The following is a 57671-nucleotide window of genomic DNA, read 5'->3' as shown; positions in this document are numbered from 1 at the left end:
GGCAAGTTTACCGAACTGAAACATACTGTTTTCAATACCGGACGGAATTCCGATAAACAGAATTTTTTTAATCAGATACCAGTCGGGGCGGATGGCAAAATAGTTGCGGATGCAGATCGGTTCATTGTTATTGCGCAGCTGCCAGATGACAACGACCGCGCAGAAAATACGTGAAATCAGGGTAGAGATTGCAGCACCTTCGACACCCATACCCAGTCCAAAAATCAGAATCGCATTTCCGCCAATGTTCATGAAGTTAGAAATTACGGAAATAATCATAGGATTTCGGCTGTTATTCTGGGAGCGCATAATAGAAGCTCCGGCATCGTAGAGTCCGATAAACGGGAAGGAGAGCAGGGTAAAGAAGAAATAGATCTGGGAGTTGGTCATGACATCGCGTTCTACTTTTCCAAAAATCACATGCAGCAGTGGATCACGGAAGATCAGACAGAACGCAGAAAGAGCCACGGACAGGATGACCATGACAAATAAAACCTGCCTTGCAGAGCGGTTGGCATCTTTTTTGTTTTGGCTGCCGAGATATTGGGAGCACAGGATTGCACCTCCGGCGGAAAGCGCAGACAGTGCCTGAATGACAAGAATATTGATGGAATCCACCAGAGAAACGGCGGAGATGGCTGCAGATCCGACGTTGCTGACCATCATTGTGTCGGCGGTTCCCATTAAAGAAGAAAGCAGCTGTTCCACAATGATGGGAATCAGTAGCTTTCTTAATTCAAAATTGTTATATAAATGTTGTGTGTTATCGCGCATAAATAAAATCCTCTTTTCTACCCTCAGATGTTATTTTAGCACGATATTTTTCAATGGAAAAGGGGTTATTCGATTACCAAAAGCAGAGCCATCTTAAACTGCTCGTCTGCGGTCACACTGTGCAGACCATCTTTCTCAAAACGGAAATTTTCTCCGGCTGAGATTACATGATCCCTGCCCTCATAATTGATGGTTGCTTTTCCGTCCAGTGCGAAAATAATCGCATTGCCTGGTGCGCGATGTGGAGTCAGCCCGGTTCCTTTGTCGAATGCCATGAGCACAAACTTCATTGTGTCGGTGCTTGCTACATCAAGATTACTGATGCTTCCTTCTTCATAGGAAATCAGATCCTTTAATTTCATTACTTCTCCTGCTTTTACCAAATTGTTCATAATAGCCTCCTGTTTGATAATGATTTCTGTGTAAATAGCTCCGGTGTCGCTTTGCACACCGCAGAGTGTGCCACCTGGAATGACCAGCAGATCGCCTTTGACCAGGTCTTTGTTTGTCGCATCGGTATCGATTAGAAACGTACCTTTGCCATCTCTGTCGTTCTGTTATTACAGAATTAGTTTTTTGAAATTTAAAAAAAATATACAATATAAAATGAAAAATGTCTGTTGTTATAATCACAATTTTGCGACTTGACAAGTATGGCTTTTTAATCATATTCTAAAATTATAGCAGAACATTGCAAAACGAGAAAGGAACAATCATGGAACAACATAAAACCGGCACACTTTATCTGTGTGCCACCCCAATCGGAAATCTTGAGGATATTACGTACCGCGTACTGCGGACACTCAAAGAGGTGGATCTGATTGCGGCAGAGGATACGAGAAACTCCATCCGGCTGCTCAACCATTTCGAGATTAAGACGCCGATGACAAGCTATCACGAATACAACAAAATTGAAAAAGCCTACCAGCTTGTTGCAAAAATGCGGGAGGGCAAAAATATTGCTTTGATCACAGATGCAGGGACACCGGGCATTTCCGATCCGGGGGAGGATATTGTGCGCATCTGCTATGAAGAAGGCATTCCGGTCACTTCGCTGCCGGGCGCAGCCGCCTGCATTACAGCACTGACCATGTCAGGACTTCCGACACGCCGGTTTGCATTCGAGGCTTTTCTCCCGAAAGATAAGAAAGAGCATCAGGCGGTACTTGAGGAGTTAAAAACAGAGACGCGCACGATTATTATTTATGAGGCACCTCATCATCTGGTGAGGACTCTGCAGGAACTGCACGATACCCTCGGCGGAGACCGCAGGCTTACCATCTGCCGGGAACTGACGAAGCGTCACGAGGAAAAACTGCAGATGACACTGGCAGACAGTCTATCCTATTATGAAGTCAATGAGCCACGTGGGGAGTATGTGCTTATCATTGCCGGCCGTTCGTGGGAAGAAATGAAAAAGGAAGAACAGGCTGGATGGGAAACACTTTCCCTGGAGGAACACATGGCGCATTACGAGTCCCAGGGGATTGACCGCAAGGAAGCCATGAAACGTGTCGCTAAAGACCGTGGGGTCAGCAAGCGCGATATCTATCAGGCACTGTTAAAATAAAAAAGATCAATGGACTTTATTTTAACTGATCCCGCACGGTTTCTTCGAGAACGGAAAAAGGCGAAGGACCGGTGCGAAGGATTGCTTCGTGAAATGCAGATACCGAAAAGCTTTTGTTTTCGAGCGCAAGCTGTTCACGCATCTGGCGGAATTTCAGATAGCCAACATAATATTTCAGGTAGTTTCCCGGTTCTTCGAGGATCAGATCCGTGATTCTGTTTACCGTGGCAGTATCATCTACGCCGTATTCGCTCCAGAATGCGGCGGTTTTTTCTTTTTCCCATCCAAAGTAATGAATTCCGATATCGGCAGTGGCATAGAGACTGAGCGTAGCTGCCTGGTTATGCTGTAATAGGGAGGCCAGATCCGGGTCAAGTCCTGCATAATAGAAGGCCTGCATTTCGGTATAGGTTGCCCAGCCCTCGGTGTAACCAGGATAGTTGAGGAGGGAGCGCACTTCGGGAGCACCGTAGGATGCCGTGCAGATCGTCTGGTACAGATGACCGGGATATCCTTCATGCGCAAGCGTTGTAAAGTAATAGATATCTGTATCATTTTTAGCATCGTTTATGTAGATCCGGTTATGTGAAATATCATCAATCGGAGCCGTAATATAAAAGGCGGGAGCCAAGTACTCACTGAGTGCCGGATCAACGTGGCAGATTTCCACTTCTGTCTGTGGTGGTGCCGGGAAGTCAGTAAGGATTTCTTTTTGCAGCCGGGAAAGCATGGCATTTTCCTCTTTCAAGGCAGCATCGGGTTTCGGAGACTGGGAAGCAAGTTTCGGATTTTTTTCCAAGAGATTCTGACAGAACGTGAGATCTTCCCGCCGGGCTTTGGTAATCTGGGAAAACAGATCTTCCACACTGTCATCACAGCCCGTATCTGCAGACACGACCGCCTCGTAATAGGCTTTTCCTTCCGGAAAGTTACAAAGCCCCCAGTTGTTATGTCCCCGTCCCAGCAGCATGGTAAGTCCTTTGATCATCTGGCGGTAAGCTGGAATGACATGTTCGCTCAGAACTTTGGAATGCTGTTTTATATAAGTATTCTTTTGTGTATCCGTAAGCACATCCATGGCATTTAACCGGTTGGAAAACGTATCGATCAGAAAATTGTCATCGGGATGTTCGGTGAAAACTTCACACCCTTCAATGACTTTTAAGCAGGCTTCATCGGACATGAAAAGTCCTGCATCGGCTTTCTTTTGTTCATAATCTAAAATCCCTAAAAAATAAGTATCCATCTGCGACAACAGTCCGAGATAATCTTTAATATCTCTGGTATTGCGGAAAGTATACTCTGCCAGAAGCACAGGCAGCTGTGAGGTGACACCACCGGAAGGGGTCAGAGGTTCATCGTAATAGGGATAGGCAGCAAGGTTCTGCTGGCGTGAAATATAATCGGAAAGCAGCCGGCAGGTCAAGCGGTCTTTTCCTTTGAGAGAGCGGTGAGAATATTTTTTGAGTTCTTCCGAAAGTTTTTTGAGCTGTTTGGCCTGGTTGTGAGGACTGTCACCGGACAGACTGCCAAGCGTGATCTCATAAGAGTCAATGCCGGCAGCTTTTGGATCTTTTAGCGTAAAGTGCAGATTCATGGTGTTGGATTTTATCTCTTCGCGAAAAAGCGTGGTACAAAATTCAGAAAAAGAACCGGTACTTTTTCCGGCAGGGGAGAGGATGACTGCATAAATAATGGAGAGTACCGCAGCCAGAAAAATACCCACGGAAAGCATCCGGTGTTTTTTCAAAAGATGTTTCATACCAGAAACTCCTGTAAGAAAACTTAAGAAAATTTATGCAGGGAAAGCCTGGGCTATGCCTTCCCTTTTGGGTTTATCTGGTAATTGCAAAAGGAATATGAAAAAAGCAAAGCCCATACAATGATTTAAGAACGCAAACAGGAGGCGCGGATGAACTATTTATGGGGTGGAATGATTCTTGTCGGGGTGGTGTATGCTGCAATGACTGGAAATCTTGGAGCAGTGACCGACCAGGCACTTGCTTCGGCAAAGGAAGCGGTAAGCCTTTGCCTGACAATGACAGGTGCCATGGCATTCTGGGTAGGACTTATGAAGATTGCGGAAAAAGGGGGGATGGTAAACCGTGCGGCATCTGCAATGGGACCGATACTACGTTTTTTGTTTCCGTCAGTTCCGGAAAATTCCACAGCAGGCAGATATATGGCAACGAATATGGTGTCCAATTTTCTGGGGCTGGGCTGGGCGGCAACCCCGGCAGGGATTTCTGCCATGAAAGAGTTAAAGCGGCTGCAGAAAATGTCAAATCAGGCGACAGACGCGATGTGTGATTTTCTTATCATTAATATTTCTTCCCTGCAGCTGATACCTGTGAATATCATTGCATATCGCAGCCAGTATGGAGCCGTAAGTCCGGCTGCAATTGTAGGACCGGCCATCATTGCCACTAGTATTTCCACGTTGGCAGCTGTCATTTTCATCAAGCTCCGGCAGGCATTTGGGAGGGTGGAAAAATGAATTTGATTCTGTACTTATCCGAGGCAGTCATTCCGATTCTGGTATTGCTCATTGTGGGAAATGGCCTGATGCACCGGCAGCATGTATATGAGGATTTCCTGGAAGGGGCAAAAAGCGGAATCCGCACAGCAGTGGAGATTATGCCGACACTAATCGGACTGATGGCAGCAGTAGGTATTTTGCGGGCTTCGGGTTTTTTGGATTTTATTTCCGGGTGGCTTGGAAAATTAATGGCGGCGACAGGATTTCCGACCGAGCTGATCCCGGTTGCTGTGGTAAAAATGTTTTCTTCCTCTGCAGCAACGGGACTTTTACTAGATATCTACAAAACACATGGTGCAGATTCGATGCTGGGACGTGCGGCATCGGTTATGCTCAGCAGCACAGAGACCATTTTTTATACCATGTCGGTTTATTTTATGTCGGTAAAAGTAAAAAAGACAAGATATACACTTCCGGGAGCCCTTTTTGCAACCACTGCCGGAATTGTGGCAAGTGTATTTCTTGTGTGGAAAACCTGAAGTTGTAAGAATAGTGTTATTGTTCGCATGGCAACCTGTGTGTAGCAGCAAAAGTGTCAAAAAATATCTGAATTATGATAGAAATATGTTGACTTTAAACATATTTTAGTTCAGAATAAAAGGCATAAGATACAGAGATTTGTATGTTACAACAGAGAGGAAGTATATAATATGGCATTTGGAAAAAAGACAGACAGAGCCGGTCTGCAGGCCGTTCTGGAATTGAAAAATGTAGATTATTCAAAAGATCCGGAGATACAGCAGCTGTATACCCGTCTGGTGAACGGACGCAGCCAGTTCGGTCAGATCTTGACAAAGAATGCATCCGCATCGTTACAGATCGCAGAGGTTGTGGATGCCTTAAAAGATTATAATTCCAAGATGGAATCTGTTTCACAGCAGATCGCACAGGCATCGGAGGACGCTACGAAGTCTGCGTCAGAAAGTTCGCGTGTGGCAGGGGAGGTTTCCAACCAGCATGAGGAACTGACCAATACGATATTGTCTGCATCGGAGGAATCTGCAGCGATTTACAAAAACATCGAAGAGGGACAGCAGGAGCTGACGGCTATCCGCGATCTGTCCGATAAGACGATCAGTGAATCAAGTACCATGAAACAGAATATGGAGAAGCTTTTTGACATTATCAGTAATATGAATGAAGTCATTGAAGGGATCAATTCCATTTCCAGCCAGACCAATCTGCTGGCACTGAATGCATCCATCGAGGCAGCCCGTGCAGGAGAAGCCGGAAAAGGATTTGCAGTAGTTGCGGAAGAGATCCGTAAACTTGCAGAACAGACCCAGAACATGACAGCCAACATGAGTGAGTTCGTGGAGCGTATCAAAGAAGCATCCGCAAAGAGTTCAGACAGTGCAAACACCGCGGTGGAGGCACTTGGGGATATGAGCGAGAAGATTAATTCTGCATGGGAGATCAATGATGCGAACCAGAAGAGTGTGGGAAAGATTTCCGATTCCATCAGTTCCCTGGCAGCTGTCAGCGAAGAGATTTCAAGTTCCATGGATGAGATGGCAAATCAGGCGAACCATATCCAGCAGCAGTGTGAGCAGCAGCAACAGGATGCGCAGAGACTGGAAGAACTCCGGGAGAATTTAAAAGACGCAACAACACCGGCATACCAGATATTGGATGATCTGGAGAATGCAAAGCAAATTGCCGGAGAGATGAAGAAAGATGTATTTTATAATACAGAGGCTGTATAGCGGTAACTGGCATCCTTATTATAAGAATATTAAAAATATCAATTTGCCATATAGCACAGGAAATCAGACAGGGGTTGTCACACAGTGACAGCCTCTTTTTTCCCTGTTTGCGGAGAAAGGAGAAAAAATGGAAGCAACGGAACAGTTTTTGCAATGGGTGGAGGAATCGGGCAACATTGTATTTTTTGGTGGAGCAGGGGTATCGACCGAGAGCGGAATCCCGGATTTCCGTAGTGTGGACGGTTTGTATAATCAACAGTATAAGTATCCGCCGGAGACTATTTTAAGCCATAGTTTTTACCGGCAGAATCCGGAAGAGTTCTACCGGTTTTACCGGAACAAAATGCTCTGTCTGGATGCACAGCCAAATATCACCCATTTCAAGCTGGCAGAACTGGAAAAATCAGGAAAACTGAAAGGGGTCGTGACCCAGAATATCGATGGCCTGCATCAGAAAGCCGGAAGTAAAAACGTCATGGAATTGCACGGAAGCGTATTGCGCAATTACTGCGAACGCTGTGGACAGTTTGTCAGCGCGGAAGATATTCTCCACTCGGAAGGAGTTCCGGTCTGTCCTGTCTGTGGTGGTCCGGTGAAGCCTGACGTAGTTCTTTATGAAGAAGGGCTGAACCAGAAAACACTGCAGGATGCGGTATTTTATATCAGCCATGCGGATATGCTGATTGTGGGAGGAACTTCGCTTGCCGTATATCCGGCAGCCGGTCTGATTGATTATTACAGGGGAAATAAGCTTGTTTTGATCAATAAGAGTGCAACTCCAATGGATGCGCGGGCGGATCTTCTTATCCAGGATGGACTTGGAAATGTCTTTTCACAGATCGAGTGTTAGCCGGAAAAAATAATAGACAATTGCGGCTCCTGCCACCGCGGGTTTTACAATTGTCTATAAGATGAGAAAAAGAAGGAGACCAGCTATGAATCAGTACCAGTATGAAGTGGGAGATATTGTGAAATTAAAAAAGCCACATCCGTGTGGCAGCCATGAATGGGAGATTTTGCGCGTGGGCGCGGATTTCCGCCTGAAATGCACTGGCTGTGGACATCAGATGATGGTGACACGTAAGCTTGTGGAAAAGAATACAAGAGGCTTGCGGAAGCCGGAATAAAGTGCATGTAGTGAAATTGTAATTTCCATAGTATTAAAAATTGCTTCTTTAGATACCATTAAAAACAGTATCTGGAGAAGCAATTTTTCTGTTATAAAGGCTTGCGGGCCTTAATTTTTGTAAATTCAATAATTTCTTTCTTATCCTCTTCGGATATCTTATTAAAATAAAAAAGCAATTCTTTTTCCAGATTCGTATGAAACATGTACTTTTTTTTATTCGCGGGATCATTAAAAAATTCAAGAAACTCAGATAAGTCTTCGCTGGACTGGGAAGGAACCGGTGCATCATAGGAAACTTCACGGTCAATATCAACGGTCAGATGCATGAGATCGTCAATCGAAATATTGTATAGTCCCGCCAATTTATATAATGCTTCGGCATCTGGTGTCCGTCTGCCAGTTTCGTAATGGCTGTATGTCTGGCGAACAATACCAAGCACCGCGGCTACATAATCCTGCGTGTAATTATTTACCTTTCTCAGTTCTTTCAATTTCTGAGGAAGTTTTTTTTCACTCATAATAAAATACCACCTTTTCTTAAAATTAGTCTATTTTTTCACATATCATGAAATGTTACAGATAGTAGCTATTGATAAAACAGAAGTTAATTTATTGTGGGAAGTGGAAAAATAGTCATATAGTTACAGAATGTTGCATAAAAATGTAAAATATGCACAAAAATAAACGGTTTTTAAACGAACGAGAATGGAGAAATTAGATAAAAAGTAACAAAATGTAGCAATTATAAAAAATAGAGGTTAACAAACTGTAGCGAATGGACGATATAAAAGATACAAAACGTAGCAAAAAGGTTTTGCGTACATGGAGGTAAAAAATGCTGAAACTTTCATTGAAACAGGGACAATACGTAAATATCGGGGATGACATCCGTGTGGTCTATGTCGGTGGTTCGGGTAATCACGCAAGGCTGCTCATTGATGCTCCGAGGGAACTTAATATTGCCAGAAGCACCACGGAAGAAAATCCGGCACGTAAGAAGGAAACCTATTATGCAGAGCCGGGTATTTCCAGGGAGGCACAGCAGGAAATTAAGAGAATCTTGTGGAACGAGAGGATGAAGGCAGAGGCAAAGAAAGATGCAGAGAGTTTGAAAGATAAATTTAACTCCTGATCTGTTTTAAATTCTGGTAATAGGCGGGGCACACCCGGGACGCTTCGCTTATTTGATACAAGGTCGCAAAGCATCAAAAGATGCTTGTGACGCGTTACTGCAAAGTGACGCAATAAGAACACCTTAGGAAAAGGATTTCCAGAGGAAAAAACATAATACCCCACAAAGTGGGAGTTCAAGGAGGATTCTATTATGAGTATGGTAGTACAACACAACATGCAGGCAGCAAACGCAAACAGAATGCTTGGTATCACATCCGGAGCACAGGCTAAGTCAACCGAGAAGTTATCTTCTGGTTACAAGATCAACCGTGCAGCAGATGATGCAGCAGGACTTACCATTTCCGAGAAGATGAGAAAGCAGATCCGCGGACTGGACAAGGCATCTTCTAATGCACAGGACGGTGTATCTTCTGTACAGACCGCTGAAGGTGCTTTAACAGAAGTTCACAGCATGTTACAGCGTATGAATGAGCTTGCAGTTCAGGCAGCAAACGGAACAAACTCTAAGGATACAGACCGTAAGGCGATCCAGGACGAGATCGACCAGTTAAATACAGAGATCGACCGTGTTGCAGAGACAACCAAATTCAATGAAATTTACCTGTTAAAGGGTGATGACGGTGAGAAGACAATTAATCTTAAGGCACATGATGCCGGATTAAAGGGAACTCTGACCGATAATGGTGATGGAACAGCTACATTTAAAATGGATGCATTGAAGGCTGGAGATAAAGTTTCAATCGGAGGCCAGACGTTTTCCATTGGAGCATCTACAAAAGAATTAAAGGACATGTTGACAACTGCTGATATTGATACAAAGCACCAGGATGTTGTGGTAAATGGAGATACTTATAAATATGTGGCTGCAAAAGCAGCAGTTACAACTGGTACAAAGGCAGATGGAAATGCAGCTGGATGGTATAAAGACGGAGTTGTACCAGCGGATACTGGTGCCGGAATTGTAGCAGATGCAGATTATGCGGATGCAGCTGAATTTAGTACAAAGGTAACATCTGGAACTGTTAAAGTAGGTACGACGGAACTGTCCCTTATTGCAGATAAGGATAATGATGGAGTTGATGATAACAACAAAAATGTAATCACTAAAGAAAAAGCATATAGTCTTGCAGCAGCTGAATTATTGAAAGCAAACCAGATTGGTGATACTCAGAATCAGGCAAAGGTGGGTATTGATAAAAACTATACTGCAATGACACTTGCAAATGCAACTAATACAATTGAAATTCATACGGGAACTGCAAAAGTTGCCAACACATTAAGTTTCAGCCTCCATGTAGGTGCAGATGCTGACATGACAAACAAGATCACAGTTGACATTGACACCATGAACTCCGAAAACCTTGGAATCAAGGGCTTAAACGTAACGGACAAGAACGGTACAGCAGCAACCTACGCAATCGACGCTATTTCCGATGCAATCTCTAAGGTTTCTTCCCAGAGATCTGCACTTGGTGCTGTACAGAACAGATTAGAGCACACCATCGACAACCTGGATAATATTTCCGAGAATACCTCTTCTGCTGAGTCTCGTATCCGTGATACAGATATGGCAAAAGAGATGGTAAACTACAGCAAGAACAACATTCTTGCACAGGCTGGACAGTCTATGCTCGCACAGGCTAATCAGTCTAATCAGGGTGTACTTTCTCTGTTACAGTAAAAGTAAATATGGTCATTACACATCAAAAGGGACTCTTCGGAGCAATGTCATTAAGTTAAGATGACCAATCAAGATCTTAGCATCAGAAATGATGCTAGGGTCTTTTTATTTTGTAATAAATGCTTGACATATGATTCGAAATGTGCGGCCGCTTTCGCTATTGAATGATAATGAGGTAGCGAAAGCGGCCCTTGTAATTAAGAACATCTTGATTGCAAGGAGGTAACGCATATGAGCAATTATATTAATCAAGTTTCAGATTCTCTAAAGAATCATATTTCGGAATTAGCTAACAATCCATGTTTATTTCTTCGAAACCCCAATGTCGATTTCTCTCGAAAACGGAAAATTGATTTCAAAACTTTTATAGGAATCATGATGAATTCGGGTGGAGCTACTATGAGTAAAGAACTACTTGATTTCTTTGATTTTAACAAAAATACTCCGTCTGTGTCAGCATTTACGCAACAACGTTCAAAAGTACTTCCAGAGGCTTTTGAATATTTGTTTAAATCTTTTACGGATGACAACCTTCCAACTACTAATAATTATCATGGTTATCGTTTAATTGCATGTGATGGAAGTAACTTGACCATTGCAACCAATCAAAAGGATCCAGAAACTTTTTGGGAACGTAATCAGCATGGTTCAATTGTTAATAAACTACATCTAAATGCCTTTTATGATGTTTTGAATCGTATATACACCGATGTTTTAGTGCAAACAGCAGCGGATTGCAACGAGTTTAGAGCATGTGCAACAATGATTGACAGATCGAAACTAGAGAATGTAATTCTTGTTGCTGATAGAGGATATGAAAACTATAACATTTTTGCACATGCAATTGAAAAAGGATGGAAATTCGCTATACGTGTCAAAGATAAAAATAGTAATGGAATTGCATCTGGGTTAAATCTTCCTCCAAATGATGAGTTTGATATAGATATCACTCAGATTTTTTCGAGGAAAAATACAAAGACCACAAAAAATGCAGGCTATAAGTGGATGCCTGTAAATCAAGTGTTTGATTATCTTCCACGAAAAAGTGATAAAACATACGAATTATCATTTCGTATTATTAGATTTCCTATAGGGTCTAATTCTTATGAAATAATAATTACAAATCTTGATAGAAATATTTTTGATGTAAAAAAAATAAAGGAAATCTATCATTTGAGATGGGGAATAGAAACTTCATTCAGAGAATTAAAATATGCCATAGGATTAACAAGTTTCCATGCACGAAAACCAGATTTTATTAAACAAGAAATATATGCGCGATTACTTTTGTATAACTATTGCGAATTAATAACAACACATGTAATAAAACAAATGAAAAACAATGATAAAACAAAACAGGTGAACTTTACAATCGCCATTTATATTTGTAGAGAATATCTCCGTAATAAACGCAATCTTAGTCCACCTGATGTGATTAACCTAATAGAAAAGCATGTATTACCAGTAAGACCTGGTCGAAAAGACCCTCGCAAAGTCAAACCCCAGGCATCTGTAAGCTTTCTATATAGAGTGGCTTAATCATAGATAATTATAAGTTTTTTTTGACAGATAAACAATCTGTCTTTTTGTTGTGCTACAAAATAGATAAAAGAAAAAAACACATCATATTTATCAAACAATTGCAAATATGATGTGTTTTATAATTATGTCAAAATTCTTAACTTAATGACATTGCTCTTCGGAGCCCCTTTTGGTGTGTGTTTATACTTTTACTGGCATAGAATTTAATGCCTCTTCGTATTCATCTGAAGTGTAATCCAGTAAAATTTTTTCTTTTGGAACGTTATATTTGATCATATTTTGAATTGCATCAATTCTACCCTTGGCTTCGCCCTGTTCCAGCAATTCTTCAGACCGTAACTTCAAAATCTTACCACCCATAATCTCACCCAATCCTTTCCTAATATCATTGTCTTTTGGAATAATATAATCTGCGATTTTCTCAATTAAAACAATCATATCCATATAAAGATATGACTTTTGTTCTTTTTCGGACGCGTCCTCTAACCTTCGGTTGATCTCCCGGAAATCGTCCAGCAGATGCTTCACTTTTTTCGAATTCGTTCCATTGTGCTTCAAAAAATGTTCATACCGTAAGATATGATACGGAAGCAGAATCAGCAGCCGTTTTTCAAAAATCCGATCCACCGTGTATCTTTTCGCCTGCAAAACCGGAACGCGGTAACGTACTTTCTGACCATCTGCAAACGTTACGATTGCCTCATGATAATCCGGAAGCGAACGGTGATTGCGGATGTAAAGCACGCACGATTGAGGAAACGCAATCTCCCAAATTGCATGTTCCCCCAAAGAAGCATGCTCAAGTGCAATCGAAATGTCGTACTCGAACATTCGGATAACCATTGTCCTGTCCTTAGAGGACTGGCATTCCAGATGGTATATATGTCCACCAATCCGGATAATGGAGTCCGTGATCACGGTTCCGTACTTTTCGTAATGTTCGTTTCGCAATTGTTCAAACTGTTCCTCTTCGCTGTAAGAAGTATGGAAAACTTCGTTGATCAGCGGAATGAGAAGCTGCGGCATTTTTTGCGCAATGGTTCGGAATACATCGTCGAAAATCGTGCTGTGTTCTGTTGTGTTTTCTGTGCCGGCATCTAGCAACGAAGTTGTCAAAATGTCAGTGTTCCCCATGTAGTGTCCTACCTTTCCTTTAGTATATATCATAAGCATCTGCTTTTACAATATAGAAAGTATAAAAAACAGAGCTGTTATGACCAGTTCTATGAAATTGTGGTTCTAATGGAAATTTATGAGCGAAATGCTCTCCATGAGTGGTGATTGCGGTACAATGGCGATGTATCGCATAAGTAATTGTGGTATATAATTTTATAAACCCAATAAAAACAGAATATCGTATTTTCGGACAGAAGTCAAATGATTTATAACAGTAACAGAAAAACCTAAAATGAACAGAAAAACAACAATTGCGATACGATTGGAAAATAAATCGTATCACGATTGTTGTTGTAAAATTATTTTCTGGTTTATAGGATCTCCTCAAGCCCATACAATGCCGCACCCAGTGCACCGACAATCTCTGGTTCCTCATAGATATGTAGTTTTTCTCCAAGCTGCTCCTCCAGCACGGCGACGACACCCGGATTCTTGGCAACACCGCCAGTCATCATATATCCCGGATTCAGACCGACACGTTTCAGGAGGGACATTGCTTTCCCGGCAATTGCCTTGTGAATTCCATGTGCAATATCAGCAATCTCTTTGTTCTGTGCGATCAGGGAGATAACTTCCGATTCAGCAAAAACACTGCACATGCTGCTGATTTCAATATTTTCTTTGGACTGCAGGGATACCGGGCCAAGTTCGTCGATACTGATTTCCAGGGAGCGCGCCATCATTTCCAGAAAGCGGCCGGTTCCGGCGGCACATTTATCATTCATGACAAAATCGGCAACTTCTCCATTGTCATTCAGCCGGATGGCTTTGCTATCCTGACCGCCAATATCGAGGATCGTGTGAACGTCCGGGAAGAGAAGATGCGCACCTTTTCCGTGGCAGCTGATTTCGGTTACATTTTTGTCCGCAAATGGAATGCTGACACGACCATAACCGGTGGATACAATCAGGGAAATATCTTCCCGGTTAAGTCCGGCCTTTTTCAGAACGTCTGCCAGTGCGGCATCTGCACTCTGGGAAGATTTGGCTCCGGTGCGGACAACTGAAAATGCTTTGATCTGTCTGTTTTCGTCTAAGATTACGGTGTTTGTAGAGGTAGAGCCGCTGTCAATTCCTAATGTATACACTGTATCACCCTTTCTTTTTATCATTTGTTTTTCCCCGGTCAGGGACAATCCTTTTTTCATTTTCAATTCTTCCATAAAGGCTTCCACACGGGTCCGGACCTGTCCGGCACATTGTCTGGTGGAATCGGTTTCTACCAGCAGAATCGGCAGATCCAGCCGCTGGCGGAAATCCGCATACTCATAAGAATAAGAGTCACAGAATTTGACGGTATGATATATAATTCCATCCAGGCGGTCGGTAAAACCGTCAAGAAAATGTTCACGGTTCGCTGCTTTTAACATGCGCATGCATGGAATCTGGTTTAGCAGCGCGGCAGCATAAGAATGCAGGACCTGATCCTCTGTAATGGAAAAATCACGTGCAAGTCCGGTGCATGTTAAATCAAACAGCAGATTGGCACCGCGGTCGACAAGCAGCTGACGGATTTCATTGTTGCATCGGGCACCCATGATTCCGATATTGAGTTTCTGTCCGTTTCCTTTTTCGGACACTGCACTGGAAGACATGCGGGTGTTTTCCTGTTTTTTCAGAGCTGCTTTGTTCTGCATCATGGAAACAAAACGTTTCAGATCCAGTGTTTTTCCGGAGAAAGCCTCGTACTCCGTGAGCATTTGTTTTAACTGGCGCTCATAGAGTGCTACTGCGAAATCATTAAATTTGCGGGGAATATCCAGCAAAAAGAAAAATTTATCCGGGAACTGGCTTTTTAATGTGTCATACAGACGCCGGATGCTGTCGCAGCAGGTAGTCAGAATGACACCCTCATAGTCATGTTCCATCACATCTTCCAGCACGGCCTTGGTATAGGAACAGATGTTGGCGTGCATCAGGGTGTCCGCGTGGTTAAAATCCGTAACGGATGGTTCCAGACGTGTGATTTCCGTGTCCATGGCTTCAAATAATTCCATGGGGGTATATTTACATACATAACCTAACATGATGAATTCCTCTCTTTATCCAGAATTTCCAGAAAAGCTTCCAGACGGGTTTTGATCTGTCCGTCATGGCTGTTCCGGCGGTCCATGGCATCGCCATCCAGAACGAGCAGTGGAATATCCGCGGCCTTGAGTGTTTCGCGAAGCTGGAATACTCCGCCGGCAGATTGCTTACAGCCCCAGTGGCAGAAGTTAATGACGCCATCGGCATGCATTTCTTTTGCCAGTTTTACGAGCATATTTGCTTTTTTTTCGTATGGACCGTTATAGAGATTGTTTAGCATTTTAGTGGCAAGTGCTTCCAGTGGGTGGGTGGTATCCAGTTCGTCCATGTAATCCAGGTTCATTTCGGTACACTGGATCTGGTAATCTCTGTTCAGGTTAAAATAGTGTTTGAGTGTTTCCTGATAAAAGGGAAGCAGATGTACCCACACAATCCGGGTGCCGTCATATTTCGGATATTGTTTGATATCCTCGGCAAAACTGCGGAACAGGTCAAGGGTTTCCGGTGTTCCGATGTTTAAGTGGGTGGCAAAAAGCATGTACATCTGCAGAGTCAGTGTCGATGGATAATAGCGCTCTGCCTGCAGTTTTAAAAACTCTTTGTAATAAGCTTTCGACTGGTTTTCGCGGGCAAGTGTTTCCGACAGGTCATCCATGGACAGACGTTTTCCGGTCAGTGCTTCCAGTTTCTGAATCAGTTCTTTCAGCTGCATGGTCACATATTCCACGGCTTCCGGAGAACAGCTGTCCGGCACATCGATCACATAAGTGTCAAGATCCGTGTGCCGGCTGACATAGCGGAATGTGTTAATATTGCCGTCACAAATCATGGAAGTTGTCACACCGAGTCTGGCAGGTGAAATAATTCCGGAGTCTACGGCACCGATAAAATCTTTGTGATAGGAACAGAGCGTGGAGGCAATTCCCCGGCTTTCTGCGCGGTCGATAAAATAGTCTTCACACGTAAATCCTGAGAGAAACGAAGAAAGACATTCCATGGAAAGCGCACTGAGTCCGAAGCACTGGAAAATTTCCACGGGTGCAAACAGATTGCACCAGACCGTGGATTCCGGGTATTCCAGCGCATGAAGCGTATTTTTTACGCCGAGCGTATTCAGCTTCTGATATGCTTTCGGCATTGTTTTTTCTGCAAAATGTTCAGTCCGGAACTGTTCGAGATGTAATCCGATGTCAATCATTTTGCGTGAAACTGCCGGGTGGGTGCCGGCATATTTTTTAATATAATTTCCGTAAGTTTTGACGATATTCATAGTATATATCCTTTATTAAACAGGTTCATTTTCAAAAAATTATTATAACCTTGTGTCTGTAAAAAATAAAGTTTTGTGTAATAAAATTTAGAAAAACCTAAGAATCTAAAATATTGCGTATTATAGGGGGATTGATTATAATAGAAAGTACGGAATTATCTATTATGGAAGGAATCAGGACACATGGGAGCACAGGACAATACGGAAAAGGTACTGCGCAGTCTTCACGTTTTGCTGTCGAAGAGTGAGCCGTATCCGAAAGAGCCGAGTAAAGTTATCATAGATAAGCAGCAGGTGATTGATCTGCTGGCAGAATTAAATACCTGTATTTATCAGATTATGGATGAATACGAGCTGACCATTCGAAGCCGTGACAAGGCAGAGCGCGATTTCCATAAAAAGGGAGATCAGATCATCTGGGATGCAAGCCGTAAGGCAGAGGACATTTATGCGGCATCTGTCATGTATATGGATGAAACGTTAAACCGTATGCAGGATATCATGCAGGAGGCAGACAAAAAGGTCGGTGCCATCTATCAGGAAATTAAAGAACAGATGGAAAAAGAAGAAAAGACATTAAGAACCAACAAGTCCGAACTCAAAGGACAGCTGCAGGATCTGGTTGATACCGAAAAGTACTTAAAGATCATCGAGGAGCGAAACCGCGAGATTGAGAAGGAAAAGATGGAAGGAAGACCGGAGTACGAGCAGGAGAAGCGGGAAGAAAAAGCGATTTATGCAAACCGGCAGACCGATATCAGGATTAATCAGGAATATCTGGATAAGCTTGGACTTTCCGTACCGGAAGAACCGGTAGAAGACCTTGCGGAAGAACCAGTAGAAAAGCCAGTGGAAAAGCCGGTGGAAAAACCAAAGAAGCTGTCGCCGAAGCCGGAGATTCCGGCACCGGTTACGGTAGAAGATGACGATGAAGAGTTAAAGCAGCTGGAAGAACAACTGCGTGTGAATCTGGATGCTGATTATTTTAAGTGGAAAGATGAACAGGAAGAACAGGAAGCAGCAGAAGAAAAAGAAAAATCCGCCGGCTTTCAGAACAAGATCAAGAACCTGATAGGAGGACATCCGCATGACGATTCTGGTGTGTGATGATGACAAGGAAATTGTAGACGCAATTGAGATTTACCTGATTCAGGAAGGATACCAGGTAGTAAAAGCATATGACGGGGAACAGGCTCTGGATATGCTTCGCACAAAGAAAATTGATCTGATGGTGATCGATGTGATGATGCCGAAACTGGATGGAATCCGTGCGACATTCCAGGCACGTAAAACAAGCAGCATTCCCATTATCATCCTGTCTGCCAAGACAGAAGATGCGGATAAGATTCTGGGGCTGAACGTGGGGGCGGACGATTATGTGACCAAGCCGTTTAATCCGCTGGAACTGGTTGCCCGTGTGAAGTCACAGCTGCGGCGTTATACCACACTTTCGAGCACCCCTTCCGGTGATGCCGTTTATGAAGCCGGCGGTCTGGTTATTAACGATGAATTAAAAAAAGTTACGGTAGATGGGGAAGAGGTCAAACTGACTCCGATCGAATACAACATCCTTCTGCTTCTCATGAAAAATAAAGGAAAAGTATTTTCCATCAGTCAGATTTATGAGGAAATCTGGAATGAAGAAGCAATTGGCGCTGACAATACAGTTGCTGTCCACATCCGGCATATCCGGGAAAAAATCGAAATCAATCCGAAAGAACCGCGGTATCTGAAAGTGGTCTGGGGTGTCGGCTATAAAATTGAAGCGGGGGCGTAGCTGTCTATGAAAGAATTCTCCAGCGGAAAAAAGGGCGCAGCCATTGTCATGCATCAGATGTTCCTGATTATGATGCTTTGCGGAATCTATGGGATCGGATACAATCTGCGCAGACATATCGGAGGGCTGAGGATTCTCAGCCTGTTTATGGTGATCGGCATGGTCGGAAGCTTTGTATTTCTTGCCTATCTGACAGGTGTTGCAGGGCGCCGGTCGGAGGAGGATGCAACCATTTACCTGACCTGGATCGATAAAATTTATACGGATATCCAGATGGTGCTTTTTGTGGCATTCATTTATCTTGTGCTTTTTTTGGGGAGAAATCTCCATGACATCCAGTTTGAACTGTCCGGACTGATGGTAGCGGTCGGAACAGTCGGGTATCTGGTCGATGTTGTATTCCTGCTGTTTTATATGAGCATTGTCCGGCGGGTCAAAAACAATACCCTTCTGACATACAGTCTGATCTATCAGGCAGGAAGCTTCCTTAGACGGGTATTTATCTCCGGACAGAATCCCAGACTGTGTACGCGTAAGGCGCGCGAAAGATATGAGATCCAGCATGCAATTGAAAAAATTGCGGCAGGGGCACTGGATACAACACTGGATGTGGAGCAGTTTCACGGACAGGAAAGAGGCATTGCAGCTTCTGTGAATAATATCCGTGCAGGGCTGAGCGAAGCCATTCAGGAGCGGATCCGGAATGAACGGATGAAGGCAGACCTGATCACGAATGTTTCCCATGATATCAAAACACCGCTTACTTCCATTGTCAATTATGTGGATCTGCTCAAACGTGAAAACCTGGAAAACGAAAATGCACGTAATTATATCCGGGTTCTGGATGAAAAATCCCAGCGGCTGAAACAGCTGACGGAGGATCTGGTCGAAGCATCAAAGATCAGTTCCGGAAATATCCAGCTGGATATGCAGACCATTGATCTGGTAGAACTGCTGTACCAGACGGGTGGTGAGTTCAATGAACGTTTTGAGGCACGTGGGCTGACCATTGTGACGAAACTGCCGCACAATTCGGTGATGATCCGGGCAGACGGACGGCAGCTCTACCGTGCAATTGAAAATCTGTATACCAATGCGGCAAAATATGCACTCGAAAATACCCGGGTTTATGTAGATCTGGAAGTAGAGGAGAACAATGCGGTTTTCCGTATCAAAAATATTTCGAGAAATCCGCTGCCGGAACAGGGAGCGGCGAGGAAAGACCTGACGGAGCGTTTTGTGAGGGGAGAGGAATCCCGCACGACAGAGGGAAGCGGTCTTGGACTGTCCATTGCAAAGAATCTTACACAGTTGATGGGCGGTGAGTTTGCAATCCTGGTAGATGGCGATCTGTTTGCGGCATCCATTACGTTTGCAGTCGTTGCATAAAAATACATTTTATTATATAATTATCATTAACTATGATTTCGAAAACAAGGAGGAAACTATGAAGTTATATGAGAACGGCGCATACCTGGTCAACGGCAGGGATGTTGTCATTAATTCACCGGAAGCAGCATCTGCTGTCAATGCAAAGACAGGAAAGACTGTTACACCGGAAGATGCAAAGAAACAAACCATTGCATATGGAATTTTAAAGAACCACAATACATCTGGCAACATGGAAAAACTGCAGATCAAATTTGATAAGCTGACTTCCCACGATATTACATTTGTCGGCATCATCCAGACCGCCAGGGCATCAGGTCTTGAGAAGTTCCCGATTCCTTATGTACTCACTAACTGTCACAACAGTCTGTGTGCAGTCGGTGGAACCATCAACGAAGATGACCATATGTTTGGACTGACATGTGCAAAGAAATACGGCGGAATCTATGTTCCTCCTCATCAGGCAGTTATTCACCAGTTTGCAAGAGAAATGCTTGCAGGCGGCGGAAAGATGATCCTTGGATCAGACTCCCATACCCGTTACGGAGCACTGGGAACCATGGCAATTGGAGAAGGTGGTCCGGAGCTTGTAAAGCAGCTTTTGAATAAGACTTACGATATTGATATGCCGGGAGTTGTCGGCATTTACCTGACAGGTACCCCGCAGAAGGGTGTCGGACCGCAGGATATCGCACTTGCCATTATCGGTGAAGTATTTGCCAACGGATTTGTAAAAAATAAAGTGATGGAGTTTGTCGGACCGGGCGTATCCAATCTGAGTGTTGATTACCGTATCGGTGTTGATGTTATGACAACAGAGACCACCTGTCTGTCCTCTATCTGGAGAACCGATGACCAGGTGAAGGAATTCTATGAGATTCACGGAAGAACCGGAGATTTCGAGGAACTGAATCCGGGAGAAACTGCATACTATGACAGCTTTATCGAACTTGATTTAAGCGAGATTAAGCCAATGATCGCCATGCCGTTCCATCCAAGCAATACATACACGATCGAGGAATTAAATGCAAACCTGATGGATATTCTCGATGACTGTGAGAAGCGTGCACAGGTAAGTTTTGATGGAAAAGTAGACCTTGACTTAAAGAGCAAAGTAAAGAACGGAAGACTGTATGTAGATCAGGGTATCATTGCCGGATGTGCTGGTGGTGGATTTGAAAATATCTGCGATGCAGCAGACATCTTAAAGGGCACTTCCATTGGAGCGGACGAGTTTACGCTGAGTGTTTACCCGGCTTCCACTCCGATTTATATGGAATTGGTTAAGAACGGTGCCGTTGCCAATCTGTTGGAGACAGGTGCCATTGTCAAGACTGCATTCTGTGGACCGTGCTTTGGTGCCGGAGATACACCTGCAAATAATGCATTTTCCATCCGTCATTCTACACGTAACTTCCCGAACCGTGAGGGCTCTAAGGTACAGAACGGACAGGTTGCTTCCGTAGCACTGATGGATGCGCGTTCTATCGCTGCAACCGCTGCAAATAAGGGATTCCTTACCGCAGCTACCGATATTGATGTAAACTACAGCAAGCCGAAATACTTCTTTGATAAGACCATTTATGAAAACCGTGTATTTGACAGCAAGGGTGTGGCAGATCCGGACGTAGAGATCCAGTTTGGACCAAATATCAAGGACTGGCCGGCTATGAGCCCGCTTCCGGAGAATCTTGTGCTGAAAGTTGTTTCCGAGATTCACGATCCGGTGACCACAACGGACGAGCTGATTCCTTCCGGAGAGACATCCTCTTTCCGTTCCAACCCACTGGGACTGGCAGAGTTTGCACTTTCCAGAAAGGATCCGGAATATGTTGGACGTGCCAAGGAAGTACAGAAGGCACAGAAGGCTGTCGAGGCAGATACCTGTCCGGGGGATGCACTTCCGGAGATTCATCCGGTTATGGATACCATCCGTGCAACGTTCTCCGATGTCAACCGCTCAAACGTTGGTTTCGGAAGTACGATTTTTGCAGTAAAACCGGGAGACGGTTCTGCGCGTGAGCAGGCGGCTTCCTGCCAGAAGGTACTTGGCGGATGGGCAAACATTGCAAATGAATATGCGACCAAGAGATATCGTTCCAACCTGATTAACTGGGGTATGATTCCGTTTGTTATTGATCAGGGAGACCTTCCGTTCCACAATCTGGATTACCTGTTTGTTCCAAAGATCCGTGAGGCGATCGCAGACGGAAAAACAGAATTTGAGGCATATGTGGTAAAGGATGGTGCTTTAAAGCCATTTACCCTGCGTATGGGAGAACTGACACCGGATGAGAAAGATATTATCCTTAAAGGCTGCCTGATCAATTATTACCGCGGATAGGAGATCTTGTATGACAGACGTGGAAAAACAAAAACAGATGGAACAGATCAAACAGAGTGAGGATGGCATGCGTCAGACGGTTCTTCTGATTAAAATCGGATTGATGGTATTTCTCACCTTTGCCTGTTGTACCGTATTTTTCTTCCTGGTGCTCCGGTACAAGGGGGTTGCAGATACCTGGCATCTAATTACAGGTGCATTGCAGCCGATTATTATCGGACTGGGACTTGCTTATCTGCTTAACCCGGTTATGAAATTTCAGGAGCGGCGCTGGCTGCCGTTTCTGAAAAAGAAAATGAAATCGGAAAAATCTGCGGCTAAAGTGGCACGTGGATTGTCCATTGCCGGGGCAATCCTGTTCCTTCTGGTGATCCTGGTGCTTTTGATCGCCGCAATTGTTCCTTCGGTGGTATCAAGTGTTACCGGGCTGGTGGAAGCACTGCCTGGTAATGTGGAGAGCCTGATCCGTATGGTGAAAAGCGGAAAACTCGGAGCCTATGGAGTGACAGATACCATCAGTGATATGCTGACAAAGCTGACGGATTATGTGGAAAACTGGGCAACGAACGATCTGCTTCCACAGATGCAGCAATATCTGCTGCAGATTACTTCCGGCGTAATCACGATGGTCAAATCCATATTAAACTTCATCATTGGAATTATTGTTGTTGTTTATGTCTTATCCATTAAAGAAAGCCTGGTGGGACAGGGCAAAAAGATTGTGTATGCGATCTTTAAACCGAAACATGGAAACATTATTATCGAAGTTTTCCACAAGGCAGATGAAGTATTTGGTGGTTTCATCATTGGAAAGATTATAGATTCTGCCATCATCGGTGTGATCTGTTATTTTGGATGTCTGATTCTGCATATCCCAGATACGATACTGGTTGCGGTTATCATTGGAGTAACCAATGTCATTCCGGTGTTTGGACCGTTTATCGGTGCGATTCCGACACTTCTTCTGGTGGTGATCCAGAGTCCGCTGCATGCGTTGTATCTGCTGATATTTATTATCGTTCTGCAGCAGGTGGATGGAAATATTATCGGACCGAAGATTTTAGGTGATTCCACCGGATTATCTGCGTTCTGGGTAATGTTTTCGATTCTGATCGGAGGCGGACTGTTTGGATTTCTGGGAATGCTGCTTGGAGTTCCGGTGTTTGCGATGATTTACTATATTATCCGCAGACTGGTAAACCACAGCATACGAAAGAAAAATCTTACAACCGTAACGGCGGCATATGTGGAGGCGGCCGGTGTGAATGAGGCAACCGGTGCGATCATATATTACGGGGAAAAACAAAAGAAAAAGAGAACTTTAAAAGATTCCGGGAAGAAAGACGAAACAAAGAAAAACCAGTAATTTCAAGGGCTGTACGCGTTTGTGTGCAGCTCTTTTTTTCGGATTATTTTTTGACACTAATTGCCGCCTATGGTATACTTGAAAATAGACAGATAGACCTGTTTGGGGATACTTTAAGGAGATAACAATTGGACAAATACGAATATAATCTGAAGCTTGATCAGATGAAATCCCGCTATGCGGAAGAGAAATATGATGAGGCAGCAGATATTGCAGATACCATCAATTGGAATAAGGTTAAAAATGTAAATGGTCTGGTAAAAGCTGGGGAAGTGTACGAAAAAGTACAGCGTTATGAGGAGAGCCGGGAAGTTTTGCTGATGGCATATGATCGCTCGCCGATCGGAAGAATGATTATTTACCGTCTTGCGGAAGTGGCGGTCAAGATGAAAGATTTTCAGGCGGCACAGGATTATTACGATGAGTTTGTGGAGATTGCGCCTCATGACACCCTTAAATATGTACTTCGCTATGATATACAGAAGGCACAGGGGGCTTCTTATGAAGAACTGATACCGATTCTTGAAGAACTCAAGGAACAGGAATACACGGAAGAGTGGGCATATGAGCTTGCTTATCTGTATCACAAAGCAGGGATGAGTGAGAAGTGTATTGATGCATGTGATGAGCTGGTTCTCTGGTTTGGAGATGGGCCATATGTAGAGCGTGCATTGGAACTGAAAATGCTGTATCAGCCATTGACGAAAACACAGGAAGAAAAGTATCGGTCGTTTTGTCAGGCAAAAGATGACAGAGCAGGTTTGACACACATTGATGTGGAGGAGATGGCGCGTGCCGGGGAGACCGTGCATGATCCGGTCGCAATTCCAAAAGTAGAAGTAAACACAGAACGGTTTAATACCGTCAATCTTCAGGCGGAAATTGCAAAGGGTATGCAGCAGATCATGGATGCAACCGAAAAAGAGACGGTCACGGATACGCTGGACAATATCAATCGTATGGTGGAAGATGTCCCTTATCTGAAAATGCAGATGGAGGAAGAAAAGCCTGAGGCACAGCCGGAACAGAATACACGGCACATTGAGACAGATGAGGAGATTGATGGTTCACTCAAGACAAATTTCAAAGAGTTGTTGGGAGAAGACTCCGATGGTCAGATGAGCATGATGACAAATGAGAAAAACATGATTGAGCATCAGATCACAGGCCAGATGACAATTGAGGAAGTGCTGAGTGAGTGGGAGAAAATGCGCAAGGCTGCGGAAGCTGCATTAGAAGATGCCAGAAAGCGGAAACTCGAATCCGCCAAAGCGCGTGCACTGCAGGAGGCAGGCGATATTATGGACCGCCTGACAGGAGTATTGCCAAAACTGGATGCGGTACTGGCAGAGAAGGCGGATATTGTGGAGGAAACGATGGAAACACCGCCACAGACGCCGGAAAGGGAAACACCGCCGGCAACGAATGAGCCGGAAGAACGAAAGGAAGAAGAGGAAGAGAACAAAAAAGAGGAACAGCCTGCCAGGGATACAGATGCCGAAGAACTTTGGCCAGAGGGAGTATCTTTAGAAGAAATGGTACGTTCCCAGCAGAAAAAAAAGACGGAAGCTGCCGCACAGAAAGCAGCAGAAGAGACATCCGATATGACAGAAGATGACCAAAACTTAAATGAGAATCGTGGTGTAGAAGAAATGGAAACAGAAACAGAAACAAAGAAAAAGGATTTTGAGGAGGTTCCGATCGAGGATCTGCCACAGAAACCAACACTTGCACAGGAGAGGGAAGAAGAGTTTGCTTTTGTAAGAAGAAAAACAGATCGCTCTTCCTGGAAAGGAAAAACAGTACATATTCCACAGGTAGACACACCGGTGGATCTGGGAAAAGAGGAAAAACAGAATATCCCGCTTGTAGAACTGACCGATGAACAGAAAGCGATTTTTTCGTATTTTATGCCGGTGAAGGGCATGGAGGATCAGCTCTGCAAAGCGTTGACAGTTGCTTCGTCCCATCTGAAAAATAAGGAAACTGCATCGAGGGGGAATCTCGTAATTAAAGGCGGACAGGGAAGTGGAAAAACAACACTTGCCACCAGCATGATCAAAGTCCTGCAGCAGGAGACCGGGGTTTTGGATGGAAAGATTGGAAAGATCCATGCGGAAGCATTGAACCAGAAAAATGTCGGCGGGCTGCTGGATAAGGTGTCAGGGGGATGCCTGATTATTGAGCAGGCGGGGGATATGGAGAAAAAAACTGTATCGGAATTATCCAATCTGCTGGATGCCGATGAGAGTGGTCTCTTCGTTATTTTGGAAGATACATCCAAGGGCATCAAGCGGTTATTCGCACAGAATGAGACATTTGCACAGAAATTCAGTGAGCAGATTTCCGTTCCGATTTTTACTAACGACGAACTGGTAACGTTTGCACGTTCTTATTCCAGGGAACTTGGATACAAAATTGATGATATGGCGGTTCTGGCATTGTATAACCGGATCAGCAATATTCAGAGACTGGATCAGGCTACAACCCTGACAGAGGTGAAAGATATTGTGGATGAAGCAATTCACCGGGAGGCACATGGAGGGTTAAAGAAAGCTATCAGTATTCTGACCGCCAGCCGTTATACGGATGATGACAGAATTGTACTAACGGAAAAGGACTTCGAGTAAGATAGATAAGAGAAGACAGGGAGGGTATTTATGAGTAATTTTACAGAGATGGATTGTTACCTGTTTGGACAGGCAACACATTATGATATTTATCGCAAAATGGGTGCTCACAAAATGACAATTGAAGGAGAAGAGGGAGTATGCTTCGATGTCTGGGCACCACATGCAGATCGTGTATATGTGATTGGGGAATTTAACGGCTGGAATGAAACGTCCCATGAGATGAAACGTGTGACACCGGAGACGATGGGGGTATACGAACTGTTCGTACCGGGTGTCCAGCTGGGCTGCATGTATAAGTTCCTGATTATCGCGCAGGATGGAAGAAAGCTGTACAAAGCAGATCCTTATGCAAACTATGCACAGCTGCGTCCGGAGACCGCTTCCATTGTCACAGATATTTCCAATTTTCTCTGGTCCGATACGGAATGGATGAATGCCAGAAAAAAACTTTCCAAAGAGGAAGTATATGAGCAGCCGATGGCAATTTATGAGGTACATCCGGGTTCCTGGATGCGGCATCCGGGGCGTGAGGATGATGGATTTTATTCTTATCGGGATCTGGCAAAGACCTTGATTCCTTATGTGAAAGACATGGGATATACCCATATCGAGCTGATGGGAATTTCCGAGTATCCATACGATGGTTCCTGGGGATATCAGGTAACGGGGTATTATGCACCGACTTCCCGTTATGGAACACCGGAGGATTTTGCACATCTGGTCAACGAATGCCATAAGAACAAGATTGGCGTGATCCTTGACTGGGTGCCGGCACATTTCCCAAAAGATGCACATGGATTGGCAGAGTTTGATGGTACTGCAACTTATGAATATGCAGACCCGCGCAAAGGAGAGCATCCGGACTGGGGAACCAAAATCTTTGATTACGGAAAGAATGAGGTCAAGAACTTCCTGATCGGAAGTGCGCTGATGTGGATTGAGAATTATCACGTAGACGGACTTCGTGTGGATGCAGTTGCATCCATGCTGTATCTGGATTACGGGAAGGAAGATGGACAGTGGGTTCCGAATATTTATGGTGGAAATAAAAATCTGGAAGCCATTGAGTTTTTCAAGCATATCAATACGCTGATTCTCGGAAGAAATCCGGGGTCTGTGATGATTGCAGAGGAATCAACGGCATGGCCGAAAGTGACGGGTACGGTAGAGGATGACGGACTTAATTTCAGCTACAAGTGGAACATGGGCTGGATGCATGATTTCCTTGACTATATGAAGCTTGACCCGTATTTCCGAAAGGACAATCACAATAAGATGACCTTTGCCATGAGTTACAATGAGAGTGAGAAGTACATTCTGGTATTATCCCATGATGAGGTCGTACATCTGAAATGTTCCATGCTCAACAAGATGCCCGGACTCGAAGGGGATAAGTTTAAAAACCTTATGGCTGGCTATGCATTCATGATGGGACATTCCGGCAAAAAACTTCTGTTTATGGGACAGGAATTCGCGCAGGAGCGTGAGTGGAGCGAGAAGCGCGAACTGGACTGGTTCCTGCTGGATGATCCGAAACACAAACATATGCAGGATTGGGTAAAGGCATTGCTTCATTTGTACCGTAAGAATCCATGCCTGTACGAGCAGGATACGACCTGGGCAGGATTTGAGTGGATGAATGCCAACGACTATGAACGCAGTATTTTCAGCTTTGTGCGAAAGAGTAAGGATGGAAAGAATAACCTGCTCTTCGTGATCAGTTTCACACCAGTAGAGCGTGACGATTATCGGGTAGGTGTGCCGGGCAGACATACCTATAAGCTGATATTAAACAGTGCAGATCCGCAGTTTGGCGGAAGCGATACAGAAGATACGAAACGTCCGGTTTCCTACAAGGCGGAAAAGAAGCCTTGCGATGGACGGGATTATTCGATCGGATATAAGCTGCCGCCTTACGGAGTAGCAGTATTTAAATTTTAACTAAAAAAGTGGAACCGGGAGTTCATGTTTACAACGTGGATGCCCGGTTTCTTTTTTAATTATTTGATCGTAATACGGGGAATCGTGTTAAATAATGTATAATTTTAGAAATAATTCATGCAATTTAGTGTAAAAACAAATGAAAAATACGTTGATTTTTACATGAATAATTGATATGCCAAAAGTAAACATTTCATGGAGGTGCAGTGATGTATAGAAAAATAATGGATTATTTAAAGGAATGGAAGCATAGTGAACATCGCAAACCTCTTATTCCGTGGGGATATCCGGTTTGTTTTAAGAGTGTTTGTGTTTCCTCAAAGGAGAATGCGGCGCTCCAAGCATATTGAACTGGAATACGATATTAATTTCTGGCAGGACAATAAAATTGTATTTGTAGGCAAATAAAATATTTGTTTTTAAGATAGCAGAAGATATACCTGTATAAAAATTGGCATCTGGAATGTTTTTCCCGTCACTTGTATCCATATTTAATTTGTGTATAGGAAATAAAAAATTTCTTCCAAACTGTTCAAATTCAATTTGATTTTCTGTGATTTTAAAATCTCACAGAAATACTTTCCAAGTTATTTCCTGAAAATGAATTTAACACATATGCTTGGTCGTTATGTTGCATATTATCTAATTCTGCAGCATATACGTTGTTATTGAAAGTAATCATGAATACCATAACTAAAATTATACTTAATATTTTTTTTATAATTAATTTCCACCTTTCTTATTTGAATGTAAATAATGTTGATCTTGAGGTTGATACCAAGTGTACTTTGGTTTTGGGGGTTCATACATAAGGCTAAGACAGTTTGTATTTGCTTTTTTCAGGGCGATTTTACAAATTGTATCTTTCACAATTCCTATAGTATTTTTTTTACTCTTAATCATGGTTTTCCCTTCGTGTAAATAGTTAATTGGCAACATAATATTTTCCAGAATATATATTTAATTTTACAATAGCATATTTGCATAAAAAAGCAATAGAGTTGGTGCGAAGCAGGGAGCCAGGTTTTAAAATTTCAATCAGCCAGAAAAATATACTTACAAAATATACCGTTTTTCGGTTGCGGAAATAAAAGGATGTTGCACAACAAAACATACCCATAATGCCATAGATAATACATGTGATCAGAATATGCACGATGGTTAGTCCAAAACATTGTAAAAACATTTAAAGCAGAAATTTCAGATGGGTTGTATTTTCCTCCACGAAACATCAAGTGAACACAGAATAGATTCAGGGAAAGAGAAAGGAAAACCAATAAGGACAGCAATATAAAATTTTTTATAAGAAGACCGTAAATCATTTTTCTCTTTCCAATCCGGCTGATAGGCATAGTTTCCCTGAATAATCTGATATATGTACCACCAGGATTCCAGAAACGGAAGAATAAAAATCCATTTCCTTTCCCCGAAAGATATGATATTCTTTCGGGGAAATTTTTAGAAAATTATTTTTTTATGTAAAAAATGAAACATGGTCATGTCCTGACACGGTGGGATTTGCGGAACTGCTGTGGCGATTCATGAAATTTTTTCTGGAAGGACTGCGAAAAATAGCTGGTAGAGGAAAACCCGATACATCCGGCAATCTCTTCGATGCTGTGATTGGTTGTGAGCAGCAGGTCACGCGCAGACGCCAGCCGAACTTCGTTCAGGTAAGCGATGGGAGATTTCCCGTACAGCTCTGCAAAACGGTGTGAAAGGTAATATTTTGAGAGACTGCAGTTTTCGGCAAGCGAATCCAGAGAGATCATGCTCTGGTAATTGTGCTCGATAAAGCGTTTTACCTTGTGGCATTCGCGGCTGCTGTTCTGCGCATCCACCACTTCATAGGATACATGGTCTTTCCGGCAGAAATATAAAATTAAAATATCCAGATAATGCTGGCAGATCTCTGCGTAGCGGTCCTGTTTGTTATGCATTTCCCGCAGGATATTTTCAAAACACTGGCGGATAAAAGGCGAGTTTGCAAAAGCCGGGACATGAATGTATTCCGGTTCTTTGTCAGTATTCAGTTTTAATCCTTCCACCCCGAGCACATAATAATCCAGTGGATTTTCCGGATCGGAAAACTCTGTGTGTGTTACCTGTGCACCGATCACGACAAGGCTGTTTGAGGAGACAGGAAGAGATTCATTTTCAATCAGCATGCGTCCGGTGCCGTCTTTAATAAAGAAGATTTCCGTAAAATGATGGCTGTGGGGAAACGAAGTCCAGTCATTTTCAAATTTGGATGCTGATATGGAAAGCAGGCGGAAATGGATTTCCGGCTGTACCTCATTATCCAGATTAAATTTGCGGTTGCTCATGGAAAATACAGTCCTTTCATGTTATAATTGCAATGATTTCCTGGTCAAAATGGAACGATGTTGTACTTAGTATACAATAAAAAAAACAAAATAACAAGATTTTTAAAATAAAGCAAGAATTATAAAATATAGAGCAATATATGGATAGGAAAAAGAGATGGCGTACTATATAATAACAAATGTAGGGAAGGAAACATAAGAACTTATAGTAAAAAATAACAAAAATGGGAGGTTACTATGAAGAAAAAAATTTTATGTACAATGATGAGTATGGTAATGGTAGCATCTTTATTTGCAGGGTGCGGTACAGATTCAGGAACGGAGAATTCTGCGTCAGATAACAGCAAGACAGAAGAAACTGGACAGACAACATCAGATGATCCATATGCAGCTTATGCTGGAACAACAATCAGTGTAGCTGCGATTGAGACAGGTTATGGTTCGCAAATGTGGCAGGAAGTGACAGATGCATTTACAGAAGAAACCGGAATTCAAGTAGAACTTACAACAGATAAAAAATTGGAGGATGTAATAGGACCATCCATGCAGGGAGGCGAATACCCGGATGTTATTCATCTGGCCACGGGACGTGAAGCTGCGTTAACGGAACAGTTTATTAAGGGAAATATGATTACTGACATTACAGATGTCTTATCTATGAAAGTTCCGGGAGAAGATAAACTTGTTTCAGAGAAGATTGCAGGAGGATTTACAGATACATCATTGACGAATCCTTATGGTGATGGAAAGACATATCTTGCACCAATGTTTTATTCCCCATGTGGTCTGTTTTATAATGCAGGTCTTTTAGAAGAAAAAGGATGGGATGTTCCAACAACCTGGGATGAAATGTGGGAACTTGGAGATAAAGCAAAAGAAGAGGGAATTTATTTATTTACATATCCGACAACAGGATATTTTGATGCATTTTTCTATGCATTAATGTATGCCGCAGGCGGACCTGAATTCTTTGATAAGGCTACAAATTATGAAGAAGGTATCTGGGAAACACCAGAAGCACAGACATGTTTTGATATTGTTGCAAAGTTAGCTGAGTACACAAATCCTATTACACCGGCACAGGCAAATGATCAGGATTTTACACAGAACCAGCAGTTAGTACTTGATAATAAGGCAATTTTCATGCCAAATGGAACCTGGATTGTCGGTGAAATGGCAGATGCTCCTCGTGCAGATGGATTTAAGTGGGGTATGACAGCTCTTCCGGCGGTAAAAGCGGGAGGAGACAGTTATAGTTATACATGGTTTGAACAGGCATGGATTCCTTCTGGTGCAGAACATCAGGATGCAGCAAAATTATTTATCTCATATTTATACAGTGATAAAGCATGTGAAATTTTTGCAAAAGCAGGAGCTATTCAGCCGGTATTAGGAATTGCAGATAAATTAGAAGGTGATAATGTCATGTTTTATTCTATCTATGATAATGGAGCAAAGGCAGCCATGGGCAATTTTGCATCATTTGAAGCAATTCCGGGTATTGAAGTACGTACTGTATTCTTTGACCCTGTAAACTCTTTGGTATCAGGAGATATGACAGAGCAGGAGTGGATTGATGGAATTATTTCGGCAAGTGACCAGATGCGGGCAAATTTGAAATAAGAGTTTTTAGTTTTCCTTAATGCTATAGTGGTAAAAATGAGTCGGCGGACAGGATTTTTGTCCGCCGAATTTTAAATAGTATGGTTTGTTTGAAAGGAACGTGAAAGTATGAAAAAAGCCAGAGGACGAAGCGGTTTTTTGGCGGTATGCATAGCACCAGCAGTAATTTTATTTTTTGTGTTTATGATATTGCCTACCTTAAATGTATTCAGGATGTCGTTATTTGAAAAAGGTGCATATTCACCGAATGAAACATTTGTTGGCCTGAAAAATTTTAAAACATTAATATCGGATACTAATTTTATAAGGTCCATGCAAAACATGATTTTACTTATTGTTGTTGTTACAATAGTTACCTTTGCATTTGCACTTGTTTTTGCAGGCATTCTGTCAAGAGAAAAAATCAGGGGACAGAATTTTTTCCGTATTATTTTTTATATTCCCAATATTTTATCGGTTGTAGTAATTGCAGGTATTTTTTCTGCAATTTATAAGCCGGAGAACGGAATGCTAAACAGTATTATCGGACTGTTTCATAAAATGGAGAACCCGATTTTGTGGAAAGGTGAATCGCTTGTGATCGTCAGTCTTATTATTGCAATGATCTGGCAGGCGATTGGTTACTATATGGTCATGTACATGGCATCTATGGCGAGTGTGCCGAAAAGCCTGTATGAAAGTGCCGGATTAGATGGTGCAGGCAGGCTCGTTCAGTTTTTTCAGATTACAATTCCGTTGATCTGGACTAATATTCGTACAACATTAACATTTTTTATTATTTCTACTATTAATATGGCATTTCTTTTTGTAAAAGCTATGACTTCAGGTGGCCCAAACGGAGCTTCTGAAGTGTCACTAAGCTATATGTATGGACAGAAGGATGCCGGATTATATGGATACAGTATGGCAATAGGTGTTGTAATATTTATTTTCTCGTTTGCATTGTCTGCACTTGTAAATAAAGTTACAGAGCGTGAACCACTGGAGTTTTAAGGAGAGAAAATATGAGAGAGAAAAATAATCCGAATTCTGCGGAACGGTTGTATAAATTTTTTATCTATTTAGTTTTAATAATGCTTGCAGTCAGTATTATTATTCCGGTGGTATGGGTGTTTATGGCATCCATTAAGCAAAATAAAGAGTTTTATGGAAATCCGTGGACTTTGCCGAAGGGTTTTTATTTTCAGAACTTTATTGATGCCTGGAATACAGCAAAAATGGGAGATTACATGTTAAACTCCGTATTGGTTACAGCTTTGGCACTTGTAATTCTTTTAATTGTTGCACTGCCGGCAGCTTACTGTTTGTCACGTTTTAAATTTAAAGGAAGCAAATCTTTAAATGCGGCTTTTATGGGTGGTCTTTTTATTAACGTGAATTATATTGTTGTTCCAATTTTTCTGATGCTGCGAGATGGAGACAATTGGCTGAAATCAGTAATTGGGAAAAGTTTTCTGTTAAATAATCTGGTCATACTTGCAATCGTATATGCTGCGACAGCACTTCCGTTTACAATTTATCTGTTGTCAGGGTATTTTTCAACATTGGCACATGATTATGAAGAGGCGGCATATATTGATGGAGCAGGTTATAGTACAACGATGTGGAAAATTATTTTCCCAATGGCAAAACCATCTATTATTACAGTAATCTTGTTTAATTTTCTTTCTTTTTGGAATGAATATATCATTTCCATGACACTAATGAGTTCGGCAAAGGGACCGAAAACGTTACCGGTAGGATTATTAAATCTGATGCAGGCACAGCAGTCAGCAGCACAGTATGGAATTATGTATGCAGGACTTGTAATAGTAATGCTTCCTACATTAATTTTATATATATGTGTTCAGAATAAACTGACACAGGGAATGACTGTTGGTGGTTTAAAGGGTTGATGAGAAGGGAGATTAAAATGGAATTTTGGAAAAAGCACACAAAATGCAGAATAATTTTAATGGCAGCTCTTTTTATTGCCGGAATAAGCCTGTCTGTTTTTGGATGGGGTATGACAGGAAAAATGACAGGTTTAGGAATTATGCTTATTGGAATTATCTGTTTATTAATGGCATTGTGGATTTATAATTGCCCTTTTGCAGAAAAGAAGAAAAGAAAGTAATTATATGGATGAAATAGAGTGAGGAAGAAAAATGAGTGAGAAAAATACAGGCCGTGTCACAATTCCTACAAATCTGGATGTGGTTCCAGAGACAATTGAGTTAATGAAACGCTGGGGTGCAGATGCAATCCGCGATTGTGACGGAACAGAATTCCCGGAAGAGCTGACAAAGACCGGGGCAAAGATTTATGCAACTTACTACACCACGAGAAAAGATAATGAGTGGGCGAAGGCAAACCCGGATGAGGTGCAGCAGTGTTATATTATGAGTGGATTTTATACGGCTGTTGAAAGCGAACTGCAAATTCCTCTGATGAAGGGGATTTCGGATGAGTTAATGCAGGTCAATACAAGAGATGATATTAAACGATGGTGGGAGGTTGTTGACCGTTCCACAGGTCAGGTGGTATCGACCAAACAGTGGGAATATAATGAGGAGTCAGGGTGCGTCTGTATTCATGAGGCAGAACCGTTTCATGAATATACAGTAAGCTTTCTGGCATATATTATCTGGGATCCGGTACATATGTATAATGCAGTGACAAATGACTGGAAGGATTTTGAACATCAGATTACATTTGACGTAAGACAGCCGAAAACACATAAATATTCCATGGAGCGTCTGCGCAAGTTCTGCGCAGAGCATCCATATGTCAATGTCATCCGCTATACGACGTTTTTCCATCAGTTTACATTGATGTTTGACGAGTTAAAGCGGGAAAAATATGTGGACTGGTATGGTTATTCCGCGTCAGTAAGCCCTTATATTTTAGAGCAGTTTGAAAAAGAAATGGGTTATAAATTCCGCCCGGAATATATCATTGACCAGGGATATTATAACAATCAGTACCGTGTACCTGGTAAAGAATATAAGGATTTTCAGGCATTCCAGCGCAGGGAAGTTGCAAAGCTTGCAAAAGAGATGGTTGACATCACACATGAATGCGGCAAAGAGGCAATGATGTTTTTGGGGGATCACTGGATCGGAACAGAACCATTCATGGAAGAGTTTGCAACGATCGGTCTTGACGCAGTGGTAGGAAGCGTTGGAAACGGAAGTACACTTCGTCTGATCTCTGATATTGAAGGTGTAAAATATACAGAAGGAAGATTCCTTCCATACTTTTTCCCGGACACCTTCCATGAGGGCGGAGATCCTGTCAAGGAAGCAAAGGAAAACTGGGTGACAGCACGCCGTGCCATCTTAAGAAAACCAATCGACCGTATCGGATATGGCGGATATTTAAAGCTTGCATTAGATTTCCCGGAGTTTTTGGACTATGTGGAGAGCGTGTGCAATGAATTCCGTGAACTGTATGAGAATGCAAAAGGAGCAACACCGTACTGTGTGAAGAAGGTTGCTGTTTTAAACAGCTGGGGCAAAATCCGCAGCTGGGGCTGCCATATGGTACACCATGCCTTATATCAGAAACAGAATTACAGTTATGCGGGAATTATCGAGGCGTTAAGCGGCGCACCGTTTGATGTGAAATTTATTTCCTTTGATGATATTTTAAAGGATAAGGATATATTAAAGGATATTGATGTCATTATCAATGTCGGGGACGGGGATACGGCACACACCGGCGGGGCAGTCTGGGAGAATGCAGTTATTTCCGCAGCCATTCGTGAATTTGTCTACCGGGGCGGTGGATTTATCGGTGTCGGGGAACCGGCAGGACACCAGTATCAGGGACATTATCTGCAGCTTGCCGATTTAATTGGTGTGGAAAAAGAAACCGGATTTACCTTAAACTACGATAAGTATAACTGGGAAGAACACAAAAATCACTTTATTCTTGCAGATACAACAAAGCCTGTTGACTTCGGAGAGGGCAAGAAGAATATGTTTGCGTATGAGGGAACAGAAATTCTGGTACAGAGGGACAAAGAAGTTCAGATGGCTGTGCATGAATTTGGCGAGGGCCGTTCGGTCTATATCAGTGGACTGCCATATAGCTTTGAGAACAGTAGAATTCTTTATCGAAGCATTTTGTGGAGTACACATGGCGAAAGTTTATTACATCAGTGGTTTAGTACAAATTTCAATGTGGAAGTACATGCATATGTAAAAAATGGCAAATTCTGTGTTGTAAACAATACCTACGAGCCACAGAATACGGTTATCTATCGCGGCGATGGAAGCAGTTTTGCGTTGAAAATAGAGGCAAATGAGATTAAATGGTACGCTGTTTAATCAGGAGGTATAAAGAATATGAAGAAACCTGTACTTGTAATTATGGCAGCCGGAATGGGAAGCCGTTACGGTGGAATGAAACAGATTGATCCAGTAGATGAATATGGACATATTATTGTTGATTTTTCTATTTATGATGCTTATCTTGCAGGATTTGAAGAGGTTATTTTTGTAATAAAAAGAGAGAATGCGGAAGATTTTCATAATGTCATAGGGAATCGTATAGAAAAGATTATGAAAGTAAGATATGCATTTCAGGAGCTGGAAAATCTGCCGGAGGGATTTGAAGTTCCGGCCGGAAGAGTAAAGCCATGGGGAACTGCGCATGCAATTTTAAGCTGTAAAGATATGATTGACGGACCATTTGCAGTGATTAATGCAGACGACTATTATGGAAGAGAAGCATTTAAGCAGATTTATGATTATCTGAGTGTGCATGAAGATAATGAAAAGTATCAGTATGCAATGGTAGGATATCAGTTGAAAAATACTTTGACGGAGAATGGAAGTGTGGCAAGAGGTGTCTGTGAGATTGATGGTGCTGGAAAACTTGTCAGTGTAATAGAACATACAACGATTGTAAAACGTGGAGAGAATGCCGCATATACGGAAGATGATGGAAAAAGTTATACGGAATTGGCAGGAGATACGATTGTTTCCATGAATTTATGGGGATTTAGCAAGGGATTTTTGTCAGAAGTTGAGTATGGATTTCGTGATTTTCTGCAGGAGGGGCTGCAACATAATCCACTGAAATGTGAATATTATCTTCCGTCAGTTGTCAGCAGACTGTTAGATAACAATAAGGCAGAAGTAAAAGTTCTTCTTACAACAGAAAAGTGGTATGGAGTTACCTACAGGAAAGACAAACCAATGGTTATGACTGCATTGAAAAAGCTGGAAGAGAATAATTTTTATCCAAAACAGCTCTGCGGAAAATTAGAAGTGGCTGCAAATTTCTGTTTTGAAGGTGTATATAAAGAAGAAATTCCATGGGGAAATGGACATATTAATAATACTTACCGTGTTACATTTGAAAATGAACAAGGAGTAAAAAGGCATTATATTTTACAGCAGATGAACAAGAGTATTTTTAAAAACCCGGTTGAATTAATGGAAAATATCGTTGGAGTCACTGAATTTTTAAAAAGAAAAATTTCAGCTAACGGTGGAAATCCAGAGCGGGAGACATTAAATGTCATTCCGGCAAAAGACGGGAAACCCTATTATGTGGACTCAGAAGGTGAGTATTGGAGAGCTTATGTATTCATTGAAAATACCGTAAGCTATGATTTGATAGATAATCCTGAAATACTTTATGAGGGAGGTCTGGCATTTGGCAGATTTCAAAGTATGTTAGCGGATTATCCGGCGAAAACACTTCATGAGACAATTCCGGGATTTCATGATACCAGAGAAAGATTTGAGAGATTTAAAAAGGCAGTGGAAGAGGATGTGTGCGGTAGAGCGGATTTAGTCCGGGAGGAAATTCAGTTTGTATTGGACAGGGAAGAAATTGTGGACTGCTTTCAGGATTTGTTGAGAAGTGGAAAAATCAGCTTTCGTGTGACACACAACGACACAAAAATTAATAATGTCCTCATGGATAAGGATACCAAAAAAGGAATATGCGTGATTGACCTGGACACTGTAATGCCTGGGGCAGCCATGAATGATTTTGGAGATGCGGTGCGGATTGGAGCAAGTACAGCATTAGAGGATGAACAAAATCTGGATAAAGTGTGGTTCAACTTAGAACTTTTTGAAGCATGTGCGAATGGCTTTATAGAGGGATGTGGTGGAAAACTTTCACAGGAAGAGATAAAGCTGCTTCCGATGGGCGCTAGGCTTATGACCTATGAATGTGGAATGAGGTTTCTTATGGATTATATTCAGGGAGACATTTATTTTAAAATTCACAGACCGGGGCAGAATTTGGACCGGGCAAGGACACAGTTTAAACTTGTCTCTGATATGGAACATAAGTGGAAAGTAATGGAGAATATTGTGAAGAAGTATATGTAAGACAAAACAGTGGAATTGACAATTTCCAATGCTTAAAAGGCGTCAGTTCCGGAAATACCGGACTGACGCCTTGATTGCATTAAACGTTTGTATTTGATTCTTCTTCGCCCCAGAAATCTACAGGTTCATAATCCTGCAGTTTGGCCAGAAAACCTTTTTCTGCGAGTTCATTTTGAATATCATCTAAAATATCTTCGGATTCAGCTTCAATTGTATGGTAATGATAACCACCGGTTACATTCTTAAGAAGGCTGGAACTTCCGGTAGAGAGTCCTTCTAAAAATTTCTTGACATCGCGTCTTGTACGGATATTCATATCTGCCCGGACAACACCATAAACCACAGCGCAGTCTTTTCAAGTACAACTTAAAAACAGGATCATTGCTTAGAAGTAAATATAATCATTCTCGTCCACATATTTACCACAATGTGGACAATATCGATTACAACCTGTTTTAAGAAAACTACCACAATGAGGACATCTTCTGAACACAGCAATAAAAATTATCGTTCCAACAAGTTCCACTAACCCGGCTCCTAATATTATCAATCCTATCATAGTTCCTGTGCAAATACCTATGATCACAAGAAGTAAACCTATGACCGTAAATATAACGGATAATCTTGTCACAATTTTAAGTGGAATACGGTGCATTTCAATCATCTCCATTCTCCCAATTCTGTGGTGTATATCCTTTATAGAACCATTTGTTTAAGCAGAAAAACTCAAAATTAAATCCGTGATATCAGAAATTGTATCTGATAAAGTGCCATTAATAGTGTATGACTCGGTATCCTGATAGATAGTTAATTGACAACATAATATTTCCTTAAAAATATATTTAATTCTATAATAGTATATTTGTATAGAAAAAGCAATAGAATTGGTGCAATTGGTGTGAACTGCAAAATATTGGCTTCAAACGACAATTAAATCAAGAACAGCATTTTATGTATATATGATATAATGAAAGCAGTATATTAGAAAAATGGTGAAAATAAATATGAGTATTCCCTTTATGGTTATATTTGTGTGTGCATGGTATTTTAAAATGTTGATCCCAATGTTGATTTGGTGTGTGATGTTTTTAATGCTTCGGAATTATATTGGAGGCCTGTTATTGATTAATATTTTTACAGAACCTGTCATTCATGATGAAAACTTGAAAGGTTATAAGAGAAACTATTGTAAAATCGGTGTTGTTATATTAGCAGGTGGAGTAGTTTGTGCGGTATTTTTAAATCTTTGCAATGTAAAATTAGGGAATGCTGTTTTTATGGGGATAATTTCTGCCGAGTTTTTATATGGAATGGATTTGTTAATAAATCGGAAAAAAGATAAAGCTGTATAATGAGATGAATTAGGAGAAAAATGAGAATGAAAAAATATCTTGGAACAATTTTTTTAATATTTGGTTTTTTGGAAATTATAGTATTGAGTGCAATTTCAACCTTTGACAGGGTAATGTATGAAGATACAAATCATTTTATTGGATTTATAAATAATTATGGGTTGTGGCCATTTCTAATAGGTTCTGTAATAGTACTATTTTGTGGAGTGGTTTTGATAGTGTTAGAATATAGTAAAAAATAGTGAAATAGGCTATGTGATAAAAGATGAGACATAAAATAAGGTCTCCCATGAAAAATATGGCATATGCGGAGAGAGTTTCCCTTGGGGAGATGGAGAAACGATTGCCTCCGCAATTTGTTCGTTGTCATAAATCATATATTATAAATATCGTGTACGTGGATTCTATAGTTGGAAGTCTGATTTACATGGCGGATGGAACGCGGATTGTGGCAGGACGAAAATATCTGGCAGATGTAAGAAAAGAACTGCTTGCGTTTGCACAGAAATAGGATGGAATACGTGTCCGAAAATTACGTAGAATCTAAAAAGATGGCGAAAAGTTCAGCAGGGATTGCGGCGCAGCGGATTTCAGAGAACAACCGGGAAATTGTCAGCGAACTTGAAAAAATAATAGAACAGTTTAAAATATAACATAACTGCTTATTATGAAAGAAGGTCAAATTGGAGTTCATACAGCAGTTCGTTGGTATCTATTGGCGACATATGATGCCGGAATGCAAATATGATGGCACTATCCCTGGCTATCCGTGCGTAAAGCATGGGATAGCCGGTTTGCTTTAAAAGGGTCTGTACTTCCTCAAAAGAGAAAGAGGCTCCCAGGCATAACAAAAGCACTTTGTCGCGGGAAGGCTGTTTTTTATCGGAAAGGATGTCATAAGCATATCCACGGTCGATTCCGGAATTGCGGATAACATCACTTTTTTTCAGTTTTTTCTGTGTCAGGATTTCCTGAAAGGCTTCCCCTAATTTCCGGACGGAAATCAGTTCCTGTCTGCTTTCGGAAATAAAATCCTGATAATTTTTACACGACTGGATCGTTTTAAGTAATTCTTCGGTTTTTTTCATCACATGGTTTGTCCTTTTTGCTATAATGACAACAGACATTATATATAGAATTATGAGGAACTGTCAAATATGAATCAGGATATGAAATATGGGTATCTGGATGAAACGTATGAAACGATTTGTCCGCTTGGGGAACAGGATATCTTTCTTGCAAAAAACCGTGATAACGGAAGAATTTTTGTAAAGAAATATGTAGCAGCTTCTGTAATCCCTGTTTATGAAAAGCTGATTGCCATTCGCAATGAGCATCTGGAAAACATATACGATTTTGCAGCAGGAGAGGAAAGGGGAATTCTGATTACCGGCTATATTTCGGGGATTTCCGTGCAGCAGTATCTGGAATATTATGGCGTGTTTGCAGAAGAACGTGTGAAAGATTATATGGCGGATATTCTGGAAGTACTGGGACAGGTACATGCGCTTGGCATTGTCCACAGGGACATTACTGCCGGGAATATCATGATTTCAGATGACGGCATTGTAAAACTGATTGATTTTGGAATTGCCCGCGAAGTCAAAAAAGAACAGGGAAAAGATACCGTGGTACTTGGAACCGTTGGATATGCAGCACCTGAACAATTTGGATTTCACCAGTCGGATGCAAGGACAGACCTATATGCTGTAGGGGTACTATGCAATGAAATGCTGACCGGGAAATTACCGGGGGACGGCTTATACAATGGTTCGCAGAATATGCAGAAAATTATTTTAAAAGCAACGGCAATAGATGCAAAACAGCGGTTTCAGACCGCAGATGAAATGCGAAGGGCACTTGCCACAAAAAAGCGAAAGCAGAAACTGTCAGAGATTTTGTTGCCGCTTCCCGGTTTCCGCACAGGAAAAACATGGAAAAAGGTGACTGCCTGTCTGGGATATGCCTTTTGGGGAATTTACAGTATTGGCAGTATCGCAGAGTGCAATAAAAATACTGCGACCATGCTGCTGGAAGCTTTGTCTTTGGGTATCTATCTCTGGCTTCCAATGGCTGTGCTGACCAATTACGGCTCATGGAATCAAAAAATCTATCCGTTTTCCAGAATGCCTGTGGCAGCAAAAATTATTCTGGAACTGGTGCTTAGCCTTGTATTTTTCGTGGGAGGGTATGCAATTGAGAACTATTTGCGCGTGGATGTCATGCATATTGTGGGAAAATAAATAGAAAATGTCTGCTGTGGGCAGACCATAAAAAAACAGCTTCTGGTATGATTGGCATATGACGGATGCCAATCATATGCGGAAGCTATTTTTTATGGTTGAGAACCGAATGGATGAAAGACAGATACGGTATAATAGAGTCAGTTAATTACAAACGAGGAGGAAGGAATATGGCAGAAGAAAAGGAAACAAAAGTGTGCAAATACTGCAAATCGGAAATCCCAAAGAAAGCGAAGGTGTGTCCGAACTGCCGGAAGAAGCAGGGAGGGATTGGAAAATGGATTGTGATAGCAGTCATTGTGATCATTGTCATTGCCGCAATCAGCGGGGGTGGGGATGATAAGGATAAGAACCCACAGAAGATCAGCCAGACACCTTCGGATGACAAGCAGACATCTTCTGAAAATAAGAAAACAGACGATACAGAAACTCAGGACAAAAGCAATGTTTTTCAGGTGGGCGATGTTGTAGAAACAGAAGATTTTAAAATTACATTTGTTTCGGCAGGAAAATATAAGAGTGATAATGAATACATCACACCAAAAAAAGGGTACGAATACTGGCAGTTCAAGTTTAAGTTTGAAAATACATCGGATACCGATCAGAATGTGTCGACAATGATGGACTGGGAATGTTATGCAGACAACAGCAAGGCAGACCAGCAGTGGATCGGGGATGACAGTGGTCTTGACGCAACCTTATCCGCAGGAAGACAGACGGAAGGAACGGTTTATTTTGAAGTCCCGAAAGACTCCAAACATATTGAACTGGAATACGATATTAACTATTGGCAGGATAACAAAATTGTATTTGTTGGAAAATAAAAGACGCTAAAAGATTGACAGCAGCAGGAAAATACGGTAATCTTATCACATAGGTTCCGGTCATAAAAGGAAAGTATATTTTATGACCGGAATCAGTCATGGGAGTTTCATCCCGATATACCCAGTGTAACAGAAAATTAAATAGCAGGACATCACAAAGGAGAAGATGTATGGGGGCAAAAGACCGAAAGGCAAACGAGTATTTTGCCGATAACAGACGTTTTGCAGATATGTGTAATGCGGTACTGTTTGGAGGTAGAACGGTCATCCTGCCAGAAGCACTTGAAGCAACTGACACAACGGAGTTGTTATCGGTGCTTGGAATGGATGGAAAAGAAATTTCATTTCAGAAGTGGAGAGATTTATTAAAACGTGTTATAATCAAGAAAAATCAAAATGTCTATCTGGTTTTGATTGGGGCAGAGCTGCAAAGCGATATTCATTATGCAATGCCGGTAAAGGACATGGTTTATGCCGGGTTAAATTATGGGGCACAGGTCAGGGAGGCTGGAAAACGACACAAAAAGGAAAAGAAATGGGGAACAAAACCAGAATTTTTGTCAGGGTTTCACAGGAATGACACCCTGACTCCGGTTATTACGATTACGGTGTATCTTGGAGCAGAAGCATGGGATGGACCGCGAAGCCTGCACGAGATGTTTGGCACATTAGATGAAGAATTAAAGCCGTGGATACCGGATTACCGGATCAATCTGCTGGCTCCACAGGAAATCGAAGATTTTTCCGTATTCCGGACAGAAGTTGGACAGTTGCTGCAGTTTATCCGGGCATCCGAAAGTGAGCAGGAAGTGCAGGAACTGCTTGGCAAATATCCGGAAAAGTTTTCCCGGCTGGATTCAGAAACTGTGGCGGCGATCTGTCTTTTTACCGGGATTGAAATAGCATGTGAGGATGAGAAAGAGGTGGTAGATTTGTGTAAAGCATGGGAAGAGCATCGGGAAACAGGATTGCGTGAAGGTCGGGAAACAGGCCGGCGTGAAGAGCGCATATCATCCATTCGAAACATGGTCGAACTTGGCGTGCCAAAAGAAAAAATTCTTATCAAATATACATTAGCAGAATATGAAGAGGCAATGAAACAATCGTAAATCAGGAAAAAAGATCTGGTGAAAACTCCGGATCTTTTTATATGGATCTTCCCCTTTAGCTTCCGGGATAACCTGCCGATACATGTTATAGCGTAAAATGTAATGGTACGGAGGCAATACATGCAGGTTGAGCAGAAAAATATATGGGAAGATGTAACGCGGAATGCAAAACGTGATAACAGTAACAGGGCAATTGCGGCTTATCAGGCAAATATGCCGGATGCCGGAGCGGTTGCAGCTTTTGGCGGACAGGAAGCCTATGTGCAGCAGAAAACTGCGGTGTCCGAGGCTGGAAATATCGATATGGCAACGTATTCCAACCCGGCAAAGCAGGGGCAGGAAGAAAAGACAGTAGCGGAAAAAATTGCAGGGCAGGAGATTTCTTCGGGACAGGCGCGCAGCAACGAAATCGCTGTAGTGGCAAATACCACTTCCACAGAAGATTTAAAGAAGATGGAAGAGGACGGATTTTCCATTTCCGATGCAGACAGCCATACCATTATTACCGTGACAGACAAGATTAAAGCGGCACTGGCAAAAGCCGGAGTGGATGTGTCTTCCATGGGCGGAACACTCACAAAGGAACAGTTAGAGGAGATCACCGGAAGTCCGGTTGTGACGCAGCAGATCATGGACTCTCTTGCGGCAAACGACCTGCCGGCGACGGAGGAAAATGTGCAGGACAGTGCGGAGGCACTGGCACAGGCTGCCTCGATTCCGGAAATCACGAAACAGGCGATGAGTTATCTTCTGAAAAATGATATGGAGCCGACCATCCGCAATCTGTATCTGTCCAATTACAGCAGCAGCGCAGAAAATATTGTGGAGCCGGAGCAGAGCGGAATTGATTTTGGGTCCCTGATGCCGCAGATTCGTGAGATTATTGCAGAAGCAGGCCTTTCCGATGACGAACATGCGGTGGACAACAGCAAGTGGCTGGTGGCAAACCAGATTCCCCTTACACCGGAAAATCTGCAGTATCTGACAGATCTGCAGGGATTATCGGACGATCTGCAGACCGATCATATAGACTGGGACCAGATCGTGGATTCCATGGCGAAGGCAATTGCGGCAGGAAAACGTCCGGCAGATGCTTCCATGATTACTGCACGCAGACAGATGGAGGAAGCACGTCTGGTAATGACCAGTGAGGCATCCGTGGCGATGGAAAAAGCAGGCGTAGAGATGGATCTGACACCGCTGGCGGATCTGGTCGAGGATTTAAAATCCCAGGAGAGAGAATACTATAAAGACCTGCTTGCCGGTGCCGGAGTTGAGCCAAGTGAAAAAAATGTGGATCTTATGGCAGAAACCATGGATGTGTTTGCCGAACTGAAACAGCAGCCGGCATATGTAATCGGGCAGGTGGATGCGGATGATTCCGTTCAGGAGATTCATGATGCCGGAGCGCAGATGCAGCGCGCATTTGCACAGGCAAATGAAAGTTATGAAACACTGATGACTGCTCCGCGCAGTGACATGGGGGATTCCATAACAAAGGCATTTTCCAATGTGGACGATATTTTACAGGATCTGCAGCTGGATACAAGTGAAACAAACCGCCGTGCAGTGCGGATACTGGCATATAACAATACCGAAATTACACCAGAAAATATTATGGAAGTAAAAGCACTGGATGAGCAGATGCAGCATGCGTTTTCTAATATGAAACCGGCAGTAACGCTGGAAATGATCCGCCGTGGGGAAAATCCACTGGATATGACTATGGAGCAGCTGAATCAGGCGGCACAGGAGATTCAGCAGGAGAACGGAACACAGGAGCAGGAACGGTTTAGCAAATATCTGTGGAAACTGGAGCAGAATCATGAGATTTCTGAGGAAGAGCGCAGCAGTTATATCGGCATTTACCGTCTGATCGCACAGGTGGAAAAAGGAGATGGGGCAGCACTTGGATTTCTGATGAATCAGGGATCGGACGTGACGATGCGAAACCTTTTGCATGCTGTGCGTTCAGAAAAAAAGAGTGGTCTGGATTATCAGGTGGACGATGATTTTGACGGAGTTGACAGCACAGCAGAAGGTCCGAAAATTGACGAGCAGATCTCGGCTGCGTTCCAGCAGAATTGTCTGCGCGATGTGATGGAACATATTTCACCGGAAAAACTTTCCCGTCTGGGAGAAGAAAAGTGGCAGAATATGTCTCCGGAACAACTGGCAGAGGCACTCCGGCAGATGGATGAATCCGTTGGGGAACAGGAAGCGGAAAAAAGCTATCGGCAGGAACAGCTTGCGCAGTATCAGCAGCTTGCAGAAACACCGGAAGACGTATATACCTATCTGGAGCGGTATGATATTCCAAACAGTATGATAAATGTCATGGCAGCATCGGAAATGCTGCGCAAACCAAACCGGATGATGGAGCGGTTGTTTCAGCAAGATCATGTTTCCAAAGATTCCATGACAGAGATTGCAGAGATGAAAGAGCAGGTACTTGAACAGTTTTCAAAAGCCCTTGAGAATCCTTCGGATCTTGCAGATGCCATGGAGACGCTTGCGGATGTGGCAGAGCATGTGATGGATACGATGATCGTAGAAGATCCGGATGTCCGCACGATTGATATCCGGGAAATGCGCCAGATGACCGCACAGTTTCAGATTGGTGCGAAACAATCGCAGGAAGAATGTTATGTGATTCCGATGCAGACAGGAGATTCTGTCACCGGGGTTTCTTTAAAAATCGTAAGAGGAAAAAAGAAAAAGGGTCTTGTGGATATTTTTCTGGATGGAGAAAAGGCAGGAAAGATTACGGCATCTTTTCAGGTAAAATCAGACCGTATTTCTGGAACAATTGTGACAGGCAGCGAAGAGACCGCAAAGCAGATCGAAGAGCATCTGCAGGAGATGCAGGATGCCATGCAGGAACCGGCAGATATCCATGTTGCATATACACCGGATCTTTCTTTGTCGCAGTTTGAGATGTCCGGAATCCGGAGGGAAAGTGAAATGAAAGAGCAGGGAGAACTGGAGGAAGACCGTTCCAATCAGGTACAGACAACGCGGTTGTATCATACAGCGGAAGTTTTTATTAATTCCATAAAATCCCTTTTGACAAAAACAAAAGATCTGTAGTAGGATAGTGCGGAAACCAGATTACAGGTGGTTTCACGATAAGAATGAAAATATATAGGATCTGGAAGGAGAATGGCGAATGAAAAAGAAAATTGTGGCAATGATACTGGTGCTTGCCTGTGTGACAGGAATATATGCACCGGAAAATGCATGGGAAGCACCGGTGACGGTAGAAGCATCCACGCAGAAAGGGAAGAAAACCCCATCCATACAAAAAGTATACAATGCTGTAAAGAAAGCGTATGGGGATGATTATATCCCAAGTGAAAAAGTATCAAAGAAAGAATTGAAGGAACGCTACGGAATTTCTTCCAAATGGTACAGTGCTGCAATTGCGGAGGTGCCGATGATCAGTGCAAATGCAGACACACTGGTTATTGTAAAAGCAAAGAATGCAGCTTCCAAAAAGAAAATCCGGTCGGCATTAAAAAAATACAGGGAGGAACTGATACAGGATACCTGTCAGTACCCGATGAACCAGTTAAAGATTCAGGCTTCCAAAGTTTATGTAAAAGGAAACTATGTATGCTTTATCATGCTTGGAACAATCAGCAACAAGCAGGAGGAACAGTCCGAGGACAAAGTGATTGCTGCATATAAAAAGCAGAATGAAAAGGCCGTAAAAGCCATCAATAAACTGTACAAATAGAGAAAATTATGATACGGATATTCAAACGGCTGCCGGGGGTGATTTTTATGGTGCTTCTCCTCGGCCTGGCAGGAAAAGAAGCACTGTCGCATCAGAGAACCTATTCTCCGGTTGAAAAAAGAGAACTTCAGACACGCCCGGAAATAAGTATAACGAAAGTTCTGGATGGAAGATTCCAGAAAAAATATGAATCGTATCTGCGGGATCAGTTTCCCGGAAGGGATCATTGGGTTTCGTTCCAGACAGACATGGAATTGTTTATGGGCAAAAATGAAATTCATAATGTTTACATCGGAAAGAACCATTACCTTTTGGAACACTATACAGAAAAAGAGTTTGATCCGCAGCAGATTTCCAAAAATCTGCAGGCTCTGGAGAAGTTTGTCGGAAAAACAAAACAGAACGCGGATGTCCATGTGATGATGGTGCCGACAAAGTCGTGGGTACTCCGGGAAAAACTTCCGGCATTTGCCCCTCATTATAAGGAGCAGAAGTTTTATGATGCATTGCAGCAGAAATTGGAAAAAGAGGATGTACTGATTTCCGTGGAGCCCGTACTGGATGCACATAAAGAGGAAGAAATCTATTACCGGACAGACCATCACTGGACGACGCTGGGAGCATGGTATGCCTATGAACAATACACAAAGGCGGTTGGTGGAGATCTTCAGAGGGCACAGGGGAAAAAGAAGTTCCGTTGCATCAGTAAAGATTTCTATGGAACAACCTATGCAAAAATAAATTATGCCAGACAGGCAGACAAAATTGAGATTTATGAGCCGGCGGATAAACTGCGTGTTGTTTATAATATGGGAGAAAAGAAGACAAAGACACTGTACGATTTTTCTTTTCTGAAAACAGCAGACCAGTACAGCGTTTTTACCGGTGGGAATCAGGCAGTGCTTGAGATTACCGGGGGAATAAAGAACGGAAAAACGCTGCTTTTGATCAAGGATTCTTTTGCGAACAGTATCCTTCCTTTTCTGGCAGAAGATTATGAAAAACTTGTCGTTGTGGATCTTCGCCAGCTGAATGTAAGCGGAGACCGGCTTTTGGAAATGTTTTCACCTACCGATATACTGATTCTTTACAACAGTGCACAGTTTGCACAGGATAAAGAGTTTGAGATCAAGTGTAACTAGTATATCGTTTTGTAAAGAAACGGATTAGGTGGCAGTATCCGGTACGTCTTTTCCGCTTTCCAGATAGGTTATGGCACCGAGGTAAACGGCGCGGACCAGTTTTTCCTGATAGGCATCTGTGACCAGCAGAGCCGCTTCCGTTTCATTGCTCAGAAACCCACATTCGACAATTATGATCGGTGTGGGTGTTTTTTTTAATATGTAGTAGTCGTTGTTGGATTTACAAACCCTTGGCTTTGGAGGATTAAGGCTGTTGTTTAGGGTATCCTGCATGACTGAGGCAATTGCAGAACTTTCCGCAGACTGTTCGAAGTAAAACACCTGTGGACCGGAGACAGAGGCATCCGGAAAACTGTTCTGATGGATGCTGATGGTCATAACCGGATTGGTATCTGTGATCAGTTTTACGCGGTTTCGCAGATCTTCTACTTTTACACTGCGCGAGTTTTCATCTGCAGGAACGGTATCATCACTTCGCGTGAGTACAACCTTATATCCTTTGTTTTCAAACAGGGTTTTGAGTTTTAGCACAATAGACAGGTTGATGTCTTTTTCCAGAGCATCGTTACAGCCAACTTTTCCAGGGTCGCTTCCTCCATGTCCGGCATCAAGAACGATACAGGTTTTGGAGGAAGCCGCATGTCTGGAAGATGTCAGTGCAGCTGATGCACGCGCAAGTAAGAAAGCACTTATAAACAGACAGGCAACCATAAGAATTTCAAATTTCTTTTTCATAGAACCTGCTTTATGGAATTATTTATTCCTATATATATGCAGGTAAGTCAGTGGATATACCTGGTAACGGTATCCCAGATATCACTCGTTTCAAATCCGAGTTTCCAGAAGGATGCACCGGCAAGCTTCTTTTCTTCTACCAGTTTCAACCGGCATTCTGCGGAGGCGGAGTCTTCCAGCCATACCTTATAGGTAGTGTCATTATCTGTAAATTCCGAATAGTTCTGTCCACAGTCATCCTGCCATGTTTTGGTTGCACCATGTGTGGCGAGAAAATCGTTTGCAGCTTTCATGCCATAAATTTTTGAGGGAATTTTGGCACCGGCTGCTGTGTCATCGGAACTGCTCTCGGACGGGATTTCCCATACACGCGTATAAAATGGCATTCCAAGAATTACCTGATCGGCAGGAACCTCTTTTAAAGTATCGCTTACACCCTGGGTTACCCAGCTTAAAGAGGCAACAGACCCGGCTTCGGGGCTTCCGGCATAATGCTCATCGTACCCCATAATCACAACATAATCTGCAAAATTTGCCTGTTCTTTTCGGTTATAAAAGGAAGTATGTGACATCGGAACGTAATTGTCTACAGAAAGAACAACCCCGTTGTTTTTGCACTTGATGGAAAGCTCCCGGATGAATTCAATAAATGCATCCCCGACTTTCTCCCCGTTCATACTTTCAAAGTCTACGTTGATTCCATCCAGATTGTATTGAATCGCCATGGAAACAATCTGGTTTACCAGATTCTGTCTCTTAGAGGTATGGGTCAGGACTTCTGTTGTATCGACATTTTTATTTTCCAGATTGCTGACAAGCGCCCAGACTTCAATCCCCTGGTTATGACAGTAATTTACATAATTCAGGCTTGCCAGGTTGGCAATGTTTCCATTGTTGTCATTCAGATAAAACCAGGTAGGAGAGAGTACATTGATTCCTCTGGTATTGGCAAGGACAGAGGAAACCGCGTTATTTGCAGACTGGTTTGTGACCTGATGCCAGGCCATACAGATATTGTAATCTTTCTTTATATGTGCAAAGGTATCCGGAGTGAAATCGCTTTTTCTTGTTTTTTCTTTGACGGAGGAAAGCATACGTTTCTGCATGTATCCGATAATACCGTCGTCTGTCATTACTTTGTCCCAGTTGTCGCCCTGTTCGATCACGGTGACTTCCTCTTTGGAAGAAACTTTTTTCAGAATCGGGCTTTTGATGCCTCCTCTTACGCGCAGGGAGGCATTTTTTTTGGCAGTGGCAGTCTGGTATTTTCCCCACTGGCTGGTAATAATGATCCGGTGGGGATCTTTTACATGTTTGTATTTAAAATCGGAATATTCCTTTACAAAATCCAGATCAATATATGCAGTATCAGAGTTTATGGTAACAATTTTACGACCGTAATCTGCGGAAGATTTTGTAACCATATAACTGGTCTGCTCTGCCTGTGCCGAGATCAGATTTTGTGTTGTTGCATAGAGAAGGATATTCTCGTTATTGTCCCAGTAAAAACGTGAATTTAAATTGTCATGGACAAAATCATAATCAATATAAATATGACCGTCAATGACCCTGGCTTTGGAAGAGGTTACTTCATTATTTAAAACAATGGCAACCTCATCGGAATTTGTCAGATGATAATAAGTGGTTAAATCTTCGTGTTCCTTACTCGGTGTGTATTTGCGGATCAGGGCGAAGACTACGATCGCTGCAGCAATGACAAGTGCCAGTGCAAGCACAGCGAAAATGGAATGAGATTTTTTCTTCATGAGCCGTCCTTCCTTTGTCTGTTGGCAAATTATATATTTATTCCGATTATAGCATTGTGCCTGTACAGATTCAAATGGAATCAGATAAAATTAAGAAATAGAAGTTGTTTGAATTTTTTCGGGAGGGCAGTTGTGTCTGTGGATCTGCCCTCCCATTTGTCTTTTTTCAGTTTATTTTGTGCGTGACGGAGTTGCATTGAGACTCATTTCACACCCATAATAATAGCCCATTTGTTATTTTATTTTTTTTAATGGATCGTTTTAAAAAGTAACGATCAGACTTTCATATACTTCTGGTCTGAATTCAATGACCAGCTGATTGTCAGTAGATAAATTTAATGTGATAACTGTTTTCCTTTCCATATTTGTTCAAAGAATCCAAAATCATGAGAGGACACTTGAAACGGGTTTTCGAGAAAGGGAACCGGAATCACACGGATTCCATAGGACGTTTCGACTCTTTTTCGGTCTTTTTTGAGGTTTCCCATACTCATAAAACGGACATTTGTTTTATAATCCTTTCCTAAATTTGTTTTTTTCAGTTCCTCAATAAATTGTAAGAGCTGCCGATCCTTCCAAATACTCACATTTGTCAGTACAATACAGTAATCACAGCGGACAAATTCCGGAAATGAGTATGGAGTCAGAACCCCGAAATCCAGAATTTTATACTTGTGTTGCAGATGTAACTGTTCCCGCAGCTGCCGGAGTGTAATCTCCGGATAGTAGCTGACACCATTGCAGCGAAAAGGAATGGTTGGGTCCTTTTTCGAAGAAAGCGCAGCGATTTCATGACTGGCATTGACTTCCAGGTATGCGGTGCGGGCCAGAAATCTGCTGTGTAAAAAGTTGCAAAGCGAAATACTAAAGTGTGTTACACCGGAATTTACTGTTGTACCGCAGACTCCTATGGTTGCAGGAGCCGGAATAAATGGTTTATGAAACGTAAAAATAGGCGATTCCGTCCTTTCTCGGGTTGTTGCAGCCAGTGAACAAAATCCAGCTTTTCTTTGTCTGCACGAAAGATGTCCGTGTTAAACGGATAAAAATAGACCGGCTGTGAAAATGTTCTGGCAAAATAAATGGCAGAATTGTGGTCGCACAGATTCGCAACAACATGCAGGCGGTTACCAAAATTTTGTAAAAGAAAGTCTTTGGACTTTGCATCGTCCCGATGCCACAATGCTCCTCCACACACATAGATAATATGATCCGCCGTTGCAAGGCAGGAGAAAGAAAAATCACATCCGTAATCATTTACCATGATTTGTGTGACAGGCTCTGGGATGTCGATGCCACTGTCATATTTTGGAAATCCTGTAAAATTGCGATAAAAGAAACAACCGTTTTTTTCCCACACATGTTTCAGCTGGGCAACCGTCTTGCGCAAGTCGTTTGACCAGTTTTTTTCCTGGTAAACCGCGGAAATGCCAAGGTAGTTAAGTGTTGTCACCAGTGCGATTGCTATGTGTGTTGCACCACAGCCGCTGTGACTTCCAACGACTGCAATTGTCTGCCTGAGATGCGTTCTTCCCGTAGTTTCAATTACTTCTTTTAATGCAGAGTACAGAGCCTGCGGTGATTCATATCGCAGGTCGGGATCTGCTGAAATTGCTTTTTGAATTTTGGGATAAATGGATCGGTTGGTGGCTGCATCCAGATATGGCATCATATATTCCATGATTTTTCCAATGCTGTAGATATCGGATCTCAGGGTTACCGGTTTTCCTGAGATAAGTTCCGGAGCAGAAAAATCCACGTTTCCGAAATGGTTGAAGTCTTTTCCAGAAATGGCAGCAAAAGATGCGACACTGAAGTCAATCAATTTAAGCTGTGTTCCACATACTATAATATGTTCCGGCTTAAGATCCTGATAAAGAATCGGAGAAGGCCGTAATGTATGCAGATATGCAAAAATGTCACAAAGCTGCTCACAAAAATATAAAAACTGGTTCTGGGATATTGACTGTTGATGAAGCAAAAATTCTTCTAAAGAGTCACCCTGAATATATTCTTCCACAAGATAGTAGAATGATTCATCTTCTTCAAAATCATAAATTGTGGGAATTCCGGGATGCTGAACAGACTTTAGAATCTGTGCTTCGGATATTGCGAAGAGCGGTTGTGCAGAAGTATTTTTGGGGAATCGCTTCATTGCACGGTACTGCTCTAAAGATTGCTGTCTGACAAGAAAGACACTTCCGCATTCTCCCTGGCCAAGGGGACGAATCAGCTCGTATCGGTCAGACAATATTAAATTTTTGTTATTCATACGCTCCTTTGGGTCAGAGACGCATCTCATGCATAAACTTATAACACACTTTATTTTGCAATGCAAGTATTTTTTTTATAATTTTTTAATCCGTGGTAACTTTACAACGGGAGGGCATTTGATTATAATAAGTGTACCATTTACGGAAAGCGATTTCCAGAGAAGGATGTGATAGAGATGAAAATTGAAAAAGTAAATGAAAATCAGATTCGATGCACATTAACAAAACAGGATCTTGCAGATCGTCAGATTAATCTGCGGGAACTGGCATATGGTTCTGAGAAAGCAAAAGGACTTTTCCATGATATGATACAGCAGGCAAATTATGAGTTTGGATTTGATGTGAGTGACAATCCACTTATGGTAGAGGCAATTCCATTGTCTTCCGAATCCCTGGTTTTGCTGATTACAAAGGTTGAATACCCGGAAGAACTCGACACCCGTTTTTCCCAGTTTACGGAAGCCGGAGATGAGGAACTGTTTTCAAATACGGGAGCAGTCGGAAATGTGGAACGCAAAGGCGCAGATGATATTTTGGAACTTTTCCAGAAAATACGTGAAGCAAAAGCCTCTCCGGAGAGTGAAAATGCACAGCAGACAGAGGCACCGGAAGAAGTACCGGAAGTACCGGCAGATCTGACGAAAATGTTTGAATTTACGACGATAGATCAGGTGGAGCGTCTCGCACATGTACTTGTAAATTATTACAATGGACGAAATGACCTGTTTAAGAACGAGAAGAAAAACCGGTTTTATCTGGTGATCCACAAAGATGACCACACACCGGAAGAGTTTAATAAAGTCTGCAATATTATTTGCGAATATGCACAGCAGAAAAATTATAATCCTGCAGTTGGAGCATATTTTGCGGAGCATGGAAATAAAATTACGGGACCGCAGGCACTGCAGGTGTTTGCATCTCTTTAGAAAATTTAAATCAAAAAGGAGTGCTGAAATTCAGCACTCCTTTTTGATACGTGAAATCTATGCGGTTGCATCATGCTCGATGAAATCGTTGATATCATTTACCAGATCATCCGGGTCGATTCCATGAACCATAGCTGCCTCAGCAATAGTCTCCATCTGGGATGATGGGCAGCCAAGACAATGCATACCAATGTTTAAAAGCATAGGTGCTACGTTCTCATCAATCTGAAGAAGTTCTCCGATCATAGTATCCTTGGTTACTTTAGCCATGGGATAAATCCTCCTTTGCAAATATCGTTTAATGTTGCTATTATAATACGATTTCCCGTTAATTGCAAATTATACTTTTTTTTATTAAAGAATTGGCATTTTCGGACGATATATATGTCAGATGAAATGACAGGGAGTGTCAAATCAGAGGGCAGGGATGCTCAAACGTAGCGTATACGGGAAGGAATAAGTATGAAGATTAATCGCAACATGTCTGCTGTTGTTGCCAACCGGCAGCTGCTCCGGACAGAAAATAAACTGAGTATTTCCATGGGCCGTCTTTCCAGTGGATATAAGATCAACAAGGCAGGGGATAATCCGGCGGGAATGGCAATCTCCAGCAAGATGAAAGCACAGATTGATGGTCTGGATCAGGCAGAAGCGAATTCTGATGATGGACAGTCCGTACTCAGAATTGCAGACGGGGCATTAAACGAAGTCAGCAATATGCTGCAGCGTATCCGTGAACTGAGTGTTCAGGCGGCAAACGGAACAAACTCTTATTCGGACCGTCAGAGTATTCAGGACGAGATTGATCAGCTGACACAGGAAGTTGACCGGATTTCCACAGATACAGAGTACAACAAGAAGACGTTGCTTGATGGTTCGACTAATACACGTGTATATGTGAGTGGAACACAAACAGCAGATGGAACAAAATTTGCACGGAGCGCAACAAGAATTGACTTTTCCGAGGAAGTTCTTCCGGGCGATTATACGGTGGAAGTGAAGACTCCGGCAAAGCAGGCAGAGTATCAGCTGGATCTGTCCGGTCTGATCAATGATCCGGATTTCGAAGGAGGCACAATTTCTGTCAACGGAGTGGGGATCGAGTATAAAAAGGGAATGAGTGCCGATGACGTATATAACCAGATGATATCTGTGGCAGATGAGATCGGGTGCAAGTTTGAAAAAGATCCAAATACGGCAGGGGTTTATAAGATTACTGCGGATAACAGGGGATCAAAAGAAACACTGACCATTGGTATGTCAGAAGAGATGGCAAAAAAAACAGGTCTGTCAAATGCGCAGGGAGTTGTTCAAAATACAGATGACAAAAGTTACAAACTTGTGGCAAGCGGAACCGATGCAGAGATAGAACTGAAAGATGGGTTTGGAAGTACAGTAATTACAAATGTCGAGGGAAATCGTGTGAAAATCACGGATAAGGGTGGATTTTCCATGGATTTTCTGCTGAGTGATGATATACAGGCAACAGGAGCGACGCTTGTATTTGACGTGACGGATGTCGGTGCAATGACAATTCAGATCGGTGCAAACCAGTATCAGAATATGGATGTACATATTCCAGAAGTTTCCTCGGAGAGTCTGTATCTGGATACGGTGAATGTGGCGGTCAACGGAGGTGCAGACAAAGCCATCAGCACGATGGATGCAGCAATTGCAAAACTGAGTGCGATCCGCTCCGGAATCGGTGCATACACAAATCGTCTGGAGTACGCAAGTTCGAGTCTGGCAGAGACACAGGAAGATATGACAACCGCGTATTCAGGGCTTATGGATACCGATATGGCATCTGAAATGACAGAATATACACAGCAGAATATTCTGGAACAGGCTGCTGTTTCGGTGTTATCACAGGCAAATGATATTCCACAGCAGGTACTGTCTTTGCTGCAGAAATAGGAGTAGCATATGGATAATGAGTTGAAAAAAGATTTTACGAGACGACTGAGCCAGTGTAATTCCGGTGAGATGATCGTCATCATTTACGATATCTTTTTTGCCTATGTGGATGATATTCGGCAGGCACACTGCAAGGGAGATCATGATGGACAGAAGGATGCGATCCGGAATGCACAGAGTGTTCTGGATGAGCTGATCGGAAGTCTCAATTTTTCGTATCCGATCTCGCACAACCTGTATAAACTCTATATGTTCTGTAAAAATGAGCTTTCACGGGCGATGTACGAGAATCGGCTGGATGGAGTGCAGGAAGCGGAACATATCATGCACCGGTTGTATACTTCTTTTGTAGAGGTGGCGAAACAGGACAAGAGTGCACCCCTTATGAAAAATACCCAGCAGGTATATGCAGGGATGACTTATGCGCGCGGTGCCGTAAACGAAGATTATATGGATGTGGACAGTCACCGGGGCTTTTTTGTATAAAATTTCCGTAAAATGAGAACGGTCAGGAGGGAAGCGAATAGTTTCCCTCTATTTTTTTTACACATCCCAGAAGAAATTTATAGCGCATCTGTACGGCTTTTGCCTGATAAATGTAATAGTCGATCAAATCCGGATCAACGACATTTTCAAGATTGGCATAGGTATTTTGCAGTTCTGCGGTTGTCTGTTTCAGATTATCGAGAAGTATTGCATAGCCGTCAGGGGGCTGAGGGGTTGTCTTAAACAATTTCATTGGATCACCTGCTTTCTGAAGTCTCTCTTTTACAAGTATAAGCAAAAATGGAAAAGTTATACAAAAGATTTGTAAAAAACTGCTTGACAAATAAAATTGGCATTGTTATAATTCGATTCACAACAAAGGGGTGATGCAAATTGATTTCGATGCAGGGGGCATCGGTTCTGACACTGTATGCAATCCTAATTGTGGCAGTCGTTCAGGATATTACCAGCATGAGGATTAGTAACCGGCTGATTATCATGGGTTTATTTTTATCGATGGCATTCGGTATAGTTTTGGGTGGAATGCCGCGAATCATTCAAGTTCTTTTGAATATTTCTATTCCGGTTATCATGTTATATCTTTTTTATCTCATAGGTGTGTTGGGCGCCGGAGATATCAAACTTTTTTCCGTTATCGGTGGATTTACAAATTTAAAAACATTGACAGACTGTGTGCTGGCAGCATTTGTGGCAGGAGCAGTAATAGCCGTGCTCAAGATGTTGTATATGCGCAATCTTAGAATCAGCCTTTTTAAAGCACAGGTTTTTTTAAGGGAACTGTTTTCGGGGAAATTCTCCTCTTATCGAAATGGCTGGGTTCAGGAGCAGAATCTGATGCATTTTTCTGTTGC

52 protein-coding genes (2 of these 52 running past the window's edge) are annotated in these 57671 nt (G+C 42.4%); 36 read left to right on the top strand and 16 right to left on the bottom strand.

Annotated features, from left to right (window positions below; all coding sequences use genetic code 11):
* Together DXD06_RS03455 and DXD06_RS03450 are read right to left on the bottom strand one after the other, a co-directional pair.
* Positions 1 to 774: the 5' portion of an MATE family efflux transporter gene (locus DXD06_RS03455; protein WP_117830650.1), read on the bottom strand. Its footprint begins 579 nt before the window's first position; the window shows 774 of its 1353 coding nt (coding positions 1-774); its start codon is at positions 772 to 774; its stop codon lies beyond the left edge, outside the window.
* Positions 775 to 839: 65 nt separating this feature from the next.
* Entirely contained in the window at positions 840 to 1166 is a 327-nt protein-coding gene (locus DXD06_RS03450) for a cupin domain-containing protein (protein WP_243000842.1), read from the bottom strand.
* Between the two features lie 323 nt (positions 1167 to 1489).
* Here DXD06_RS03450 and rsmI point away from each other — a divergent pair, with 323 nt between their 5' ends.
* Positions 1490 to 2344, top strand: coding sequence for a 16S rRNA (cytidine(1402)-2'-O)-methyltransferase (rsmI, locus tag DXD06_RS03445; protein ID WP_117830648.1), 855 nt, complete (start codon positions 1490 to 1492; stop codon positions 2342 to 2344).
* A 16-nt stretch (positions 2345 to 2360) separates the two neighbouring features.
* Here the strand turns inward: rsmI and DXD06_RS03440 are convergent, their stop codons facing one another.
* Complete coding sequence (locus DXD06_RS03440) at positions 2361 to 4106, bottom strand: DUF885 domain-containing protein (protein WP_117830647.1); 1746 nt, start codon at positions 4104 to 4106, stop codon at positions 2361 to 2363.
* Between the two features lie 150 nt (positions 4107 to 4256).
* Here DXD06_RS03440 and DXD06_RS03435 point away from each other — a divergent pair, with 150 nt between their 5' ends.
* The 5 genes from DXD06_RS03435 to DXD06_RS03415 all read left to right on the top strand — a co-directional run bounded on the left by DXD06_RS03435 (position 4257) and on the right by DXD06_RS03415 (position 7716).
* Complete coding sequence (locus tag DXD06_RS03435; protein ID WP_055066784.1) at positions 4257 to 4841, top strand: hypothetical protein; 585 nt, start codon at positions 4257 to 4259, stop codon at positions 4839 to 4841.
* The gene (locus DXD06_RS03430) at positions 4838 to 5362 is read left to right on the top strand and encodes a spore maturation protein (RefSeq protein ID WP_055262671.1); all 525 of its coding nucleotides are present in this window, start codon (positions 4838 to 4840) and stop codon (positions 5360 to 5362) included. Before DXD06_RS03435 ends, DXD06_RS03430 begins: the two co-directional genes overlap by 4 nt.
* 171 nt (positions 5363 to 5533) lie before the next feature.
* Positions 5534 to 6589 carry a methyl-accepting chemotaxis protein gene (locus DXD06_RS03425; RefSeq protein ID WP_117830646.1) on the top strand — a complete coding sequence of 352 codons (1056 nt, stop codon included), beginning with the start codon at positions 5534 to 5536 and terminating at the stop codon, positions 6587 to 6589.
* 127 nt (positions 6590 to 6716) lie between these two features.
* Positions 6717 to 7439, top strand: a complete 723-nt coding sequence (locus tag DXD06_RS03420) for an NAD-dependent protein deacylase (protein ID WP_117830645.1) — start codon at positions 6717 to 6719, stop codon at positions 7437 to 7439.
* Positions 7440 to 7524: 85 nt separating this feature from the next.
* On the top strand, positions 7525 to 7716 hold the full coding sequence (locus tag DXD06_RS03415) for a DUF951 domain-containing protein (RefSeq protein WP_022046778.1): 192 nt from the start codon (positions 7525 to 7527) through the stop codon (positions 7714 to 7716).
* A gap of 91 nt (positions 7717 to 7807) precedes the next feature.
* On the opposite strand, the gene DXD06_RS03410 is transcribed toward DXD06_RS03415, so the two are convergent.
* Positions 7808 to 8236: a helix-turn-helix domain-containing protein gene (locus DXD06_RS03410; RefSeq protein WP_055066787.1), complete on the bottom strand. Its 429-nt coding sequence runs from the start codon at positions 8234 to 8236 to the stop codon at positions 7808 to 7810.
* Positions 8237 to 8553: 317 nt separating this feature from the next.
* On the opposite strand from DXD06_RS03410, the gene DXD06_RS03405 reads away from it, so the two are divergent.
* From DXD06_RS03405 to DXD06_RS03395, 3 genes are all read left to right on the top strand, one after another.
* Complete coding sequence (locus DXD06_RS03405; RefSeq protein ID WP_117830644.1) at positions 8554 to 8850, top strand: carbon storage regulator; 297 nt, start codon at positions 8554 to 8556, stop codon at positions 8848 to 8850.
* A gap of 198 nt (positions 8851 to 9048) precedes the next feature.
* Positions 9049 to 10533 carry a flagellin N-terminal helical domain-containing protein gene (locus tag DXD06_RS03400; protein WP_117830694.1) on the top strand — a complete coding sequence of 495 codons (1485 nt, stop codon included), beginning with the start codon at positions 9049 to 9051 and terminating at the stop codon, positions 10531 to 10533.
* 231 nt (positions 10534 to 10764) lie between these two features.
* On the top strand, positions 10765 to 12072 hold the full coding sequence (locus DXD06_RS03395) for an IS4 family transposase (protein WP_117830643.1): 1308 nt from the start codon (positions 10765 to 10767) through the stop codon (positions 12070 to 12072).
* Positions 12073 to 12255: 183 nt separating this feature from the next.
* On the opposite strand, the gene DXD06_RS03390 is transcribed toward DXD06_RS03395, so the two are convergent.
* The 3 genes from DXD06_RS03390 to DXD06_RS03380 all read right to left on the bottom strand — a co-directional run bounded on the left by DXD06_RS03390 (position 12256) and on the right by DXD06_RS03380 (position 16549).
* Entirely contained in the window at positions 12256 to 13242 is a 987-nt protein-coding gene (locus DXD06_RS03390; protein WP_117830642.1) for a hypothetical protein, read from the bottom strand.
* Between the two features lie 320 nt (positions 13243 to 13562).
* A complete protein-coding gene (locus DXD06_RS03385) occupies positions 13563 to 15278 on the bottom strand; it encodes an acyl-CoA dehydratase activase (protein WP_117830641.1) in 1716 nt (571 codons plus the stop codon).
* A complete protein-coding gene (locus DXD06_RS03380) occupies positions 15272 to 16549 on the bottom strand; it encodes a 2-hydroxyacyl-CoA dehydratase family protein (RefSeq protein WP_022045942.1) in 1278 nt (425 codons plus the stop codon). The genes DXD06_RS03385 and DXD06_RS03380 overlap by 7 nt, the downstream gene beginning before the upstream one ends.
* 183 nt (positions 16550 to 16732) lie before the next feature.
* Here DXD06_RS03380 and DXD06_RS03375 point away from each other — a divergent pair, with 183 nt between their 5' ends.
* The 7 genes from DXD06_RS03375 to glgB all read left to right on the top strand — a co-directional run bounded on the left by DXD06_RS03375 (position 16733) and on the right by glgB (position 27999).
* Positions 16733 to 17656 carry a hypothetical protein gene (locus DXD06_RS03375; RefSeq protein ID WP_117830640.1) on the top strand — a complete coding sequence of 308 codons (924 nt, stop codon included), beginning with the start codon at positions 16733 to 16735 and terminating at the stop codon, positions 17654 to 17656.
* Positions 17637 to 18326, top strand: coding sequence for a response regulator transcription factor (locus tag DXD06_RS03370; protein WP_022045940.1), 690 nt, complete (start codon positions 17637 to 17639; stop codon positions 18324 to 18326). The genes DXD06_RS03375 and DXD06_RS03370 overlap by 20 nt, the downstream gene beginning before the upstream one ends.
* A gap of 6 nt (positions 18327 to 18332) precedes the next feature.
* Positions 18333 to 19715: a sensor histidine kinase gene (locus DXD06_RS03365; protein WP_117830639.1), complete on the top strand. Its 1383-nt coding sequence runs from the start codon at positions 18333 to 18335 to the stop codon at positions 19713 to 19715.
* Positions 19716 to 19773: 58 nt separating this feature from the next.
* Positions 19774 to 22059, top strand: a complete 2286-nt coding sequence (locus DXD06_RS03360; RefSeq protein WP_117830638.1) for a hydratase — start codon at positions 19774 to 19776, stop codon at positions 22057 to 22059.
* Between the two features lie 10 nt (positions 22060 to 22069).
* A complete protein-coding gene (locus DXD06_RS03355) occupies positions 22070 to 23425 on the top strand; it encodes an AI-2E family transporter (protein WP_117830637.1) in 1356 nt (451 codons plus the stop codon).
* Positions 23426 to 23553: 128 nt separating this feature from the next.
* On the top strand, positions 23554 to 26055 hold the full coding sequence (locus DXD06_RS03350) for an ATP-binding protein (protein WP_117830636.1): 2502 nt from the start codon (positions 23554 to 23556) through the stop codon (positions 26053 to 26055).
* A 30-nt stretch (positions 26056 to 26085) separates the two neighbouring features.
* Positions 26086 to 27999 carry a 1,4-alpha-glucan branching protein GlgB gene (gene glgB, locus DXD06_RS03345; RefSeq protein ID WP_117830635.1) on the top strand — a complete coding sequence of 638 codons (1914 nt, stop codon included), beginning with the start codon at positions 26086 to 26088 and terminating at the stop codon, positions 27997 to 27999.
* Positions 28000 to 28722: 723 nt separating this feature from the next.
* Here glgB and DXD06_RS03340 read toward each other — a convergent pair.
* The gene (locus DXD06_RS03340) at positions 28723 to 28902 is read right to left on the bottom strand and encodes an AgrD family cyclic lactone autoinducer peptide (RefSeq protein WP_158569477.1); all 180 of its coding nucleotides are present in this window, start codon (positions 28900 to 28902) and stop codon (positions 28723 to 28725) included.
* Between the two features lie 593 nt (positions 28903 to 29495).
* Positions 29496 to 30326 carry a helix-turn-helix transcriptional regulator gene (locus tag DXD06_RS03330; protein ID WP_055262697.1) on the bottom strand — a complete coding sequence of 277 codons (831 nt, stop codon included), beginning with the start codon at positions 30324 to 30326 and terminating at the stop codon, positions 29496 to 29498.
* A 237-nt stretch (positions 30327 to 30563) separates the two neighbouring features.
* Between DXD06_RS03330 and DXD06_RS03325 the strand changes: the two genes are divergently transcribed.
* From DXD06_RS03325 to DXD06_RS17765, 6 genes are all read left to right on the top strand, one after another.
* A complete protein-coding gene (locus DXD06_RS03325; protein WP_117830632.1) occupies positions 30564 to 31949 on the top strand; it encodes a carbohydrate ABC transporter substrate-binding protein in 1386 nt (461 codons plus the stop codon).
* A 108-nt stretch (positions 31950 to 32057) separates the two neighbouring features.
* Positions 32058 to 32942 (top strand): carbohydrate ABC transporter permease, encoded by an 885-nt coding sequence (locus DXD06_RS03320; RefSeq protein WP_055262701.1) that lies wholly within the window; start codon positions 32058 to 32060, stop codon positions 32940 to 32942.
* 11 nt (positions 32943 to 32953) lie between these two features.
* Complete coding sequence (locus DXD06_RS03315; RefSeq protein WP_117830631.1) at positions 32954 to 33844, top strand: carbohydrate ABC transporter permease; 891 nt, start codon at positions 32954 to 32956, stop codon at positions 33842 to 33844.
* A gap of 17 nt (positions 33845 to 33861) precedes the next feature.
* Positions 33862 to 34065, top strand: coding sequence for a DUF6903 family protein (locus DXD06_RS03310; protein ID WP_015567929.1), 204 nt, complete (start codon positions 33862 to 33864; stop codon positions 34063 to 34065).
* Positions 34066 to 34096: 31 nt separating this feature from the next.
* Complete coding sequence (gnpA, locus tag DXD06_RS03305; protein ID WP_117830630.1) at positions 34097 to 36262, top strand: 1,3-beta-galactosyl-N-acetylhexosamine phosphorylase; 2166 nt, start codon at positions 34097 to 34099, stop codon at positions 36260 to 36262.
* 18 nt (positions 36263 to 36280) lie between these two features.
* Positions 36281 to 38287 carry a phosphotransferase gene (locus DXD06_RS17765; protein WP_082424150.1) on the top strand — a complete coding sequence of 669 codons (2007 nt, stop codon included), beginning with the start codon at positions 36281 to 36283 and terminating at the stop codon, positions 38285 to 38287.
* Between the two features lie 79 nt (positions 38288 to 38366).
* Here DXD06_RS17765 and DXD06_RS03295 read toward each other — a convergent pair whose 3' ends face one another.
* On the bottom strand, positions 38367 to 38630 hold the full coding sequence (locus DXD06_RS03295; RefSeq protein ID WP_243000840.1) for a 3H domain-containing protein: 264 nt from the start codon (positions 38628 to 38630) through the stop codon (positions 38367 to 38369).
* A 778-nt stretch (positions 38631 to 39408) separates the two neighbouring features.
* Between DXD06_RS03295 and DXD06_RS16940 the strand changes: the two genes are divergently transcribed.
* From DXD06_RS16940 to DXD06_RS17685, 4 genes are read left to right on the top strand one after another with little or no spacing between them, the layout of a single operon-like run.
* Positions 39409 to 39639: a hypothetical protein gene (locus tag DXD06_RS16940; protein ID WP_147343602.1), complete on the top strand. Its 231-nt coding sequence runs from the start codon at positions 39409 to 39411 to the stop codon at positions 39637 to 39639.
* A 26-nt stretch (positions 39640 to 39665) separates the two neighbouring features.
* Positions 39666 to 39881 (top strand): hypothetical protein, encoded by a 216-nt coding sequence (locus tag DXD06_RS03280; protein WP_117830627.1) that lies wholly within the window; start codon positions 39666 to 39668, stop codon positions 39879 to 39881.
* 23 nt (positions 39882 to 39904) lie between these two features.
* Entirely contained in the window at positions 39905 to 40150 is a 246-nt protein-coding gene (locus DXD06_RS03275) for a LytTR family DNA-binding domain-containing protein (RefSeq protein ID WP_082424152.1), read from the top strand.
* Between the two features lie 10 nt (positions 40151 to 40160).
* Entirely contained in the window at positions 40161 to 40292 is a 132-nt protein-coding gene (locus tag DXD06_RS17685; RefSeq protein WP_278308185.1) for a hypothetical protein, read from the top strand.
* A gap of 12 nt (positions 40293 to 40304) precedes the next feature.
* Here the strand turns inward: DXD06_RS17685 and DXD06_RS03270 are convergent, their stop codons facing one another.
* Positions 40305 to 40727, bottom strand: a complete 423-nt coding sequence (locus DXD06_RS03270) for a transcriptional regulator (protein WP_055262713.1) — start codon at positions 40725 to 40727, stop codon at positions 40305 to 40307.
* Positions 40728 to 40796: 69 nt separating this feature from the next.
* Between DXD06_RS03270 and DXD06_RS03265 the strand changes: the two genes are divergently transcribed.
* From DXD06_RS03265 to DXD06_RS03240, 6 genes are all read left to right on the top strand, one after another.
* Positions 40797 to 41882, top strand: coding sequence for a serine/threonine protein kinase (locus DXD06_RS03265; protein WP_055262715.1), 1086 nt, complete (start codon positions 40797 to 40799; stop codon positions 41880 to 41882).
* 170 nt (positions 41883 to 42052) lie between these two features.
* Complete coding sequence (locus DXD06_RS03260; RefSeq protein WP_158569476.1) at positions 42053 to 42706, top strand: DUF4352 domain-containing protein; 654 nt, start codon at positions 42053 to 42055, stop codon at positions 42704 to 42706.
* A 170-nt stretch (positions 42707 to 42876) separates the two neighbouring features.
* Positions 42877 to 43815: an Rpn family recombination-promoting nuclease/putative transposase gene (locus DXD06_RS03255; protein WP_158569475.1), complete on the top strand. Its 939-nt coding sequence runs from the start codon at positions 42877 to 42879 to the stop codon at positions 43813 to 43815.
* Between the two features lie 120 nt (positions 43816 to 43935).
* Positions 43936 to 46905: a DUF6240 domain-containing protein gene (locus DXD06_RS03250; RefSeq protein WP_117830624.1), complete on the top strand. Its 2970-nt coding sequence runs from the start codon at positions 43936 to 43938 to the stop codon at positions 46903 to 46905.
* Between the two features lie 79 nt (positions 46906 to 46984).
* On the top strand, positions 46985 to 47554 hold the full coding sequence (locus DXD06_RS03245; protein ID WP_117830623.1) for a DUF4358 domain-containing protein: 570 nt from the start codon (positions 46985 to 46987) through the stop codon (positions 47552 to 47554).
* 8 nt (positions 47555 to 47562) lie between these two features.
* Positions 47563 to 48696, top strand: a complete 1134-nt coding sequence (locus tag DXD06_RS03240) for a DHHW family protein (RefSeq protein WP_117830622.1) — start codon at positions 47563 to 47565, stop codon at positions 48694 to 48696.
* Between the two features lie 24 nt (positions 48697 to 48720).
* Here DXD06_RS03240 and DXD06_RS03235 read toward each other — a convergent pair whose 3' ends face one another.
* From DXD06_RS03235 to DXD06_RS03225, 3 genes are all read right to left on the bottom strand, one after another.
* Positions 48721 to 49431: an N-acetylmuramoyl-L-alanine amidase gene (locus DXD06_RS03235; RefSeq protein ID WP_055262725.1), complete on the bottom strand. Its 711-nt coding sequence runs from the start codon at positions 49429 to 49431 to the stop codon at positions 48721 to 48723.
* Between the two features lie 47 nt (positions 49432 to 49478).
* Positions 49479 to 51197 (bottom strand): glycosyl hydrolase family 18 protein, encoded by a 1719-nt coding sequence (locus DXD06_RS03230; RefSeq protein WP_055067567.1) that lies wholly within the window; start codon positions 51195 to 51197, stop codon positions 49479 to 49481.
* 907 nt (positions 51198 to 52104) lie between these two features.
* Entirely contained in the window at positions 52105 to 53469 is a 1365-nt protein-coding gene (locus tag DXD06_RS03225) for a serine/threonine protein kinase (protein WP_158569474.1), read from the bottom strand.
* 177 nt (positions 53470 to 53646) lie between these two features.
* Between DXD06_RS03225 and DXD06_RS03220 the strand changes: the two genes are divergently transcribed.
* Positions 53647 to 54396 (top strand): adaptor protein MecA, encoded by a 750-nt coding sequence (locus tag DXD06_RS03220; protein WP_055067569.1) that lies wholly within the window; start codon positions 53647 to 53649, stop codon positions 54394 to 54396.
* Between the two features lie 57 nt (positions 54397 to 54453).
* Here the strand turns inward: DXD06_RS03220 and DXD06_RS03215 are convergent, their stop codons facing one another.
* The gene (locus tag DXD06_RS03215) at positions 54454 to 54666 is read right to left on the bottom strand and encodes a DUF1858 domain-containing protein (protein ID WP_022045655.1); all 213 of its coding nucleotides are present in this window, start codon (positions 54664 to 54666) and stop codon (positions 54454 to 54456) included.
* A gap of 192 nt (positions 54667 to 54858) precedes the next feature.
* Between DXD06_RS03215 and DXD06_RS03210 the strand changes: the two genes are divergently transcribed.
* Complete coding sequence (locus tag DXD06_RS03210) at positions 54859 to 56313, top strand: flagellin N-terminal helical domain-containing protein (protein ID WP_117830620.1); 1455 nt, start codon at positions 54859 to 54861, stop codon at positions 56311 to 56313.
* Between the two features lie 9 nt (positions 56314 to 56322).
* Positions 56323 to 56799, top strand: a complete 477-nt coding sequence (locus DXD06_RS03205) for a flagellar export chaperone FliS (RefSeq protein ID WP_117830619.1) — start codon at positions 56323 to 56325, stop codon at positions 56797 to 56799.
* Between the two features lie 22 nt (positions 56800 to 56821).
* Here DXD06_RS03205 and DXD06_RS03200 read toward each other — a convergent pair whose 3' ends face one another.
* Positions 56822 to 57052, bottom strand: a complete 231-nt coding sequence (locus DXD06_RS03200; protein ID WP_022045652.1) for a YaaL family protein — start codon at positions 57050 to 57052, stop codon at positions 56822 to 56824.
* A gap of 149 nt (positions 57053 to 57201) precedes the next feature.
* Here DXD06_RS03200 and DXD06_RS03195 point away from each other — a divergent pair, with 149 nt between their 5' ends.
* A protein-coding gene (locus tag DXD06_RS03195) for an A24 family peptidase (RefSeq protein ID WP_022045651.1) crosses the window boundary here: on the top strand, positions 57202 to 57671 show its 5' portion. 55 nt of this gene lie beyond the right edge of the window; only the first 470 of its 525 coding nucleotides appear in the window; it begins with the start codon at positions 57202 to 57204; the stop codon falls past the right edge of the window.

Source organism: Roseburia sp. TF10-5 (assembly GCF_003462365.1).
Taxonomy (GTDB): Bacteria; Bacillota; Clostridia; order Lachnospirales; family Lachnospiraceae; genus Roseburia; species Roseburia faecis.
The sequence above is the reverse complement of the archived record's forward strand: the minus strand, read 5'-3'. Positions and strand labels throughout refer to the sequence as shown.

Excerpts from the sequence above, each read along its gene's own strand:
- DXD06_RS03450 (WP_243000842.1), bottom strand. The coding sequence starts at position 1,166 with ATGAACAATTTGGTAAAAGCAGGAGAAGTAATGAAATTAAAGGATCTG.
- rsmI (WP_117830648.1), top strand. The coding sequence starts at position 1,490 with ATGGAACAACATAAAACCGGCACACTTTATCTGTGTGCCACCCCAATC.
- DXD06_RS03440 (WP_117830647.1), bottom strand. The coding sequence starts at position 4,106 with ATGAAACATCTTTTGAAAAAACACCGGATGCTTTCCGTGGGTATTTTT.
- DXD06_RS03435 (WP_055066784.1), top strand. The coding sequence starts at position 4,257 with ATGAACTATTTATGGGGTGGAATGATTCTTGTCGGGGTGGTGTATGCT.
- DXD06_RS03430 (WP_055262671.1), top strand. The coding sequence starts at position 4,838 with ATGAATTTGATTCTGTACTTATCCGAGGCAGTCATTCCGATTCTGGTA.
- DXD06_RS03425 (WP_117830646.1), top strand. The coding sequence starts at position 5,534 with ATGGCATTTGGAAAAAAGACAGACAGAGCCGGTCTGCAGGCCGTTCTG.
- DXD06_RS03420 (WP_117830645.1), top strand. The coding sequence starts at position 6,717 with ATGGAAGCAACGGAACAGTTTTTGCAATGGGTGGAGGAATCGGGCAAC.
- DXD06_RS03415 (WP_022046778.1), top strand. The coding sequence starts at position 7,525 with ATGAATCAGTACCAGTATGAAGTGGGAGATATTGTGAAATTAAAAAAG.
- DXD06_RS03410 (WP_055066787.1), bottom strand. The coding sequence starts at position 8,236 with ATGAGTGAAAAAAAACTTCCTCAGAAATTGAAAGAACTGAGAAAGGTA.
- DXD06_RS03405 (WP_117830644.1), top strand. The coding sequence starts at position 8,554 with ATGCTGAAACTTTCATTGAAACAGGGACAATACGTAAATATCGGGGAT.
- DXD06_RS03400 (WP_117830694.1), top strand. The coding sequence starts at position 9,049 with ATGGTAGTACAACACAACATGCAGGCAGCAAACGCAAACAGAATGCTT.
- DXD06_RS03395 (WP_117830643.1), top strand. The coding sequence starts at position 10,765 with ATGAGCAATTATATTAATCAAGTTTCAGATTCTCTAAAGAATCATATT.
- DXD06_RS03390 (WP_117830642.1), bottom strand. The coding sequence starts at position 13,242 with ATGATATATACTAAAGGAAAGGTAGGACACTACATGGGGAACACTGAC.
- DXD06_RS03385 (WP_117830641.1), bottom strand. The coding sequence starts at position 15,278 with ATGTTAGGTTATGTATGTAAATATACCCCCATGGAATTATTTGAAGCC.
- DXD06_RS03380 (WP_022045942.1), bottom strand. The coding sequence starts at position 16,549 with ATGAATATCGTCAAAACTTACGGAAATTATATTAAAAAATATGCCGGC.
- DXD06_RS03375 (WP_117830640.1), top strand. The coding sequence starts at position 16,733 with ATGGGAGCACAGGACAATACGGAAAAGGTACTGCGCAGTCTTCACGTT.
- DXD06_RS03370 (WP_022045940.1), top strand. The coding sequence starts at position 17,637 with ATGACGATTCTGGTGTGTGATGATGACAAGGAAATTGTAGACGCAATT.
- DXD06_RS03365 (WP_117830639.1), top strand. The coding sequence starts at position 18,333 with ATGAAAGAATTCTCCAGCGGAAAAAAGGGCGCAGCCATTGTCATGCAT.
- DXD06_RS03360 (WP_117830638.1), top strand. The coding sequence starts at position 19,774 with ATGAAGTTATATGAGAACGGCGCATACCTGGTCAACGGCAGGGATGTT.
- DXD06_RS03355 (WP_117830637.1), top strand. The coding sequence starts at position 22,070 with ATGACAGACGTGGAAAAACAAAAACAGATGGAACAGATCAAACAGAGT.
- glgB (WP_117830635.1), top strand. The coding sequence starts at position 26,086 with ATGAGTAATTTTACAGAGATGGATTGTTACCTGTTTGGACAGGCAACA.
- DXD06_RS03340 (WP_158569477.1), bottom strand. The coding sequence starts at position 28,902 with ATGATTAAGAGTAAAAAAAATACTATAGGAATTGTGAAAGATACAATT.
- DXD06_RS03330 (WP_055262697.1), bottom strand. The coding sequence starts at position 30,326 with ATGAGCAACCGCAAATTTAATCTGGATAATGAGGTACAGCCGGAAATC.
- DXD06_RS03325 (WP_117830632.1), top strand. The coding sequence starts at position 30,564 with ATGAAGAAAAAAATTTTATGTACAATGATGAGTATGGTAATGGTAGCA.
- DXD06_RS03320 (WP_055262701.1), top strand. The coding sequence starts at position 32,058 with ATGAAAAAAGCCAGAGGACGAAGCGGTTTTTTGGCGGTATGCATAGCA.
- DXD06_RS03315 (WP_117830631.1), top strand. The coding sequence starts at position 32,954 with ATGAGAGAGAAAAATAATCCGAATTCTGCGGAACGGTTGTATAAATTT.
- DXD06_RS03310 (WP_015567929.1), top strand. The coding sequence starts at position 33,862 with ATGGAATTTTGGAAAAAGCACACAAAATGCAGAATAATTTTAATGGCA.
- gnpA (WP_117830630.1), top strand. The coding sequence starts at position 34,097 with ATGAGTGAGAAAAATACAGGCCGTGTCACAATTCCTACAAATCTGGAT.
- DXD06_RS17765 (WP_082424150.1), top strand. The coding sequence starts at position 36,281 with ATGAAGAAACCTGTACTTGTAATTATGGCAGCCGGAATGGGAAGCCGT.
- DXD06_RS03280 (WP_117830627.1), top strand. The coding sequence starts at position 39,666 with ATGAAAAAATATCTTGGAACAATTTTTTTAATATTTGGTTTTTTGGAA.
- DXD06_RS03275 (WP_082424152.1), top strand. The coding sequence starts at position 39,905 with ATGAGACATAAAATAAGGTCTCCCATGAAAAATATGGCATATGCGGAG.
- DXD06_RS03270 (WP_055262713.1), bottom strand. The coding sequence starts at position 40,727 with ATGAAAAAAACCGAAGAATTACTTAAAACGATCCAGTCGTGTAAAAAT.
- DXD06_RS03265 (WP_055262715.1), top strand. The coding sequence starts at position 40,797 with ATGAATCAGGATATGAAATATGGGTATCTGGATGAAACGTATGAAACG.
- DXD06_RS03260 (WP_158569476.1), top strand. The coding sequence starts at position 42,053 with ATGGCAGAAGAAAAGGAAACAAAAGTGTGCAAATACTGCAAATCGGAA.
- DXD06_RS03255 (WP_158569475.1), top strand. The coding sequence starts at position 42,877 with ATGGGGGCAAAAGACCGAAAGGCAAACGAGTATTTTGCCGATAACAGA.
- DXD06_RS03250 (WP_117830624.1), top strand. The coding sequence starts at position 43,936 with ATGCAGGTTGAGCAGAAAAATATATGGGAAGATGTAACGCGGAATGCA.
- DXD06_RS03245 (WP_117830623.1), top strand. The coding sequence starts at position 46,985 with ATGAAAAAGAAAATTGTGGCAATGATACTGGTGCTTGCCTGTGTGACA.
- DXD06_RS03240 (WP_117830622.1), top strand. The coding sequence starts at position 47,563 with ATGATACGGATATTCAAACGGCTGCCGGGGGTGATTTTTATGGTGCTT.
- DXD06_RS03235 (WP_055262725.1), bottom strand. The coding sequence starts at position 49,431 with ATGAAAAAGAAATTTGAAATTCTTATGGTTGCCTGTCTGTTTATAAGT.
- DXD06_RS03230 (WP_055067567.1), bottom strand. The coding sequence starts at position 51,197 with ATGAAGAAAAAATCTCATTCCATTTTCGCTGTGCTTGCACTGGCACTT.
- DXD06_RS03225 (WP_158569474.1), bottom strand. The coding sequence starts at position 53,469 with ATGAATAACAAAAATTTAATATTGTCTGACCGATACGAGCTGATTCGT.
- DXD06_RS03220 (WP_055067569.1), top strand. The coding sequence starts at position 53,647 with ATGAAAATTGAAAAAGTAAATGAAAATCAGATTCGATGCACATTAACA.
- DXD06_RS03215 (WP_022045655.1), bottom strand. The coding sequence starts at position 54,666 with ATGGCTAAAGTAACCAAGGATACTATGATCGGAGAACTTCTTCAGATT.
- DXD06_RS03210 (WP_117830620.1), top strand. The coding sequence starts at position 54,859 with ATGAAGATTAATCGCAACATGTCTGCTGTTGTTGCCAACCGGCAGCTG.
- DXD06_RS03205 (WP_117830619.1), top strand. The coding sequence starts at position 56,323 with ATGGATAATGAGTTGAAAAAAGATTTTACGAGACGACTGAGCCAGTGT.
- DXD06_RS03200 (WP_022045652.1), bottom strand. The coding sequence starts at position 57,052 with ATGAAATTGTTTAAGACAACCCCTCAGCCCCCTGACGGCTATGCAATA.